The 57,082-nt window shown below is 72.3% G+C and carries 53 protein-coding genes (1 of these 53 cut by a window edge); 18 read left to right on the top strand and 35 right to left on the bottom strand.

What is annotated here, in order from left to right; genetic code table 11:
• The 4 genes from AB0K00_RS35625 to AB0K00_RS35640 form a co-directional block, all read right to left on the bottom strand.
• Positions 1-650: extracellular solute-binding protein (locus AB0K00_RS35625; protein WP_363529841.1), on the bottom strand; the 650-nt coding region annotated here is incomplete at its 3' end.
• A 32-nt stretch (positions 651-682) separates the two neighbouring features.
• Positions 683-1,501 (bottom strand): carbohydrate ABC transporter permease, encoded by an 819-nt coding sequence (locus AB0K00_RS35630; protein ID WP_363529844.1) that lies wholly within the window; start codon positions 1,499-1,501, stop codon positions 683-685.
• The gene (locus tag AB0K00_RS35635; RefSeq protein WP_363529847.1) at positions 1,498-2,364 is read right to left on the bottom strand and encodes a sugar ABC transporter permease; all 867 of its coding nucleotides are present in this window, start codon (positions 2,362-2,364) and stop codon (positions 1,498-1,500) included. Before AB0K00_RS35635 ends, AB0K00_RS35630 begins: the two co-directional genes overlap by 4 nt.
• On the bottom strand, positions 2,361-3,164 hold the full coding sequence (locus tag AB0K00_RS35640) for an IclR family transcriptional regulator (protein ID WP_363529849.1): 804 nt from the start codon (positions 3,162-3,164) through the stop codon (positions 2,361-2,363). Before AB0K00_RS35640 ends, AB0K00_RS35635 begins: the two co-directional genes overlap by 4 nt.
• Before the next feature lie 85 nt (positions 3,165-3,249).
• On the opposite strand from AB0K00_RS35640, the gene AB0K00_RS35645 reads away from it, so the two are divergent.
• The 5 genes from AB0K00_RS35645 to AB0K00_RS35665 all read left to right on the top strand — a co-directional run bounded on the left by AB0K00_RS35645 (position 3,250) and on the right by AB0K00_RS35665 (position 8,441).
• Positions 3,250-4,395, top strand: coding sequence for a mandelate racemase/muconate lactonizing enzyme family protein (locus tag AB0K00_RS35645; protein ID WP_363529852.1), 1,146 nt, complete (start codon positions 3,250-3,252; stop codon positions 4,393-4,395).
• On the top strand, positions 4,392-5,300 hold the full coding sequence (locus tag AB0K00_RS35650) for a dihydrodipicolinate synthase family protein (protein WP_363529855.1): 909 nt from the start codon (positions 4,392-4,394) through the stop codon (positions 5,298-5,300). Before AB0K00_RS35645 ends, AB0K00_RS35650 begins: the two co-directional genes overlap by 4 nt.
• A gap of 11 nt (positions 5,301-5,311) precedes the next feature.
• Positions 5,312-6,010 (top strand): SDR family oxidoreductase, encoded by a 699-nt coding sequence (locus tag AB0K00_RS35655; RefSeq protein ID WP_363529858.1) that lies wholly within the window; start codon positions 5,312-5,314, stop codon positions 6,008-6,010.
• Positions 6,007-6,972, top strand: a complete 966-nt coding sequence (locus AB0K00_RS35660) for a sugar kinase (protein ID WP_363529861.1) — start codon at positions 6,007-6,009, stop codon at positions 6,970-6,972. Before AB0K00_RS35655 ends, AB0K00_RS35660 begins: the two co-directional genes overlap by 4 nt.
• A gap of 179 nt (positions 6,973-7,151) precedes the next feature.
• Positions 7,152-8,441 carry a methyl-accepting chemotaxis protein gene (locus tag AB0K00_RS35665; protein WP_363529864.1) on the top strand — a complete coding sequence of 430 codons (1,290 nt, stop codon included), beginning with the start codon at positions 7,152-7,154 and terminating at the stop codon, positions 8,439-8,441.
• Positions 8,442-8,457: 16 nt separating this feature from the next.
• On the opposite strand, the gene AB0K00_RS35670 is transcribed toward AB0K00_RS35665, so the two are convergent.
• The 4 genes from AB0K00_RS35670 to AB0K00_RS35685 all read right to left on the bottom strand — a co-directional run bounded on the left by AB0K00_RS35670 (position 8,458) and on the right by AB0K00_RS35685 (position 13,691).
• Positions 8,458-9,603: an MFS transporter gene (locus AB0K00_RS35670; RefSeq protein ID WP_363529867.1), complete on the bottom strand. Its 1,146-nt coding sequence runs from the start codon at positions 9,601-9,603 to the stop codon at positions 8,458-8,460.
• 71 nt (positions 9,604-9,674) lie between these two features.
• Positions 9,675-10,493: a YhjD/YihY/BrkB family envelope integrity protein gene (locus tag AB0K00_RS35675; protein ID WP_363529870.1), complete on the bottom strand. Its 819-nt coding sequence runs from the start codon at positions 10,491-10,493 to the stop codon at positions 9,675-9,677.
• 27 nt (positions 10,494-10,520) lie between these two features.
• Entirely contained in the window at positions 10,521-12,488 is a 1,968-nt protein-coding gene (locus tag AB0K00_RS35680) for an anthranilate synthase family protein (protein ID WP_363529873.1), read from the bottom strand.
• A 228-nt stretch (positions 12,489-12,716) separates the two neighbouring features.
• Positions 12,717-13,691, bottom strand: a complete 975-nt coding sequence (locus AB0K00_RS35685; RefSeq protein WP_363529876.1) for an aldo/keto reductase — start codon at positions 13,689-13,691, stop codon at positions 12,717-12,719.
• Positions 13,692-13,755: 64 nt separating this feature from the next.
• Here AB0K00_RS35685 and AB0K00_RS35690 point away from each other — a divergent pair, with 64 nt between their 5' ends.
• Entirely contained in the window at positions 13,756-14,175 is a 420-nt protein-coding gene (locus tag AB0K00_RS35690; RefSeq protein WP_363529879.1) for a MerR family transcriptional regulator, read from the top strand.
• Here the strand turns inward: AB0K00_RS35690 and AB0K00_RS35695 are convergent.
• Complete coding sequence (locus tag AB0K00_RS35695) at positions 14,112-14,945, bottom strand: hypothetical protein (protein WP_363529882.1); 834 nt, start codon at positions 14,943-14,945, stop codon at positions 14,112-14,114. The genes AB0K00_RS35690 and AB0K00_RS35695 overlap by 64 nt on opposite strands.
• Before the next feature lie 204 nt (positions 14,946-15,149).
• On the opposite strand from AB0K00_RS35695, the gene AB0K00_RS35700 reads away from it, so the two are divergent.
• The 3 genes from AB0K00_RS35700 to AB0K00_RS35710 are packed head-to-tail and all read left to right on the top strand — an operon-like array spanning position 15,150 to position 17,138.
• Complete coding sequence (locus tag AB0K00_RS35700; protein ID WP_363529885.1) at positions 15,150-15,692, top strand: copper resistance CopC family protein; 543 nt, start codon at positions 15,150-15,152, stop codon at positions 15,690-15,692.
• Between the two features lie 36 nt (positions 15,693-15,728).
• A complete protein-coding gene (locus AB0K00_RS35705; RefSeq protein ID WP_363529887.1) occupies positions 15,729-16,118 on the top strand; it encodes a response regulator in 390 nt (129 codons plus the stop codon).
• Positions 16,119-16,154: 36 nt separating this feature from the next.
• On the top strand, positions 16,155-17,138 hold the full coding sequence (locus tag AB0K00_RS35710) for a YihY/virulence factor BrkB family protein (protein ID WP_363529889.1): 984 nt from the start codon (positions 16,155-16,157) through the stop codon (positions 17,136-17,138).
• Positions 17,139-17,330: 192 nt separating this feature from the next.
• On the opposite strand, the gene AB0K00_RS35715 is transcribed toward AB0K00_RS35710, so the two are convergent.
• Positions 17,331-17,726, bottom strand: coding sequence for a roadblock/LC7 domain-containing protein (locus AB0K00_RS35715; protein WP_363529891.1), 396 nt, complete (start codon positions 17,724-17,726; stop codon positions 17,331-17,333).
• A complete protein-coding gene (locus AB0K00_RS35720; protein WP_363529894.1) occupies positions 17,723-20,053 on the bottom strand; it encodes a sensor histidine kinase in 2,331 nt (776 codons plus the stop codon). The genes AB0K00_RS35715 and AB0K00_RS35720 overlap by 4 nt, the downstream gene beginning before the upstream one ends.
• 238 nt (positions 20,054-20,291) lie before the next feature.
• On the opposite strand from AB0K00_RS35720, the gene AB0K00_RS35725 reads away from it, so the two are divergent.
• On the top strand, positions 20,292-22,256 hold the full coding sequence (locus AB0K00_RS35725) for a DUF1800 domain-containing protein (RefSeq protein ID WP_363529897.1): 1,965 nt from the start codon (positions 20,292-20,294) through the stop codon (positions 22,254-22,256).
• 4 nt (positions 22,257-22,260) lie between these two features.
• Positions 22,261-23,616 carry a DUF1501 domain-containing protein gene (locus tag AB0K00_RS35730; protein WP_363529900.1) on the top strand — a complete coding sequence of 452 codons (1,356 nt, stop codon included), beginning with the start codon at positions 22,261-22,263 and terminating at the stop codon, positions 23,614-23,616.
• Between the two features lies 1 nt (position 23,617).
• Here the strand turns inward: AB0K00_RS35730 and AB0K00_RS35735 are convergent, their stop codons facing one another.
• Positions 23,618-23,962, bottom strand: coding sequence for a subtilase-type protease inhibitor (locus AB0K00_RS35735; RefSeq protein WP_363529902.1), 345 nt, complete (start codon positions 23,960-23,962; stop codon positions 23,618-23,620).
• Between the two features lie 291 nt (positions 23,963-24,253).
• Here AB0K00_RS35735 and AB0K00_RS35740 point away from each other — a divergent pair, with 291 nt between their 5' ends.
• Both AB0K00_RS35740 and AB0K00_RS35745 read left to right on the top strand, forming a co-directional pair.
• A complete protein-coding gene (locus tag AB0K00_RS35740) occupies positions 24,254-24,862 on the top strand; it encodes a MarR family transcriptional regulator (protein WP_363529905.1) in 609 nt (202 codons plus the stop codon).
• 71 nt (positions 24,863-24,933) lie between these two features.
• Positions 24,934-25,278 (top strand): STAS domain-containing protein, encoded by a 345-nt coding sequence (locus AB0K00_RS35745; protein ID WP_363529908.1) that lies wholly within the window; start codon positions 24,934-24,936, stop codon positions 25,276-25,278.
• A gap of 95 nt (positions 25,279-25,373) precedes the next feature.
• Here the strand turns inward: AB0K00_RS35745 and AB0K00_RS35750 are convergent, their stop codons facing one another.
• The 3 genes from AB0K00_RS35750 to AB0K00_RS35760 all read right to left on the bottom strand — a co-directional run bounded on the left by AB0K00_RS35750 (position 25,374) and on the right by AB0K00_RS35760 (position 28,955).
• Complete coding sequence (locus AB0K00_RS35750) at positions 25,374-25,946, bottom strand: GtrA family protein (RefSeq protein WP_363529911.1); 573 nt, start codon at positions 25,944-25,946, stop codon at positions 25,374-25,376.
• A gap of 67 nt (positions 25,947-26,013) precedes the next feature.
• Positions 26,014-27,735, bottom strand: a complete 1,722-nt coding sequence (locus tag AB0K00_RS35755) for a tetratricopeptide repeat protein (protein ID WP_363529914.1) — start codon at positions 27,733-27,735, stop codon at positions 26,014-26,016.
• Between the two features lie 218 nt (positions 27,736-27,953).
• Complete coding sequence (locus AB0K00_RS35760) at positions 27,954-28,955, bottom strand: glycosyltransferase family 4 protein (protein ID WP_363529917.1); 1,002 nt, start codon at positions 28,953-28,955, stop codon at positions 27,954-27,956.
• A gap of 111 nt (positions 28,956-29,066) precedes the next feature.
• Between AB0K00_RS35760 and AB0K00_RS35765 the strand changes: the two genes are divergently transcribed.
• Positions 29,067-31,394 (top strand): GGDEF domain-containing protein, encoded by a 2,328-nt coding sequence (locus tag AB0K00_RS35765; protein ID WP_363529920.1) that lies wholly within the window; start codon positions 29,067-29,069, stop codon positions 31,392-31,394.
• Positions 31,395-31,490: 96 nt separating this feature from the next.
• Here the strand turns inward: AB0K00_RS35765 and AB0K00_RS35770 are convergent, their stop codons facing one another.
• Positions 31,491-32,234, bottom strand: coding sequence for a hypothetical protein (locus AB0K00_RS35770; protein ID WP_363529922.1), 744 nt, complete (start codon positions 32,232-32,234; stop codon positions 31,491-31,493).
• A gap of 205 nt (positions 32,235-32,439) precedes the next feature.
• Here AB0K00_RS35770 and AB0K00_RS35775 point away from each other — a divergent pair, with 205 nt between their 5' ends.
• Positions 32,440-35,370, top strand: coding sequence for a BTAD domain-containing putative transcriptional regulator (locus tag AB0K00_RS35775; protein WP_363529925.1), 2,931 nt, complete (start codon positions 32,440-32,442; stop codon positions 35,368-35,370).
• 7 nt (positions 35,371-35,377) lie between these two features.
• On the opposite strand, the gene AB0K00_RS35780 is transcribed toward AB0K00_RS35775, so the two are convergent.
• Together AB0K00_RS35780 and AB0K00_RS35785 are read right to left on the bottom strand one after the other, a co-directional pair.
• A complete protein-coding gene (locus AB0K00_RS35780; RefSeq protein ID WP_363529928.1) occupies positions 35,378-35,971 on the bottom strand; it encodes a PadR family transcriptional regulator in 594 nt (197 codons plus the stop codon).
• A 108-nt stretch (positions 35,972-36,079) separates the two neighbouring features.
• Positions 36,080-37,165: an S-(hydroxymethyl)mycothiol dehydrogenase gene (locus AB0K00_RS35785; protein ID WP_363529931.1), complete on the bottom strand. Its 1,086-nt coding sequence runs from the start codon at positions 37,163-37,165 to the stop codon at positions 36,080-36,082.
• Positions 37,166-37,214: 49 nt separating this feature from the next.
• Here AB0K00_RS35785 and AB0K00_RS35790 point away from each other — a divergent pair, with 49 nt between their 5' ends.
• Entirely contained in the window at positions 37,215-38,846 is a 1,632-nt protein-coding gene (locus AB0K00_RS35790; protein ID WP_363529934.1) for an ATP-dependent DNA helicase RecQ, read from the top strand.
• Here the strand turns inward: AB0K00_RS35790 and AB0K00_RS35795 are convergent.
• The 17 genes from AB0K00_RS35795 to AB0K00_RS35875 all read right to left on the bottom strand — a co-directional run bounded on the left by AB0K00_RS35795 (position 38,802) and on the right by AB0K00_RS35875 (position 55,667).
• On the bottom strand, positions 38,802-41,753 hold the full coding sequence (locus tag AB0K00_RS35795; RefSeq protein WP_363529937.1) for a BTAD domain-containing putative transcriptional regulator: 2,952 nt from the start codon (positions 41,751-41,753) through the stop codon (positions 38,802-38,804). The two genes, AB0K00_RS35790 and AB0K00_RS35795, sit on opposite strands and share 45 nt — an antisense overlap.
• 59 nt (positions 41,754-41,812) lie before the next feature.
• On the bottom strand, positions 41,813-42,700 hold the full coding sequence (locus AB0K00_RS35800) for a DMT family transporter (RefSeq protein ID WP_363529940.1): 888 nt from the start codon (positions 42,698-42,700) through the stop codon (positions 41,813-41,815).
• Between the two features lie 10 nt (positions 42,701-42,710).
• Entirely contained in the window at positions 42,711-43,541 is an 831-nt protein-coding gene (locus tag AB0K00_RS35805; protein ID WP_363529943.1) for an AraC family transcriptional regulator, read from the bottom strand.
• On the bottom strand, positions 43,538-44,281 hold the full coding sequence (locus tag AB0K00_RS35810) for an energy-coupling factor ABC transporter ATP-binding protein (protein ID WP_363529946.1): 744 nt from the start codon (positions 44,279-44,281) through the stop codon (positions 43,538-43,540). Before AB0K00_RS35810 ends, AB0K00_RS35805 begins: the two co-directional genes overlap by 4 nt.
• The gene (gene cbiQ, locus AB0K00_RS35815; RefSeq protein ID WP_363529949.1) at positions 44,278-45,042 is read right to left on the bottom strand and encodes a cobalt ECF transporter T component CbiQ; all 765 of its coding nucleotides are present in this window, start codon (positions 45,040-45,042) and stop codon (positions 44,278-44,280) included. Before cbiQ ends, AB0K00_RS35810 begins: the two co-directional genes overlap by 4 nt.
• Before the next feature lies 1 nt (position 45,043).
• Positions 45,044-45,400, bottom strand: coding sequence for a PDGLE domain-containing protein (locus AB0K00_RS35820; protein WP_363529951.1), 357 nt, complete (start codon positions 45,398-45,400; stop codon positions 45,044-45,046).
• On the bottom strand, positions 45,397-46,098 hold the full coding sequence (locus AB0K00_RS35825) for an energy-coupling factor ABC transporter permease (RefSeq protein WP_363529954.1): 702 nt from the start codon (positions 46,096-46,098) through the stop codon (positions 45,397-45,399). Before AB0K00_RS35825 ends, AB0K00_RS35820 begins: the two co-directional genes overlap by 4 nt.
• A gap of 64 nt (positions 46,099-46,162) precedes the next feature.
• Positions 46,163-46,369 carry a hypothetical protein gene (locus AB0K00_RS35830; RefSeq protein ID WP_363529957.1) on the bottom strand — a complete coding sequence of 69 codons (207 nt, stop codon included), beginning with the start codon at positions 46,367-46,369 and terminating at the stop codon, positions 46,163-46,165.
• Positions 46,370-46,417: 48 nt separating this feature from the next.
• Positions 46,418-47,083, bottom strand: a complete 666-nt coding sequence (locus AB0K00_RS35835; RefSeq protein ID WP_363529960.1) for an ATP-binding cassette domain-containing protein — start codon at positions 47,081-47,083, stop codon at positions 46,418-46,420.
• Positions 47,080-47,811 (bottom strand): ABC transporter ATP-binding protein, encoded by a 732-nt coding sequence (locus AB0K00_RS35840; protein ID WP_363529963.1) that lies wholly within the window; start codon positions 47,809-47,811, stop codon positions 47,080-47,082. Before AB0K00_RS35840 ends, AB0K00_RS35835 begins: the two co-directional genes overlap by 4 nt.
• Positions 47,804-48,772: a branched-chain amino acid ABC transporter permease gene (locus AB0K00_RS35845; protein ID WP_363529966.1), complete on the bottom strand. Its 969-nt coding sequence runs from the start codon at positions 48,770-48,772 to the stop codon at positions 47,804-47,806. Before AB0K00_RS35845 ends, AB0K00_RS35840 begins: the two co-directional genes overlap by 8 nt.
• Complete coding sequence (locus AB0K00_RS35850; RefSeq protein WP_363529969.1) at positions 48,769-49,644, bottom strand: branched-chain amino acid ABC transporter permease; 876 nt, start codon at positions 49,642-49,644, stop codon at positions 48,769-48,771. The genes AB0K00_RS35845 and AB0K00_RS35850 overlap by 4 nt, the downstream gene beginning before the upstream one ends.
• Before the next feature lie 5 nt (positions 49,645-49,649).
• Positions 49,650-50,834 carry an ABC transporter substrate-binding protein gene (locus tag AB0K00_RS35855; RefSeq protein ID WP_363529972.1) on the bottom strand — a complete coding sequence of 395 codons (1,185 nt, stop codon included), beginning with the start codon at positions 50,832-50,834 and terminating at the stop codon, positions 49,650-49,652.
• A gap of 67 nt (positions 50,835-50,901) precedes the next feature.
• On the bottom strand, positions 50,902-51,477 hold the full coding sequence (locus tag AB0K00_RS35860; RefSeq protein ID WP_363529975.1) for an ATP/GTP-binding protein: 576 nt from the start codon (positions 51,475-51,477) through the stop codon (positions 50,902-50,904).
• A complete protein-coding gene (locus tag AB0K00_RS35865; protein ID WP_327005364.1) occupies positions 51,474-51,869 on the bottom strand; it encodes a roadblock/LC7 domain-containing protein in 396 nt (131 codons plus the stop codon). The genes AB0K00_RS35860 and AB0K00_RS35865 overlap by 4 nt, the downstream gene beginning before the upstream one ends.
• 32 nt (positions 51,870-51,901) lie before the next feature.
• On the bottom strand, positions 51,902-54,685 hold the full coding sequence (locus AB0K00_RS35870) for a nitrate- and nitrite sensing domain-containing protein (RefSeq protein ID WP_363529978.1): 2,784 nt from the start codon (positions 54,683-54,685) through the stop codon (positions 51,902-51,904).
• A gap of 325 nt (positions 54,686-55,010) precedes the next feature.
• The gene (locus tag AB0K00_RS35875) at positions 55,011-55,667 is read right to left on the bottom strand and encodes an aldolase/citrate lyase family protein (RefSeq protein ID WP_363529981.1); all 657 of its coding nucleotides are present in this window, start codon (positions 55,665-55,667) and stop codon (positions 55,011-55,013) included.
• 122 nt (positions 55,668-55,789) lie between these two features.
• Here AB0K00_RS35875 and AB0K00_RS35880 point away from each other — a divergent pair, with 122 nt between their 5' ends.
• Together AB0K00_RS35880 and AB0K00_RS35885 are read left to right on the top strand one after the other, a co-directional pair.
• Positions 55,790-56,230 (top strand): hemerythrin domain-containing protein, encoded by a 441-nt coding sequence (locus AB0K00_RS35880; protein WP_363529984.1) that lies wholly within the window; start codon positions 55,790-55,792, stop codon positions 56,228-56,230.
• A gap of 54 nt (positions 56,231-56,284) precedes the next feature.
• Positions 56,285-57,082 carry the 5' portion of an AraC family transcriptional regulator gene (locus AB0K00_RS35885; protein WP_363529987.1) on the top strand. 81 nt of this gene lie beyond the right edge of the window, so 798 of the gene's 879 nt are visible here — the first part of the coding sequence; its start codon is at positions 56,285-56,287; the stop codon falls past the right edge of the window.

Consider the following 57,082-nt stretch of genomic DNA (forward strand, 5'->3'; position numbering starts at 1 on the left):
TCCCACATCCACGGGATGATGTCTTTGAGCTGGTCGACTTTGGTCATGCCGGCCCAGGGCACGACGCCGCCGCCGAGGCCTTTGACGGCGGTGAGCGCGGCCTCGAACTCGGCGACGGTTTTGGGTGCGGTGGTGACGCCTGCTTTGGTGAGCAGTTCGGTGTTGCTGATCAGGCCGATCCCGGCGAACGTCCACGGCAGTCCGTACTGCACGCCGCCGGACTGTCCCAGGGCGAGGGCGGCGGGGGCGTAGTCCAGGCCGGTGGCGACGCTTTTGAGGTCGAGGAGTTTGCCGGTGGCGGCGAGGGTGGCCAGCCACGCCACGTCCAGCTGCACGGCGCCGGTCAACTGTCCACCCTGGACCTGCAGCAGCAGCTGGTTGAGGTAGTCGTTGTACGGATACGACGGGGTGCTGATCTTCGTGCCGGCGTTGGCGGCGGTGTACTTGTCGATCTGCGCCTGGATCGGTTCCTTGGTGACCGCTTCGTTGAACGACCAGGACGTGAGGGGGAATTCCTTGACGCCGTCGTCCTTGAGGCCTTCGGTGCCGGCGGGGGCGGGGGTGTTCGTCGTGGGGGCGCAGGCGGCGAGGGTCGTGCCGAGGGCGCTGAGGCCGAACAGGCCCAGCGCGGAGCGGCGGGTCAGAGACATGTGTGGCTCCAGGTGGAAGGGGTGTGGGGTGTTCAGCCCTTCACGGCGCCGGCGGTGAGGCCGGCGACGAGGTAGCGCTGCAGGATGGTGAAGCCGATGACGACGGGCAGGGACACGACCAGGGACGCGGCCATCAGGTCGGGCCAGGCGGTTTCGAACTCGCCGAGGAACGTGTTGACCAGCCCGGGTGGCAGGGTCTGCTTGTCCGGCCCGGCCAGGGTCAACGCGAAGATGAAGTCGTTCCAGCCGCGGATGAACGCGAACAACCCCGTGGCGACCAGACCCGGCAACGACACCGGCAGCAGGATGCGGTGGATGATCGCGCCCTGCCCCGCACCGTCGACCTTCGCCGCTTCGATGAGCTCGTCGGGGATGGTGTCGAAGAACCCTTTGAGCATCCACACGCACAGCGGCAGCGTGAACGTGGTGAACGACAGGATCAGCGCCAGATAAGAATTGATCAACCCGACCTGGGAGAACACCAGATACAGGGTGATCAGCAGCAGCGCCTGCGGGAACATCTGCGAGGCCAGCACCAGATACATCAGGGAACGACGGCCCCGGTACCGGAACTTCGCAAACGAATACCCCGTGTACGCCGCGACGATCACGGTGAGCACCGCGGTGATGGTGGACACGATCAGGCTGTTGGTCAGGTACCGCAGCAGCTTCGGGTTGTCGAAGATCGCGGTGAAATGCTCGAACGTGATCCGGTCGGGGATGAAGTGCGGCGGGAACCGGAACACGTCATGCGTCGGGGTGAGCGCGGTGACCAGGACCCAGTAGACGGGGCCGAACGCGAAGATGCCGATGAGCGCGACGGTGGTGGCGGGGGCGAACAACCGTCTCATGCCGGCTCACCACGCTCGGAGACCCGCACGTACACCACGACCAGGACCAGGATCAGCACCAGCCACAACGCACCCAACGCGCTGGCCTGACCCAGATCGAACGCCTTGAACGCAGTGTCATACACCGCCACCGCGAACGTGGTGGTGGAACCGGCCGGGCCACCACCGGTCAGCACGTAGATCATGTCGAAGTGCTGCACATTCCAGATCACCTCAAGCAGCACGACGATGCCGAGGATCCCGCGCAGGTGCGGCAGGGTCACGTGCCAGAACCGGTTCACCGCACCCGCACCGTCCAGCGCGGCGGCCTCGTGCAGAGCGTGCGGCACGGTCTGCAGACCGGCCAGCAGCATCACCATGATCCACGGGAAACTCGCCCAGCTCTTCGCCACGATGATCGCCGCCATCGCAGTGCCGGGACTGCCGAGCCACACCACCGGCTCGTCGACCAGGTGCAGTTGGACGAGCAGACCGTTGAGCAACCCGTAGTTCGCGTTGAAAATCCACAACCAGACGAACGAGACCACGACACCGGGGATCACCCACGGCATCAGGAACAGGCCGCGCAGCACCGCCCGACCACGCAACCTCGTGTTCAGCGCCAGAGCGAGCGCGAACCCGATGATGACCGGCACGACGGTGGAGCCGACGGTGAACACGACCGTGTGCTCCAGGACCGGCCAGAAGTTCTGGTCCAGCACCGCCTTGAAATTGTCCAGCCCGGCGAACGAGCGGCCGGGCAGGACCAGACTCTGGTTGAACAGGCTCGTGGACAGCGACCCGACCAGCGGATACAGCACGACCGCGCCGAGCAGCGCGAGCGCCGGCAAGGTCAGCAGGAACCCGAAGGTGCGGTCCTTCACAGCGACACCGCACTGGGGTGGTGGGCCGGTCCGACGTAGCCGAGGCCGATGCTGATCGAGTCGGCGGCCTCGATGACGATGCGTGACAGTGCGACCTCCCGGCTCTGCAAGTCGATTGCGGACAGCGGGCCGGAGACCGACAGCGCGGCGACGACACTGCCGGCGCCGTCGCGGATCGGGGCGGCGACGCAGGCCCGGCCGAGCGCCAGCTCCTCCAGCTCGGCGCCGTAGCCCCGGGCGGCGGTCAGCTCGAGCTCGGCGTCGAGCTTCTCGTGCGTGGTGATGGTGCGTGGGGTGTAGGCCACCAGGGCGCTGGCCGGCAGCAGCCCCCGCCGCTCGATCGGCGTCAGGCCGGTCAGCAGCGACTTGCCCAGGCCGGTGGCATGCAGCGGGTTACGCTGCCCGGCGAGGACGAACGCCCGCGGCGCCTGCCGGCCCTCGAAGTTGAGCAGGTAGAAGAGGCTGGCGTCGCGGCGGACCGCGACGTTGACGCCGAGCCCGAGGTCGGCCGCCAGGTTCTGGGCGATCTGCCGCGCCTCGCGGTGCACGGGGTGGCTGTTGAGCACGGCGCCGCCGAGACTGACCGTGTCCAGGCCGAGCCGGTAGAGCCCGCTGACCGGGTCACGGTCGACGAAGCCGGCCGCCTCCAGGGTTGCGAGCAGGCGCGACGCGGTGGAGAGTCCAAGGTCTGCGAGCTTGGCGACGTCGGAGACGCGCAGCTCGGAGCGGCCGGCCGTGAAGACCCGCAGCACCGTCAGCGCCCGCTCGACGCTCTGATTGCTTCCGACATCCGAAGCCATCGGGGCCCTCTCTGGAAGTTACTTGCGTGATACGGCAAGATATCCCGCATGCTGCAAGTGGTCAACCACAGAGCGGGGGTGCCTCATGAAGATCGTTGACGTGACGACGTTTCCGCTGAAACTGCGCGGCGACGACGTCTATCTGGGCGCCGCCACCCGGGATAATCCTGAAAAATCGGACTATTACACTCGGCCGCCGTGGCGCAGCCTGTACTCGGACCGTTACGAAACGCTCCTGGTCAGGATCACGTGCGACGACGGCACGGAGGGCTGGGGCGAGGCACTCGCACCCGTCGGGCCGGAGATCGTGCAGGCGATCGTCGACCGGCTGCTGACGCCCGCCCTGCTGAAACAGGACCCGCGCAGGGTCCGGCCGATGTGGACCAGGCTCACCGGGCTCATGCGGGAGCGCGGGCATCTCGTCGGTCACCAGGCCGATGCCCTCGCCGCCGTGGACATCGCGCTGTGGGACCTCGCGGGGAAGGCGGCCGGGCTGCCCGTGCACGCGCTGCTCGGCGGGGCGTACCGCGACACCGTCCCCACCTACGTCTCCGGCCTGCCGGTCGCCACCGATGCCGAGCGGACGGCGCTCGCCCGCAACTGGATTGCACAGGGTGCAACCTCGGTGAAGCTGCACCTCGGCCGTGGGGTGGAGGAGGACCTCGCCACCTTCGACGCGGTCGCCGCGACCGGGATGCGGGTCGCCGTCGACGCGCACTGGGCCTACGACCTCGCCGGCGCGCTGCGCCTCGGCAAGGCGCTCGATGCTCGCGGCGCCTGGTTCCTGGAGGCGCCCCTCGCGCCCGAGGACGTCGACGGCCACCGCGAGCTCGCCGCCGCGCTCGTCACCCCGGTCGCGGTCGGCGAGACGCTGCGCAGCCGGTTCGAGTTCAAGCTGTGGCTGCAAGAGCGGGCCCTGGACCTCGCCCAGCCTGACGTCGGCCGCACCGGCATCACCGAGGCCATGGCCATCGCCGAGATCGCGTCCGTGCATCACGTGCCGGTGGCGCCGCACCATTCCGTCGGGCTCGGCGTCGTGCTCGCCGCCGGGATCCACGTCGCCGCCGCGATCGAGGCGATGCCGGTCTTCGAGTTCCAGCCCGGCCCGTTCCCCGTCGCCAACCGCATCCTCACCCGGCCGCTGACCGGCGGACCGGGGTCGTTCCACGTGCCGACCGCGCCGGGCCTCGGCGTCGACGTCGACATCACCGCCCTTCTGGAGGACCAGTGAGCCGCTCCGCCGACGTGCGCGGGCTGATCCCCGTGCTCGCCACCCCGTTCCACCCCGACGGCTCACTGGACACCGGCAGCCTGCGGCGGCTCGTCGAGTTCTCCGTGCGCGCCGGCGTCGACGGGGTCGCCGTGTTCGGCTTCGCCAGCGAGGGTTTCACGCTCACGGTGCCGGAGCGCGCGTCGATCCTCGCGGTGGTCCGCGAGGCGCTCGGCCCCACCCTGCCGATCGTCGCCGGGGTGTCGGCGACCGGCACCGGCGACGCGATCGACCAGTGCCGCGCCGCGGCCGACGCCGGCGCGAGCGTGGCCATGCTCATCCCGCCGTTCATGGTGAAGCCCTCCCCCGCGCAGATCGTCGACTTCTACGGCACCGTCGCGGCGGCCGGCGGGCTGTCGGTCATGGTGCAGGACGCGCCGGCCTCGACCGGCGTCAACCTACCCGTGCCGCTCATCGTCGAGCTGTCCAAGTTGGACGGTGTCGACTCGGTGAAGGTCGAGACCCAGCCGACCGCCCCGAAGGTCGGCGCGGTCATCGAGGCGACGGCCGCCGACTTCCTCGTCCTCGGCGGGCAGAACGCGCTGTTCGTCCTGGAGGAGTACGCCCGTGGCGCCGTCGGCACCATGCCCGCAAGTGAGTTCCCGGACCTGCTCGCTCCTGTCCTCCGTGCGTACCAGGCGGGGTCGGTCGCCGAGGCGAGGGCGGGGTTCAACCGGCTGCTGCCACTGATCCGCTTCGGGCTGCAGCCCGGCATCGCATGGTCGATCCACAAGCACGTGCTGCACCGGCGGGGCGTCATCGCGTCCACCACGGTCCGCGCACCCGCCGTCGACGCCGACCCGGCGACCCTTGCCGCGCTGGCCCTGATCCTGGACGACCTCGACCTCGAGGGCTCCGGGCGGTGAGGGGTGTCCTCGTGCTCGGGGCGACCTCGCCGATCGGGCTCGCGATCGGCCGGGCCTTCGCCGGCGACCGGGTCGCGGGTGCCGCCCTGGACACCACCGGCGATCCCGCGTTCGAGGCGAGCTGGGCGGTCGACTGCTCCACCAGCTCCGGCGCCGCCACGGTGGTGCGCCGCGCCGTGGACCTGTTCGGCCGGCTCGACGTGCTCGTCCTCGCCGCCGCGGTGATGCCGGTGGCGCCGGCCGAGACCCAGACCGACGACGAGTGGCGCGCCGCGATCGACGTGACCCTCTCCGGTGCCTTCTACGCCTGCCGGGCGGCGCTGCCGCACCTGCCTTCCGGCGGCAGCATCGTGGCGGTCACCTCCGTCAACAGCTTCCTGGCCGCGCCGGGTCTGCCCTCGTACGCCGCGGCGAAGGCGGGCCTGGACGGCCTGGTCCGCCAGCTCGCGCTCGAATACGGTCCGCGTGGCATCCGGGTCAACGCCGTCGCGCCCGGCATGATCGGCGGCGAGCACCTGCCCGACGTCGCGGAGGGGTATCCGCTGCGCCGGGTCGGCCGCCCGGAGGAGGTCGCGGCGGCGGTCGCGTTCCTGGCCTCCCCCGGTGCCGGTTTCATCACTGGCGCCTGCCTCCCCGTCGACGGCGGCCTGTCGATCGCCTCACCGGCCGCGTTCCTCCGCCCGGACCTGCGCGCCCGGTGGCTGTCGTGACCACACCGACCGCCGGATCGGCCGCCGGATCGGCCGGGAGCGGGCTGATCGTCGGGCTCGGTGAGGCGATGGTGCTGTTCCAGCCCGCCGACCTCCTTCCGTTGGAGGAGTGCCGGGCGGCGTCGGTGCACGTGGCGGGCGCCGAACTGAACCTCCTCGCGGCGGCGGGGCGGGCAGGTGCGCGGACGGCGTTCTGCAGCCGGGTCGGCGACGACCCGTTCGGGCGGCGGGTCGTCGCGGCCGCCGCCGGGCTCGGGGTCGGGACCGGCCTGGTCACCGTCGACGACACCCGGCCGACGGGCGTGTTTGTCAAGGACGTGCAGGCCGACGGCGCCCGGCGGGTGCACTACTACCGGGCCGGCTCGGCCGCGTCCGTCCTCGACGAGGCCGACGCGGACCGGGCCCTGGCCGCCGGGCCCGACCTGGTCGCGGTGTCCGGGCTGACCGCCGCGCTCGGCGCGGGCCCGCGGCGGGCGGTGCTGCGGCTGGCCCGCGAGGCGCATGCCCGTGGCATCCCGGTCGCCGTCGACCCGAACCTGCGGCCCGGGCTCGACGGCGTGGTCAGTGCTGTGACGGAGTTGCTGCCGTGGACGACGTACCTCCTCCTCGGGATGGACGAGGCGGTGCCGCTCTTCGGCACGGATGACCCCGCGACGGTCTTCCCGCAGGCCAAGGCCGCCGGCGTGGGCGAGGTGGTGTTGAAAGCCGGTGCCGGCGGCTGCTGGCACGAGGGTGACCCGCCGGCCCACCTGCCGTCCGTGGCGGTGCGGGCGGTTGACCCGGTCGGCGCCGGGGACGCGTTCGCGGGCGCATATCTCGCCGCCCGCCTCCGCGGGATCGGGCCGCGGGGCGCGGCGTGGCTCGGCACCCGGTTCGCGGCGGGGGTGGTCGCAACGGCCGGGGACACCGACGGCCTGCCGTCTCCTACCGAGGTGGTAGCACTCCTGGCGGAGGCCCCCTGACAGAGTGCGACACCCGGCGGCCGTAGCACTCCCGGCAGAAGCGCCCTGACAGAGTGCGGCACCCGGCAACCGATGTCCCTCCCGCGAACACCCTTCAGTCGGCCACCTGGCGGCCGATGAGCGGTTGGGTCCTCCTGCAGGTCCCGGGGTCAACCGTCCAGAGGGAGCGTCGAAACGTCATGCCCGGAGTCCTCGCCTGGCTCATGCCGAAGGTCCGGCTCAGCGACGCGGCCTTCCAGTCCAGACACCGGGCGCTGCGGCTGCTGCTGATGCTGCATGTGCCGCTCCTCGTCGTCATCAGCGTGCTCAACGGGCACTCGATCGTCGGCGAGCACACGCACGGCGGTGCCTGGCTCGTCTGGTCGGCCAACGCCGGCGTGCTGATCTGCGCCGTCGCCGGCAACATCGCCCGCAGCCGGCGCGGCGCCGCGATCGCCGTGTCGACGGGGCTGGTCCTGGCCGCGGCCGCGCTCGTGCACGCCGGCAACGGCCTCACCGACCTGCACTTCCATTTCTTCGTCGTGGTGGGGTTGGTCAGCCTGTACCAGGACTGGGTGGCCCTGTTCGTCACCGTCCTGCTGGTCGGCGCGCACCACCTCCTCGTCGCGATAGCGATGCCGGACATGTTGTTCAGCAGCCCGCAGGCCCGGGACCACCCGATCCTGTTCGTGCTCATGCACGCCGGGTTCGTCGTCGCGATGTGCCTGACGCAGCTGACGTACTGGCGATTCGCCGCCAACGCCGAGGCCGAGGTCGACGCGGACCGCGCCAGGGTCGCGGCGCAGAACCAGACGGCGCTGCGGGCCGCTGCCGACGACGCCACCCTGCGCGAGGAGGCCGCCGCGAGCAACGCCGCGGAGCAGGTCGCGCACAGCGAACGCCTCGGCCGGCGGCTGGAGACGGTGCTGGCCGACGTCGCCGACGCGGGGGTGCAGCTGGGTGCCGAGGCCGGCGCGGCGATGGAGTCGTTCGAACGGAAGCTGGCCGGGATGACGGGCGCGGTCCGTGACGCCGTCTCGGACGTCGAGGCGGCGCTCAGCGACTCCAACCACGCGCGGACCGTCATCGGTGAGCTCGAGACCGCCATCGCCGACATCGCCACCGTCGCGGGTCTCATCCAGGCGGTCGCGGACCAGACGAAGCTGCTCGCACTCAACGCGACGATCGAGGCGGCCCGGGCGGGTGAGGCCGGGAAGGGCTTCGGCGTGGTCGCCAACGAGGTCAAGGATCTCGCGGCGCAGACCGCCGCCGCGACGGGCCGCATCGAGACGACCGTCGGTCAGGTCACCGCGGGTGCGGCGGCGGCGGCGAACGCGGTCGGTGGGGTCGCGGACCGGCTCAGCTCGGTTGCGGCCGCCCAGCGCGAGGTCGAGGCGTCGCTGCACGAGCAGACCAGTCTCGCCGCCACGACCCGCGGCTCGGTGGCGGCAGCGGCGGAGAAGGTCAGCGCCACCGCCCACCAGCCCTGACCGGCACCGCCCCGGATCAGCCAGGTGCGGGTGCGGGCACCTCGGCGGCCGGAACCGGAGCCGACGTGCGGAACGCCGGTGCCAGGGCGACGATCCCCGCCGCCAGCACCGCCGGCACCACGAACGCCAACCGCAGCGTCGCGCTCTCCGCCACCGCGCCGATGAGGCCGGCGCCGACCACGAACCCGACGTAGTTGAACAGGTTGACGCGGGCGATCGCGACCCCCGTGCCGGCCGGGTCGAGGCGGCCCGCGGCGGAGAACGACTGCGGGACGACCAGGGACAGGCCGATGCCGACGACGGCGAACCCGGCGATGCCCATCGCCGCGTTCTGGGACGCGGCGACCAGGCCGAGGCCGAGGCCGCCGACAACGCCCCCGACGGCGACGACACCGACGGGGCCGAAGCGGCGCACGACGACGTCGCCGGCGGTGCGGCCGATGAGCATCATCGCCTGGTACGCGGCGAGGCCGAGCGCGGCGACGCTGGTGCTCGCGGCGAAGGCGTGGTCGAGGAAGACGGTGCTCCAGTTGGAGACCGCGGAGTCGGCGATGAACATGAGCATCATCGCGACGCCGATCAGGATGACGGGGCGCCACGGGATCGCGGTGGCGGCGCCCGGCGGCACGTCGGCGACCTCCTCGGCGCGGCGCAGCTGCCAGGGGCCGGCGGCGAGGGCGAGGACCGCGCCGAGGACCGCGACCGAGCCGAGCGACGCGGCGATCGACCAGTCCAGCCGGGACGTGCCGGCGGTGGCGAGGGCGCCGAGGATCGCGCCGACGCTCCACACGGCGTGGAAGGAGTTGAGGACGGGCCGGCCGTAGCGGCGCTCGACGCTGACGCCCTGCATGTTCATCGTGGCGTCGACGACACCGAGCATGAGGCCGACGAAGGCGAGGGCGAGGTACAGCTGCCACGCCTGCGCGGCGAGGCCGACCGCGGTGATGGCGAGCGCGACGCCCGGGCCACCCGCGCGCAGGACCGGTGAGCTGCCGAAACGGGTGGACAGCAGGCCGGCGACGACGCTGCCGACGCCGGCGACGACCGGGACCGCGAGCAGGACGAGGGAGAGCTCGCCGTCGGAGAAGCCGAACTTCTCCTGCAGGACGCCGACCTGGGTCAGCAGGGCGGCGAAGCAGAAGCCCTGGACGAGATACGCCACGGCGACGCTGAGTCTTGCCCGGCGGTCCCGCATCAAGGCCCCCAATAGTGAGAATTCTTCGGAAGCATCGTTCACGAACCTGCGGAGCGCAAGGCCCACCATCGGCTCGCCTGGAGGGTCGCACCGTAACCGATGAGCGTCACCAGGTGGAACAGGTACAACCACAGGAGGACGGCGACGATCGTGCCGACCGCGTCCAGGCCGCCGAAGGGCGCGCCGAGGTCCAGCGGCAGCGACCAGAACAGCACGCACCCGTGCGCGAAGCCGGACAGGTTCGCCGCGGTGAACGAGCCGACCACGACGGTCGGACCCCATCCCGGGGTGGCCGGGGCGCACCACCGGTACACCATGACGAACACCGGGCTGAGGACCAGCCACGTGGCCAGGAACGACACGACCACCGCGCCGACGCTCGACCAGCCGCCGTCCTGCAAGCGATGTGCGGCGCCGGGCAGCACGAGGAGGAGGCCGAGCAGGAGCACCGGCGCGGCGGCGAGGACGGGCAGGATCAGCAGCCGCCCCCGCCAGCCGCCGACGGGACCCGGGTCCTGGCCGGTGGCGGCGAGGGAGACGAAGGCGCGGCGCAGGCCCTCGCCGTACCAGGTGGCGGGGAACAGCGCGACCAGGGTCAGCGGCCACGACATGCCGAGCCCCGCGTCGAACAGCAGTGCTACCGCCCGGTCCGCGCCGAGACGGTCCGGCATCGCCGCGATCACCGGGCCGGCCAGGTCATGGATCCGGCCGGCACCGGCGATCAGCCCGGCGAGCTTGACGGTGAGCAGCGCGACGGGCACCACGGCGACCGCCCCGTAGAACGTGACCGCACCGGCGTGCAGGTTGAGGTCCCGGCCGTGGAAGAAGCGCAGGACGACCTGCACCAGACGTATCACGACCGCACGGGTACCCCGCACCACCCGCTACGACACGGCGGCCGGCAGCAGCGTGGTGAGCAGCGAGCGCAGCAGGTCGATGCCGTCGTAGCTGAGCACGGACTCGGGGTGGAACTGCACCCCGGCGAACGTGGGCCCGCGCAGCGCGTGCACGTCGCCGTTGGCCGGGTCGCGGGACAGCTCGACCGGGCCGTACGCGCTGTCGAAACGGTCGTGCGGGTGCGTGGCGGTGAAGGTGGAGTAGAAGCCGACGGTCGCCGGCCGGCCGAAGAACACGATGTCGCGCTGCATGCCCTGATACGGGTTGGCCTTGCGCCGCAGCGGCAGCCCGAGCAGCCCGGACAGCAGCTGGTGGCCCAGGCACACGGCGAGCGTGGGCGTGCCCGCCGCCAGCAGCCGCGAGGCGATCTCCCGCATCGCCGCCATCTTCGGGTCCTCGACCCGCCGGGGGTCGCCGGGGCCGGGGCCGAGCACGACGAGGTCGAAGCCGTCCAAGGCCGGGGAGGCCGAGTACTTCTGGAGGGTGACGTCCAAGCCCAGGACCCGCAACTGGTGATGCAGCATGCCGGTGAACGTGTCCTCTGCGTCGACGATGAGGACCCGCCGGCCGGCGAGCTCGGGGTTCGCCAGGGCGCGGGTGTGGTGGTCCTGCAGCCAGAACGGCGCGAGCGTGGCGTTGCGCGCGACGAGGGCCGCCTGCACCGCCGGGTCCGCGGCGAGCGGCGCGACCGGCGGTGCCGCGGCGGCCGGGCCGGTGCCCAGGCCCAGCGCGGCGAGCACCCCGGCGGCCTTGGTGTGCGTCTCGGCGACCTCCCCCGCCGGCGTCGAGTGCCGCACCAGCGTCGCCCCGACCGGCACCCGCAACCGCCCGCCCCGCCGGCCGCCCTGCAGACCGCCCTGCCGGCCGCCCTGCAGACCGCCCTGCCGGCCGTCCTGCCGGCCGTCCTGCCGGCCGTCCTGCCGGCCGTCGTGCGAGACGTCGTGCGAGACGTCGTGCGAGACGTCGTGCGAGATGTCAGCGGTGCGGATGAGGATCGGCGCATCGAGGGTCTGCCGGCCCAGGGAGTCCCGGCCGATGAGGGCGAGCACGGCGCCGTAGTAGCCACGGCCGCGCCGCTCGTGGCGGGCCACGACCCGGCACGCATTCTCGATCGGGCTGCCGACGACGGTCGGCGCGAACATCGTCTCCCGCAGCACGTCCCGCACGTCCAGTGCGCTGCGACCGGCCAGGAGGTACTCCGTGTGGACGAGGTGCGCCATCTCCTTCAGGTACGGGCCGACGACCTGCCCGCCCTCGGTCGCGACGGTCGCCATCATCTTGAGCTCCTCGTCCAGGACCATGGACAGCTCGTCGATCTCCTTGCGGTCGGCCAGGAACCGCAGCACGGCGTCCTTGTCCGGCACGCCGCCCGGGTGCCGGAACGTGCCGCTGATCGGGTTCATCATCACCAGGCCGTCCTCGACGCTGACGTGCCGCTCGGGGGTGGCGCCGACGAGGGTGCGGTCCCCGGTGTGCACGACGAACGTCCAGTACGCGCCCCGCTCCCGCTCGAGCAGCCGCCGGAACACGGCGAGGGCCGCGGCGATCGGGTCGCCGTCGACGTCTGCCTCGAACACCCGGTGGATGACGAAGTTGGACCCCTCACCGCGGCCGATCTCGTCGCGGAGCACGTCGGCGACGATCGTCGCGTAGTCGTCGTCGGACACGTCGAACGCGCCACCCCGCAGCGCCACCGGAGAAGAAGGCAAGGCAGCGATGAAGGCGGCGACGGGACACAGCGCACGCGAGGCGATGCGCAGCACCGACAGCGGCGTGCCATCGTCGACGCAGTCGAACCCGCGCTCGCGGACCTGCCGGAACGGCACCAGCGACAGCGACTCGTCGGGAATGTCGGCGAGCGAGGCGACGGTGACGACGGTGCCGGTGAGCACCTCGACGACGTCGCGGCCCTCGCGGCGCAGCAGGGCGAACGGGCGGTTCAGGTCGGGCAGCATCTCGGGTCGTCCCTCTCAGGTCTGGCCGCCCGTCCGTGCGGCCGGCCCCTGCGAGGAGGGAACGAAAAAGCGACCGCCGGAAAGGGCGGCCGCGGATGTGGGTGTCACGCGGAGGTGGGCCGCCTCGTCAGGCGGGCCACCAGCAACTGTTCAGGAGCGCGGACACGCCGACCACGATACGGCGTGTCCCCGGGCCGCGCCAGCACGACCCGGGAACCAAAACCGACCTCAGCGGTTCAGCGACCCCATCGTCTCCGTCGCGTACCGGGTACCGGCGACGTCGCTGCCGATGGCGAGCTTCTCGATCGCGGCCAGCTCGTCGGCCGTGAGCACGACGTCCACGGCGGCCACGTTCTGCTCCAGGTACGCCCGCCGCTTGGTGCCCGGGATCGGCACGATGTCCTCGCCCTGTGCGAGCACCCAGGCGAGGGCCAGCTGCGCGGGCGTGACGCCCTTCGCGGCGGCGAGGGACCGGACCTCGGCGACCAGGTCGAGGTTGCGCTGGAAGTTCGCGCCCTGGAAGCGGGGGTTGGAGCGGCGGAAGTCCGACGGGTCGAACTGCGACGGGTCGGTGATCTCGCCGGAGAGGAAGCCGCGGCCGAGCGGGCTGTAGGCGACCAGGCCGATGCCGAGCTCGCGGAACGTCGCCAGGATCCCGTCCTCCGGGTCGCGGGTCCACAGCGAGTACTCGTACTGCCCGGCGGTCACCGGGTGCACGGCGTGCGCGCGGCGCACCGTCTCGACGGAGGCCTCGGAGATGCCGAGGTGGCGGACCTTGCCCGCGGCCACGGCCTCGCCGAGCGCGCCCCAGGTGTCCTCGATCGGCACCCGGTCGTCGACGCGGTGCTGGTAGTACAGATCGATGTGCTCGACGCCGAGCCGCTGCAGGGACGCGTCGAGGGCGGCGCGCACGTAGTCGGGGTGGCCATCGATGCTGCGGACGCCGCCGTCGCGCCGGATGCCGAACTTCGTCGCGAGGGTCACCTCGTCGCGGCGGCCGGCGATGGCGCGGCCGACGAGCTGCTCGTTGGTGAACGGGCCGTACATGTCGGCGGTGTCCAGGAAGGTCACGCCGAGGTCGAGGGCGCGGTGGATGGTGGCGATGGACTCGGCGTCGTCACCCGGGCCGTAGAACTCGCTCATGCCCATGCAGCCGAGGCCGAGCGCCGACGTCGTCAGAGTGCCAAGAGTTCGCTGTCGCATACCTCCACGGTGCCCCTTCGAGCGCACTCGAAGTCAAATGCGAGCAGTCAAATAGGCTGGGTACATGGAGTTCACCATCGCCGAGGTGGCCGAGCAGACCGGGCTGACCGCGCACACCCTGCGGTATTACGAGCGGGCCGGGCTGCTGGACCCGCCCGAACGGGACTGGAACGGACACCGCCGCTACTCCGAGCGCGACGTCAGCGTGCTCCGGCTGCTGACCCGGCTGCGGGCGACCGGCATGCCGATCGCCGAGATGCGCCGCTACGCGGAGCTGTGCCGGGTCGGACCGGCGACGTTCGACGAGCGCCGCGGCCTCCTCGAGCACCACCGCCGGCAGGTCCAGGAGAAGATCGCCGAGCTGCAGGGCGACCTGGCGCTCATCGAGCACAAGATCGGGGTGTACGCCGAGGCCGCGGCTCAGGCCGAGGAGGTGCCGGCGGCCATGGTGGGTCTGGCGGCGCCGGATCTCGCCAGGCCGTAGAGGCAGACCAGCGCGGCGAGGACGAGCGGGACGCCGTCGCGGATGACCCCGTCGGCGCCGAGCAGCAGCCAGCACAGCACCGGCTGCACCAGCAGCACGAAGACGCTGATCATGGCGAGCAGGACGCGGGCCCAGGTGTGCCCGAACATCATCGCGAAGCTGATCAGCGACGCCACGAAGGCGACCGCGATGCCGAGCACGAACCACGAGATGACCAGCGGCACCGCCGTCGAGCGGGGCAGGCGCGGCTCGCCCCACAGCGTGCCGGCGGCGACCAGGCACGGCACCGTCAGCAGCGCGGAGTAGGACAGCGCCGCCACCCGCGCGGTCAGCGCCCACGCCGGGATCGGCCGCCTCGGCGGGCGGCGGGTCAGGTGCTCGGCGATCGCCGGCGAGCGGAACAGCTGCCACACCACCACGGCGCACAGCGTCAGGATGACGGCGAGCGCCGCCAGCACCGGCCACGGCGGCAGAAACCCGTCCTTGCGGGGCTGCGCCAGGCGGGCCGAGGCGAACACGGTGGTGACCGCGAGAATCAGCCCGAACGGCCGCGCGGTGAGCCGCCCCCAGCGGATCTCCCGCATCAGGAACAGGAATCCGACTGCGCGCAGCATCGCCCAGAAGGTCCGCACCGCGAGACCGAATCCTCCCTCTTCGGAGTACTCCAGGTTGACGAGGTCCGCGACCAGGGTCAGCACGGCGGTGAGCAGCACGATGCGCCGCAGCCGCCGGCTCGCCGGAGTCGACGCCGGAGGCCGTTTGATTTGCACCAGTTCACGCCAACTGCCCTGCATGAAACGGCACGCTAACACCGTCGACCACACATCGCTGACGTCAATGCACTATCGTTTCCGCCCATGACCGGGCGATTTGTTGGTGTGGTCAGGCGAAGTCGGGTGCTCGCCGCGATAATTGTCGGAATTCTCGGCATACTGCCGTTTCCGGCAATTGCCACCGCATATGCACCGCGTCTCATGCTTGCGAGCAGCACGCCGGGCGCGGAGACCCGGGTCGGGCACCTGCCGCAGGAGCTCCAGCTGGTGTTCAACGACAAGATCTTCGACGCCCAGGTCACCCTGACCGGCCCCGACAACGCCACGGTCGCCCTCGGCGGTGCCACCGTGCGCAACGAGACGGCCCGCATCGCCCTCGGCGTGCCCGACGGCGCCCCGGGCAGCTACACGGTGTCCTACACCGCCTCCGGCGCGAACGGCATGTCGGGCAACGGCAGCTTCTCCTTCACCGTGACCACGGGCGTGAAGACCAGCACGTCCGCGAAGCCGGGCCGGACCCCGACGTCCCCGCCCGCCACCCAGGCGCCGGCGACCAGCGCCGCGGCCGCGCCCGCCGACTTCGTCACGAGCAACGCCCAGCCGCCCGTCGCCGAGGCCCCCGCGACCGCGGGTCGCCCGGCCTGGTGGACGTATGCAGCCGTGCTGCTGGTGGTGGCATGTGTGCTGGTGGTGTTCCTCGGGTTCAGCCGGCGCCGGATCCGACCTGGCAACCCGGCGAAGTAGGGCAGATCCGGCACAATCACGAATTATCGTGAAGGCATGCTGGAGCACCTTCGCGTTCTCGTCGTCGACGACGAGCCCGACCTGTGCGAGATCGTCAAACGGGTGCTCAGCCGGGCCGGCGCCGAGGTGTACACGGCGTCCGGTCTCGCCGGCGCCGAGCGCGTCTGCGTCGAGCACCCCGCCGCGATCGATCTCGCCATCACCGACCTGAAACTCAACGACGGCACCGGCGTCCAGGTCGCCGAGGTCGTGCGGGCCCACTGCCCCGACGCGCTCATCATGTACATGTCGGGCCTGCCGTACTTCGACGCCGCCGTCGTCGAGCTCGGCCCCGACGCCTCCGTCGTCGCCAAGCCCTTCCGCGCCACCGAACTGGTCGACATGGTGCAGGTCGCCCTCATCAGGGCCGGAAGGGTCGCACCGTAGCGTTATCCCCGTACACCGGCAGGGCATAGGTACGGCATGGCGCAGGACGACCCCACCGGTCCGCAGCTCGAGGATCCACCGAGCCGGCCCACACAGCTCACCAAGCGCTCCTGGATCGACGTCCTCAAGCGGACGGTCAAGGAGTTCAACAACGACAACCTCACCGACTGGGCCGCCGCGCTGACCTACTACGGGGTGCTGTCCATCTTCCCGGGCATCCTCGTGCTGCTGGCCGTGTCCGGCATGCTGCTCACCGACACGACCCAGAACGCCGTTCTGGAGAACGCTCAGGAACTGTTCCCACCGTCGATCGCCGAGCCGGTCACGGGCGCCGTCGACGAGCTGAAGGAGGGCTCCGGCTCCGCCGGCATCCTCGCGATCGTCGGCCTGCTCGGCGCGGTATGGACCGCTTCCGGCTACGTCGGCGCCTTCATCCGCGCCTCCAACTCCATCTACGACGTGCCCGAGGGCCGCCCGATCTGGAAGGTCCTGCCGATCCGCCTCGGCGTCACCGTCGTGGTCGGCGCGCTCATCGCCCTCGCCGCCATGAGCATCGTCTTCACCGGCAAGTTCGCCGAGCAGGTCGGCGGCTGGATCGGCCTGTCGAAGCAGGCGGTGCAGATCTGGGACATCGCCAAGTGGCCGGTGCTGCTGCTGGTCGTCCTGCTGATCCTGGCCGTGCTCTACTACGCCTCCCCCAACGCCCGCCAGACCGGCTTCCGCTGGGTCACCCCGGGCGGCGGCCTGGCCGTGCTCATCTGGCTGCTCGCCTCCGCCGGCTTCGCGATCTACGTGTCGAACTTCAGCTCGTACAACAAGACGTACGGCACGCTGGGCGGCATCATCGCCTTCCTGGTCTGGCTCTGGATCTCCAACATCGCCATCCTGCTCGGCGCCGAGTTCGACGCCGAGCTCGAACGCGGCCGCGCCATCCAGGGCGGCATGCCGGCGGAGAAGGAGCCGTTCATCCCGCTCCGCGACTCGAGCAACATCAAGGAAGGCCGCAACCCCGACCTGTAACCGCCATTGCGGGCTCGGGTCCGTCGTGGGCGCGCGCCGTCGCTCCCGCCAGGCACCGGGCCGGGGCCCAGCTTCGCTGGCCCTGGCCCTGCCACCGCCGCGGACAGTCACCCTCAAAACCCGAACCACCGCAGCGTGTGGAGCCGCCGGGGGCGTGAGGGCGCCCCCTCGGGCTGCACGCCTCGGGTGCGCCTACAGGCGGGTGGCGGGGGTCAGGGCGGCACCGAGCTGGTCGACGAGGCCCGTCATCTCGAACGCGACCTCACCCACGTCGCAGCCCGGCTGGACCATGGCGGCGAGGCTGGCGAGGGTGTGGCCGTCGCCGAGGGCCATGACGAACAGCAGGCTGCGCCCCATCGACACGATCGTGCGCACGACCGGGCCGGCGTCGGTGCACGCCGAGAGGCCCTGGGCCAGGGAGACCACGCCGGCCACCATCGCGGCGAGCTGGTCGGCCCGTTCGGGCGGCAGCTCGTTGGACGCCGCGACCAGCAGGCCGTCCCCGGAGACAGCGACGGTGTGCCGCACGCCGGCCACGCGTTCCGTGAAGCCGCTGAGCACGCAGTCGAGCCCCGTGGTGGCTGTCATGACGAGGAGTGTCCTTCCTGGTTCACCGGCACCGGCACGGCGCCGAAGCGGCCGATCGCGTGCTGGTAGGTCGACAGCAGTGCACTGACGTCGTCGGATTCGTCGGCGGTGGAGTCGGCGTGCGGTGACGCATTGACGGTACGCCGTGGCAGTCCGTCGTCGAACGCCCGGGCCTCGACCGTGGGCCCGTCGGCGGCGACGCCGACCGGCGCGACGGGGATGCGACCCGAGTCCTTGCGCGGGTGCGGGATGTCCATCGGCTCGCCGCCGGGCAGCGCCGGGCTGCGTTCCAGCAGCCGGGGCGGCAGCGACCGGGCGACAACGGCCGGCGCCACCGGCGCGGGCGCCACCGGCGTCGGCACCGCCGGAGCGGACACCGCCGGAGCGGACACCGCCGGCGCGGACACCACCGGCGCCGACACCACCGGCGCCGACACCACCGGAGCGGACATCACCGGCGCGGGCGACACCGGTACCGGCGCCGGCTCGCACAACAACGAGGACGGCAGGCGCACGGTGGCCACGAGTCCGTCCGAACCCGCCGACGGCTGCAGGGTGACGTCGAGGCCGTGCCGGGCGGCGAGCCGGGCGACGACGGCGAGCCCCAGTCGCGGGCCGGACGCCGGCGGGTCCGCCCCGCCCGTGTCGAGGCGGCCGTTGAGCTCCTCGAGGCGGGCGAGGTCGACACCGGGGCCACGGTCCGCGACGTGGATGACGACGCCGTCGCCGGTGCGCCGGGCGTCCACCACGACGGGGCGGTCCGCGGTGGAGTGGCTGGCGGCGTTGTCGAGGAGCTCGGCGAGCAGGTGCACGACACCGTCGACGGCGGCCGGTTCGACGGCCACGTCGTCGTCGACGCGGCCGTAGTCGACCCGCTGGTACGCCTGGATCTGCGACTGCGCGGCGCGCAGCACGTCGAACAGCCGCACCGGGCCGCCGTGGTCGCGGGCGGTGTCGGCGCCGGCGAGGACCAGCAGGCGCTGGGTGTTGTGGCGGATGCGGGTCGCGAGGTGGTCGAAGGCGAACAGCAGCGCGAGCCGGTCCGGGTCGACCTCGTCGCGTTCGGCGTCGTCGAGACGTTCGAGGAGGGCGTCGGCGAGCCGGGCCGAGCGGCGGGCGAGGTCGGCGTACACGCCGGTCATGCCGGCGCGCAGGGCGGCCTGCTCGGCGACGGCGCGGGCCGTCTCGCGCTGGACGGCGTTGAACGCCTCGGTGACCCGGCCGATCTCGTCGCGGCCGCCGGCGGGCAGCTCGACGCCGTCCCGCCCCGCGGCCCCCTCCCGCACCGGCGGCCCCTCCCCCGCCGGGTGCGTGTCCCGGGCCGGGTGCGCGGCCTGGAGCGCGCCGCTGTGCAGGGCGCGCAGGCCGCGGCGCACGGACCGGCCGACGGCGACGGCGACCCCGACCGCGGCGACGGTGACCGCGAGGACCAGCGCCAGGCCGAGGATGATCATGCGGTTCTGCCGGTCGCGTGCGTCCGTGACCTCGGCGGCGTTGTCGGCGGCGACCCGGTCGGCGAGGCCGCGCAGGCCGTCGAGCTGGGCGAGGCAGGTCCGGGCCCAGTCGGCGGTGTCGGTCGCGGCGGCTGGGGGCGCGAGCAGGAGCTGTTCGACGTCGGCGGTGACGTCGAGGCCGGCGAGCTGCGCGCGCCAGGCCGGGGTGGCGTCCGCGGCGAACCGCCCGAAGGCGTCCGCGGCGGCGGCCCGGTGCTCGACCAGCTGGTCGCGGTCGGCGGGGGTGAGCTCCCCGGCGGCGAGGGCCCGGGCGGCGCCGACCTGGACGAGCGCGAGCTCCTCCCTGGCCACGGCGAGCCACCCCGCGGCCCGGGTCGCGGCCGTGACGGCGGGCGGCGCGGGCCGGTCGGCGATGCCCTGCTGGAAAGCGACGAGGTCGGCGATCAGCTGCCGGTACCCCAGCAGCAGCACCTGGCCGGGCGCGTCGGGCTCGCGGGCGGCGGCGCGGGCCCGCAGCACGGCGAGCCCGTCCAGGCCGGCGACGATCCCGGGGGCGCCGCCGGCCCGCGGCAGCAGGGCCCGGAACCGGGCCACGGCGGCGTCGGTGCGGGCGGCCTCGGCGGCGAACGCGTCGAGGGCACCGTCGCCGGCGCCGCTGAGCAGCCGGGCGATGGCGAGGCGTTCGCGTTGCAGGCCGTCGGCGACGCGGCCGGCCTCGGCACCGGCGGCGACGGCACCGCGCAGGTCGCCGATGCGGCCGCTCTGCGCGGCGTAGCCGGACGCGGCGACGCCGGTGAGGGCGAGCACCGCGGCGAGCGGCAGGACCAGGATGATGGCGAGCTTCGCGGCGACGGGGATGTCGGCAAGCGTCACCCTCCGACGTCGGCGGACCGGCGCAGCGTCACGCACGACCCCCACCGCCTCCCCTAATCGGCTCAGTCATGCGTACACCCTCTTGCGTTACGTGCGGAAGAGGTAACTTCTAGTAGTCGCCCGAATTCCACGTATTGACGCGGTATGCACCTCGCTTAAGCAAGAACAAAGACAAAGTTGAGCCGCGCCCGCACCTGTGCGCTTGAATGGGCGATCACGCGCTCATTAGGGTTCAGGGATGCCTGAGCGGCTCTTCTCGGACGACACCCCTTCGTCCGGTTCGCCCAAAAAGGTCAAGGGCGCATTCTTCGCCGACTACACGGGCGAATTTCCGATGCCGCGTGTCCTCAACGAGCCGCTGCCGGCCGCCGAGGACGACGACTACGACTACGAGCCGCCGCCCGTCGCCGCCGGCCCGGCGCCGGTCGCCGCCGGTACACCGGCCGCAAAGACCTCAAAAGGACCTGCGCCTGCCTGGTTGCGCACGGGACGGCCCGCGCTGCACGAGCTGATGCGCAACCGGCGCCAGGCGCTGTGGGCCCTGGGTGGCGGCGCCGTCGCGATCGGTGGGCTCGGCTCCGGTGCGGCCGCGATGCTCGGCCGGCCCGAAGACGCCGACGAGATGGTGAAGACCGGCCAGGGCGGCGGCAACATCTCGCCGCGCGACGCCGGCTCGTTCTCCAACCGCGACTCCAGCTACACCAGCGGCCAGGGCGACCTCAACGACCTCGGCGCGGCCGGCACCGCCGACTCGGCGTCCGCCGCCGCCGTCGCAGCGATGCGCGCCACGCCGCGGTTCCCGTCGCCGCTCAACCGCGACCCGGTGCTGCACCTGCTGCGGCGGTGCACGTTCGGGCCGACCCAGGCCGACGTCGCCGCGGTCAAGGAGCTCGGCATCGACGGCTGGCTCGACCAGCAGCTCGACCCGGACAAGATCGCCGACCCGGTCGCCGAGGCGGCGCTGAAGACCACGCCGACCGTCACCATGACCACCGCGCAGATCCGCGCGGCGGTCAAGGAGGGCGACAACAAGGCGATGTACGAGCTGACCCGGGCCGTCATCGCCCGGCAGGTCTGGAGCACCCGCCAGCTCTACGAGGTGATGGTCGACTTCTGGAACAACCACCTCAACATCACCAGCCCGTTCGACGGCGGCTGGGACACCCGCGTGCCCTACGACGTGAACGTCATCCGCAAGCACGCCCTGGGCAAGTTCTCCGACATGCTCATCGCCTCCGCGCGGGACCCGGCGATGATGCGCTACCTGGACAACACGTCCTCGGACAAGCGCAACGTCAACGAGAACTACGGCCGGGAGCTCCTCGAACTGCACACGGTCGGCATCGACGGCGGGTACAACGAGAAAGACGTCCGCAACTCGGCCTATCTGATGACCGGCCGCACCGCGACCCGCGAGGGCATGTTCAAGTACGAGCAGAACCGGCACTGGACCGGCGCGGTCAAGGTGCTGGGCTTCCAGCACGCGAACAAGTCCGCGAAGGACGGCCTCGCCGTCGGCGACGCATACCTGCTGTACCTCGCGACGCACCCGTCGACCGCGAAGTACGTGGCGCGCAAGCTCGCGGTCCGCTTCGTGTGCGACACGCCGCCGCAGTCGCTGGTCGACCGGCTGGCGACCGCGTACCAGCAGAGCGGCTCGGCGATCGTGCCGGTGCTCAAGGTGCTGTTCCGGTCCCTGGAGTTCTGGATCGCGGCCGGGTTGAAGACCCGCCGCCCACTGGAGAACTTCGTGGCCACCGCCCGGGTCGTGGGCACGAAGCCCGGCACGGACACCGGCAAGGCCCTCGAGGACCTGTACAACTTCACCCGCAAGCTCGGCCAGGCGCCCCTGGGCTGGGAACCGCCGGACGGCTACCCGGACGTGGCGAACGCCTGGAGCTCCGCCGCCGGCATGCTGGAGACCTGGAACTCGCACCGCGCCTTCCTGCAGCAGTCGTTCAAGGGCCTCAACAACCCGCGCGCCGACTCGCTCGTCACCCAGCCGGCCGCGACCATGGCGACCTACCTCGACGTGCTGTGCAACCGGCTGATCTTCCAGCCGATGCAGCCGGCCGAGCGGGACGCCCTGATCAAGTTCCTCGGTGCGAAGCCCGACACCCGGGTCACCGACGCCAACCTCGGCGGGAAGCTGCCGAACCTGGCTCCGCTGGTCCTCGACTCCGTCTACCACGCGCTGCGGTGAGGTCATGACTCTTCCTGAAGGTGAGCGCCGCCCTACGAACCTGGAGGAGCTGCGCCGGCACGGGCCGAACCTGTGCGAGGCCGCCATCCGCGTGCACGCTTCACAGGTCGCCGATGAGTTGGACGCCGAGCGCGACAAGTGGAGCAAGGGCTTCACCCGCCGCCGCCTGGTGCAGGGCGCCGGGTTCGTCGGCGTGGCCGCGCTCGGCGCGCAGCTGGTGACGAGCCGGGTCGCGTTCGCCGCGCCCGAGGACACCAAGGGCACGCTGGTCGTCATCTTCCTGCGCGGCGGCATGGACGGCCTGTCCGTGGTCGCGCCGGGCGACGACCCCAACTACCGCTCGATGCGGCCCAACATCGCGATCCCGATGGCGGCGCTGCTGCCGGCCGGGCGCGGGTTCGGGCTCAACCCGGCGATGACCGCCCTGTACCCCTTCTGGCAGGCCGGCAAAATGGCCGCGGTGCACGCCGTCGCCTCCCCCGACGCCAGCCGCAGCCACTTCCAGGCCCAGGACGCCCTCGAACGGGGCGCGGCGTCGGTGGCGGTGCGCACCGGCTGGCTCGACCGGGTCCTCGCCCAGATGGGCCCCGGGACCACGTTCCGGGCCGTCGCGCAGGGCTCGGCGCTGCCGCGCTCCCTCGTCGGCGGCGAGCAGGCGATCGTGCTCAACGGCATCCGCGACTTCCGCATCGACAACGATGCGATGCGCAGCCAGACGATGGAGGCGCTGAAGACCCTCTACACCGGCCTGGACCACTCCCTCGCGGCCACCGCCGGCGGCACCATCCAGGCGATCAACACCGCGCAGAAGATCGCCAACTCGCAGTACCGCCCCGCGGAGGGCGTGCAGTACCCCGGCGGCGGCATCGCCGACCGGCTCCGCGACATCGCGCAGCTCATGAAGGCCGGCGTCGGCCTGCGGGTGGCGGCGCTGGACGTCGGCGGCTGGGACATGCACACCAACCTCGGCAAGGTCGACGGCGGCGACATGAAGAACTCGCTGACCAACCTGTCCGAGGCGATCGGCGCGTTCGCCACCGACCTCGGCCCGCTGCTGGACAACACGACCATCATCACGATGAGCGAGTTCGGCCGGCGCGTCCAGGAGAACGGCAACGTCGGCGTCGACCACGGCCACGGCAACGCGATGCTGCTGCTCGGCGGCGGCCTCAACGGCGGCAAGGTGCACGGCAACTGGCCCGGCCTGTCCCCTGGGGCGCTGGACCAGGGTGATGTCGCGGGAGCCAACGACTACCGCGACATCCTCGCCGAGATGCTCAAGAAGCGCTTCAACGTCCAGGACTCGGCGGCCATCTTCCCCAACCACCAGTTCAAGACGCTGGGCGTCTTCAAAGGCTGAACTACAGGCTGAACACGGGCCCCGTCGTCGTGGACAGCGAGCACGCGTTGCCGTAGGTCTTCTTGTAGTCGATCCGCTTGCCCTTCCACCGGCCGACGGCGGTGACGGTGACCGGGTCGTACTGCATCGTGCACGCGACGCCGGCCCCCTGCTGCAGCCGGCCGAAGTCGCCGCCGACCTTCGCCAGCGCGGAACACGCGTCCCGCGCCTGCTTGTGCGAGCCGCCGGCGGGCCGGCACGTCAGCGACGCGCGGCGCTGCACCGGCTTCGTGCCCTCGCCCTGCGCGACCGTGAGCACGAGTCGCGTGGGCTTGACAGGGGCCGCTGTTGCCGCCGCCGCTGTCACTGTCTCTACGGTCGCGATCGCCGCCACCAGCATCGTGGCCGTCGCGACCAACCGTCCTGCACCCATTCCTGACCCCCGTTGCACCGCTGAAATCGAGCGTAGCCTACACCCCTATTGCCGGATATTTCGCGTTTTAGCAGGTGTACGGCTGGCGCTTCGACTTCTTGCCACTACCAAGAGGTCGCCCACGCACTGATTGACGGATCGGAACGAATTGCGGCGACCGGTGCTCCCTGTTGATCGACGTCGCGGTCTAGGGTGCTAGCAGCAGATGCTCGGGAGGAGGCTGCCGTGACCCTTGAGGCACAGGCGCAGAAGCTCATCGCCGGTCTGGTGCGGGTGGCCGTCATGGCGCCCACCGACACTCCCCCGGCCGGACAGTCCAAACTGCCACCGCCGCACCGCCAGGTCCTGCTGCTGCTGGGCCGCCGCGACCGCGAGTTCCGGCTCTCCGAGCTCGCCGCCGAGCTCGGCTCGTCGATCGCCGCGACGATGGCGATCGTGTCGCCGCTGGTCGCCGACGGCCTCGTGGAGATGCGGCCGGCGCCGTCGTATGCCGCGCACGACATGCGGGTGGCCGCGACCGAGCGCGGGCTCGCCCTGACTCCCGCGCCGTCCAACTGGGCGGAGACCGTCCTGGGCACGGTCGAGGACCTCGACGAGCCCACCCAGGCCCGGCTGCTGCGGATCGTCACCACCAGGATCACGTCCCTGCAGCGGGAGGGGCGCATCCCGGTCAGCGGCATGTGCCTGTCGTGCCGCTTCTTCGACGGATACCGCCACCCCGGCACCGAGGCGCCGCACCACTGCTGGTTCGTCGACGCCCCGTTCGGTTACCGGGAGCTGCGGCTGCACTGCCCCGACCACATTCCTGGCGGGACGCCACCGCGCACCGGGTGAACGGCACGGCACGCGCTGCGGGCCACCCGGAGTGCTCCTATGCTGTGCCTGGTGAGCACCCTGGGAGCGCCATGTCGATGTCGGTAACGGTCAACGTCATGATGGACGGCTCCACGGTGGTCTCCGTCCGGGGCGAGATCGATCACGGCACCGCCGCGTCGCTGCGCCAGGACCTGGTCGCCGCCGCCACCCAGCGCCGCCCGAGCGTGCTGCGGGTCGACCTCGGGCTCGTCACGTTCCTGGACTCCGCCGCCGTCGGCGCGCTCGTCGGCGCCCAACGGGAGGCCGGTGCCGAGGGCGTCCGCCTGGTGATCCACCGGGCCAGCCCGTTCGTGCTCCGCCAGCTGCGCATCGCGGGCGTCGACCAGCTGCTCGGCGCCCCCGCCGAGCCGGACCCGGACCACATCTCCTTCTGACCCCCGTGGCTCGGGTCAGGGGCCGTCATACGCGGCTTCTGCCCCCGCGTCCGGTCAGAGGCCGTCCTGCGCGGCCTTCTGACCTTGCGCCCGGGTCAGGGGCCGTCCTGCGCGGCCGGGGCCGGGGCGGTGGCGCTGACCTGGGCCGGGACGGTGTGGTCCCACCGGTCGGGGGCGGGGCGCACGTCGTCGTGCGGGAAGACCCAGGTGCGGTACGCCCACAGCCGGAACAGCATCGCGAACGCCGTGCCGAGCACCATGCCGAACCCGAAGTCGGAGATCTCCTCGACCATGGCGCTGACCGCCGGCTCCTGCAGCCCGAAGACATACCGCGCGACAAACAACGGCGCCGCGTTGATCGCGACGCCGAGGCCGTTGATGACCAGGTAGAGCGCCATCTCGTGATGGCGGCGCCGACCGCCCCGGGTCCGGAACGACCACTCGCGGTTCAGGTAGTAGGACACCACCGACGCGACCACGTTTGCGACCGTGAGCGCCGTGACCGGCTTGTGCTCCAGCACGGTCAACCTGAGCCCGTAGTTGACCACCAGCGTGACGAAATAGCAGAAACCGCCCACGATCACGAACTTGACCGTCTCGCGGTGATCCCGCATCAGGCTTGCCACGGGGCGGGGTAGCCGGTTGAGAGTCCGGTCAGTGAGCCGCATCGGCCGGACTATACCCGGCGAACCTTGCGACACGCTCGGTGCCGACCACTCGTTCCCACCCTCGCGCTCACCGCTGCCCCGTGCAGACCGACGTGCCCGGGGTGACCGCGACGGTGGCGTCGACCGGACCGACGACCACGCAGTACTCTGCCGCCGGGTCGACCCCCTTCACCACGTACGACGTCGTCCCCGGCGGCACCTCGGCCACCACGACGGCGGGCCCACCGGCCCGTGAAAGTGCCACGACCGCCTTGCTCTGCAGCCCCGTCCAGGTGACGGCGAGCGCGGTCCCGTCGTCCCGCAGGCGCAGGTCCTGCACCCGCACCGGCTCACCACCCGCACCGGCCCCACCCTGCCCTGCCGCACCACCTTGTCCTGCTGCCCCATTCTGCCCCGCAGCCCCATCCTGCCCTGCTGCCCCATCCTGCCCTGCCGCCCCGGCGGACCTGGCGGCGTCGACCGACCTGGCCGCATCCGCGGAGCTGACGGAACTGGTGGACGGCCCAGCGGACCGGTCGGAGGCTCCCCCGGGCCACAGCACCGACGCCGCGGCGACGACCAGCGCCCCGATGGCCACCCCGACGACCGCCTTGAGCGGCACGACGACCCGCCGCTCCCCCACGACCGGACCGCCTACGACCGCAGGATGACCTCCGCCGGCAGAACTGGAAGCCACGTGCACCCCGGAAGCGGCGCCTACGACCCCAGGAGGACCCACGACGACCGGCAGCTCCTCCTCGGGCGGTCCCCAGGGCGGAGCGTCGTCATCAAAGCCGAAGTCGAGATCAGGGTCAGGGTCGAGGGCAGAGCCGGAGTCAGGGTCGAGGGCGGAGTCAGGGTCGAGGTCAGAGTCGGGGCCGAGGTCGGAGTCGGGGCCGAGGTCAGAGTCGGGGCGGGGGTCGAGGTCGAGATCGGGGGCAACGTCGGGGCTGTCGGAGTCGAGGCTCTCGGAGACCCGGACATCGTCGGCAGCGGGGACGTCGGCGACGGCGCCCGCATCAAGAACGGACTCACGCCGCACGCCCGCCGGGCGGGTCGGATCCACTGACACCGGCGGCGGGAGCAGCGAGGCGGGCATCGGTGGCTCGACCGCCGCCAGCTCCCACTCGACCGCCTTCGTGAACGGGTGGCGGTTGCCCAGCCGGGACCTGGCCGCCGCGTGCGCGAGCGTGAACAGGCGCCGCGACGCCGGGACGTTGCCGTCGGCGTGGTGCAGGGCGGCGAGCTCCGCGGCGATGCGGATGGTGTCGAGGTCGTCGGCGCCGTACTCGCGGCGGTGCACCACGTAGGCGGCGTTGAGCATGGCCAGGGCGAGCGGGCGCTGCCCGCGGTCGCGTTGCAGCAGGGCCAGGTTGACACGGGTGAGACGGATGACGCGCGCCGCCTCGGGGTCGGACTCGTCGACGCCGCTGTCCAGGACGCGGTGGTAGAGCGCCTCGGCCGCGTCCCACTCGTCGTAGTCGTGGCGGACGGCGGCGAGCACGGCCCAGGCGTGGACGGTCGACACGTCCGTGGGCCCGTACGACTGCTCGGCCTGCGTGGCGACGGCCTCGGCGAGGTCATAGGCGGCGTCGAGGTCGCCGAGCTCCCGCAGCGCCTCGGCCAGCAGCCGGCGCGCGGTGAGCCGGTCGTCGGGCGACAGGGCGGGCTCGTCGAGCAGGGCCCGGGCGGCCGCCTGGGCGCCGTTCAGGTCCCAGGTGGCGACGAGGTCCTCGACGGCGGCGAGCCGGGCGCCGAAGCCGGGCTCGGGTGCCGGGACGAGACCCGCGGTGGTATCGACGCTAGTCACAGCCTTCCCTCCGCCCGAGAGCCTAGAGGGAACGGTGACGCAACGCCAGCTTTCGATCACGATGCGCGTAGATGGCGTCGGCTCCGGCAGCCTGCCACGTCGCTGCCGGAGCCGAGCCGTCCCGCGTTGCCGCGTCGTATGACCGCGGGCGCCGCACACTGTGAAGGTTCGGCCGCGGGGCGTGGGCCTTGAGGAATTCCAAGGCCCACCGGCAGATTTCAGCTCAGCAGGCGGGTGTACAGCCGCAGGTAGTCCTCGACCATCCGGTCGGCGGAGAAGCGGCTCACCGCGTGCCCGCGGACCTGGTGGCGGTCGAGCTTGAGGGCGTCGTCGAGGACCTCGACGGCCTCGGCGACGGAGCCGGCGAGGTAGCCGGTGACGCCCACGTCGACGACCTCCGGCATCGAGCCGAGCGGATACGCCACGACGGGCGTGCCGCAGGTCATCGCCTCGACGACAGACAGGCCGAACGGCTCCGCGAAGCCGATCGGGTGCAGCAGCGCGGCGGCGGCGCCGAGGACGTCGGCGCGGTCGGCCGGGCCGATGTTGCCGAGATACACGATCTGCTCGCCGTCGATCTGCGGCAGGACCTCCTCGGCGTGATACCGCTCGTCGTGGACGGGGCCGCCGATCAGCAGCCGGCGGCCGGCGGCGCGGGCGATCCGGATCGCGTCCGCGGTGCCCTTGTCGGGGTGGATCCGGCCGAACGCGACGAGCGCGTCGCCCGGCGCGGCCTGGAACGGGAACTGGGCGACGTCGATGCCGTGGTAGATCGTGGCGGCGTAGTCGAGGCCGGGGCCGCGGTCGGCGTCGGAGATGGACACGAACGCCGAACGGGCCCGCTGGTATGCGGGCAGGATGGCCGGCGAGCAGAAGCCGTGCACGGTGGTGACGAGCGGCGCCCGGCAGAACCCGCTCATCGCCAGGGGCAGCCAGTCCAGGTTGTTGTGCACCAGGTCGAACTCGGCGCTGCGCTCGAAGCAGTGTGCCACGTGCAGTGCTTCCCAGATCCTGCCGTCGAAGGAGGTGTCCTCGTTGTACGGGCGCGCGACGACGCCGTCGAGCTCGGCGGCGGTGACCGAGTCGAGGCTGGCGAAGAGGGTGACGTCGACACCCCGTGCGACGAGCCCCTCGGCGAGCAGCGACACGATCTGTTCCCACGGCCCGTATGCGCGGGGCGGGGTCCGCCAGGCGATCGGTCCCAGCAGTGCGACCTTCATCGGCGCTTCCTACCCCTCGCTCGACACTCGAACCCGTCCATCTTCGCCCTGCTCAGTTACGCGGTCCCGCTGCCGATAGGCAGGTCAGCCGAATCAGCGACAAGGAGACCGATGACCGCATGGCGTTGGTATGCGGGACTGGGACTCGGCGCGGTGCTCCTCGGCGGGTTCCTTCCAGTCATCCCACGCCAGTTGCTGTACTCGTTGGTCGGCGCGTCCACGGTGGCCGCGGTGGTCGTCGGGGTGCGCCGCCATCAGCCCGCGCACCGCCGGACCTGGTGGCTGTTCGGCGCGGGCCTCACCTGCTCCGTGCTGGGCGCCGGCGCGTGGGCGGTCGACTACGCGCTGACCGGTGACGTCGGTTTCCCCTCGGTGAAGGACGCCCTGTTCCTGGCAGCCTATCCGTTCTTCGGCGGCGGGCTGGTCAGTTGGGTGCGCCGGGACCCGCGCCGGCCGGGCTGGGAGCGGCTCATCGACTCCGGCATCGTCGCGTCCGGGGTCGCGGCGCTGAGCTGGACGTTCATCGTGCATCCGGTGCTGTCCAGCGACCGGTTCGACGGGCCGCACCGCACCAGCCACGTGATGTACGCGGCGATCGACCTCCTGCTGGTCGTGGTGGCGGCCCGGATGGCGTTCACCAGCAGCGTGCGCAACACCGCGCACCGGCTCGTCTGCGTGGCCGCGGCGACGCTCATCACCGGCGACATCGTCTACTACGTGGCCCTCGCCTGGACCGGCAACCCGAGGGGCGACAGCGTCTCCGCGGCGCTGTACCTGTGCGCCTACGCGCTGCTGGGCACGGGCGCGCTGCACCCGTCGATGGGCGAGGCCGCCGGCCGGCTCGAACGCGCGCAGCAGGTGATCCCGCGGCACCGCGTCTACCTGTACTCGGTGCTGTCGCTGGTCGGTCCGGTCACGGCGATCACGATGCTGCTGGTCACCTCGCCGCTGCCGTCGCGGTCGTGGGCGGTCGTGCCCCTCGCCACGTCGATCGTCACGTCGGTGCTGCTGATCGCCCGGTTGAACCAGCTCGTCCAGTTCGCGAACCGGCGGGTCGAGGAGCTCGACGCGCACGCGCTCGCGCTCGGCGAGGCGCTGCGGGAGCAGGAGGCGCTGCGGCAGCAGCTGACGCACCGGGCGCTGCACGACGCGCTGACCGGGCTGGGCAACCGCTCGCTGCTGCAGGAGCGTCTCGAGCATGCGCTGACCCGCACCAACGCCGCGCACGGCCTGCTGCTGCTGGACCTGGACGGGTTCAAGGACGTCAACGACTCGTTCGGCCACCCGGTCGGCGACGCGCTGCTGATGGAGGTCGCGGCGCGGCTGCTCGGCGAGGTCGACACCGCCGACACCCTGGTCCGGCTCGGCGGTGACGAGTTCGCCATCCTGCTGGAGGACGTGCCGGTGAGAAGGGTGAACGCGGTCGGTCAGGCGGTCGTCGACGCCCTCGCCCTGCCGTACCAGATCGGCGGCCGGGAGCTGAGCGTCACGACCAGCGTCGGGACGCTGCTGGTGCACGCGCCGACCACGCCGGCGGAGGCGCTGCGCAACGCGGACCTGGCCCTCTACGCGGCGAAGGCGGCCGGCAAGAACCGGCTCGCCGCCTACGAGCCCCGGCTGGCCAGCGAACGGCACGAGCACATGCGCCTGGCGTCGGACCTGCGGCGGGCCGTCGCGAACGACGAGTTCATGGTCAACTACCAGCCGGTGGTGGACCTGTCCACCGGCCGGGTCACCGCGGTGGAGGCGTTGCTGCGCTGGAGCCCCGACGGCCGGCCGTTGCCGCCGCTGGAGTTCATCCCCATCGCCGAGCAGTACGGCCTGATCGTCCCGATCGGTGCATGGGTGTTGCGGCAGGCATGCCGCGACGTCCGCTCCTGGCATGACCGGTTCGGCATCTCCGTCACCGTCAACGTCTCCGGCCGCCAGCTGCGGGAGCCGGACTTCGCGCAGACCGTCCTGTCGGCGCTGCGGGACGCGGACCTGCCGGGCAGCGCACTGATCCTGGAGATCACCGAGACGGTGCTGGTGTCGTCGTCCACGGAGAACGACGAGGTGACGGTCCTGCTGTCGGCGCTGCGCGAGGAGGGTGTCCGGGTCGCCGTCGACGATTTCGGCACCGGGTACTCGTCCCTGGCCTACCTGCGGCACCTGCCGGTCGACATCCTGAAGATCGACCGGGCGTTCACGCCGGAGGGCGGGATGGCCGAGGAGATGGCCTTCACCCGCGCGATCGTCGAGCTCGGCAACAGCCTGCGCCTGTCGTCGATCGCCGAGGCGGTCGAGACGCCGGAGCAGGCGGAACGGCTGCGGGAGCTGGACTGTCCGCAGGCGCAGGGATATCACTTCTCCCGGCCGTTGCCCGCCGCGGACCTCAACGAGGTGCTCAACGCCGGCAACGGCATCCTGCACGGCATTCCCACGCCCGCCAACACCTGAGAACCAGGACAGAGACCAGGACGGGGGCCGGACGCGAAAACGCCGGCCGGGGCGTCAAGCGCCCGGCCGGCGTCGTGCGGATCCAGAGACGGCTGCTTACCAGTCACGCATCCACGGGAACTGGGCGTCGAGCCACTCGTTGAGCCGGGCGACCTGGTTGACGTCGCTGTCGAGCCAGCCGACCTGGCCGGTGAGCGCGAGGATCGCGAAGATGATCGCGGTGCCGCTGAACAGCACGCCCAGCGTGCCGGTGCCGCGACCGGCGACGTGCCGGCGGGCGCCGGCGATGATCCCGCCGAAGGACAGCAGCAGGCCGAGCGCCCCGAGCGGGAACGCCCACGTGGCCAGCAGGCCGGTGAGGGCGGTCGCGACGGCGACCACGCCGACGATGAGGCCGAGCGTGGACAGCAGGCTCGCGCGCGCCGGGCGGCCCGGCTCGACGGGGAGGGTGTCGACGTCGGCGTCGGCGACGGCGACGGGTGCGACCGGCTCGCGGTCGATGACCGGCTTCATGGTCGTCGTGTGGGTCTCCCGGCGGTCGGCGATGCCGTCCCGGTCGGTGTCGGTGTCGGTGACGCCGGACAGGGGGCCGACGGCGGGGATGCGGTGGGTGCGGTCCGACGTGCGGAGCCGCTTGGCCTCGACCCGGTCGTCGACGCCGTCATGGTCGCGGTCGACCCGCTGGTCCAGCGTCCGGTCCTCGACGCGGTCGTCGACGCCGTCATGGTCGCGGTCGACGCGGTTGTCCAGCGTCCGGTCCTCGACGCGATCGTCGACGCCGTCCCGGTCACGGTCCACGTCGGCGTTGTTCCTGCCGAACAGCTGCCCGATGCGTGCCACGTGTTCACCTCCTGAGAAGCGCCCGGCCGCACACCCCGGGGGTGGGAGCGCGACGGATCGGGCGTATGTCGATGGAGGTACCCAACCCCGTCCCACCTCAATCGGATGTCGCTCGTTTGGTGGCGTATGCCCGGATATCGACGATGATCTGGCGGGTTGGGAACGCCGTGTACGACGCGCGCACGAACCGCTAGCGTGCCAGCACGTGGAGTGTTTCGTGCTGGGTCCGGTCGAGGTGGTCGTGGCCGGTGCGCCCGTCGACCTCGCCGGTCAGCGACAGCAGCTGATCGTGGCGGGCCTGCTGTTCCACGCCGGCCGGGCGGTCACGGTGGCGGACCTGGTGGAGCTGGTGTGGGACGACGACCCGCCGGCGACCGCCCGCAACCAGCTGCAGACCGCCGTGTACCGCCTCCGCCGGCTCCTCGGCCCGCACGGCGCCGCCCTGCAGACGGATCCCGCCGGCTACCGGATCACGCTGCCACCGGAGCAGTTGGACCTGACCCGTTTCCACACCGCGCTGCAGCGGGCCCGCACGGAGACGGACCACGAGGCCGCCGCCAGGCTTTACCAGGCCGCGCTCGACGAGTGGCGCGACACCCCGTTCGCCGGGCTCCCCGGTTCGACGGTCGCCCGATGGCGTGACTCCCTCGTCGAGCTGCGCTGGGCGGCCACCGAGGAATGGGCGGACACCCTCCTGGCCCTGCACCGGCACCGGCAGGTGGTGGAGATCGTGGCACCCCTCGTCGCGGCCCATCCGCTGCGAGAGCGCCTCGTCGGCACCCTGATGGCGGCGCTGCACCGCGACGGACGGCAGGCCGAAGCCCTGCAGCTGTTCCAGCGCACCGTCGCCGCGCTACGCGACGAACTCGGCGTCGATCCGGGCCCGCACCTGCGCGAACTGCACCTGGAGGTCCTCCGCGCCCCGACGCAGGTCGCCGCGGCGGTCGGGGTGAGTGCGCTGCCGAGGGTGGTGGCGCTGCTGCGTGGCCGGCTGGCGGAGACGGAGCGGCTGCTGCGGGCAACCCGGGACGGGTACCGCGTGGTCGTCATCGACGGCATGGCCGGGGTCGGCAAGTCCGCGTTCGCCGTGTCCGCCGCGGCGGCGCTGCGGACGGAGTACCCGGACGCGCAACTGTTCGTCGACCTGCAGGGGCACAGCGACGGCGCGCCGGTCGCCCCGGCCGACGCGCTCGGCCGGCTGCTCATCCAGCTGGGCGAGGCACCGCAACGCATCCCGGACGACCTGCCGGAGCGGCAGGTGATGTGGTGGCGGGCCCTGACCGGGCGGCGGACCGTGGTGGTGCTGGACAACGTGGCCGGCGTCGAACAGGTCCTTCCGCTGCTGCCGCCGACCCCCGCGGCGTGCGTGGTCCTCGTCACGAGCCGGACCCGGATCGGCCCGGTCGACGACGCGCTCCTGCTGAGCCTGGACCCGCTGCCGGTCCAGGACGCGCTCTCGGTGCTGCGCGACGCGATCGGTGCGCGGGTCGACGCCGAACCGGACGCGGCCGCGGAGGTCGTGGAGCTGTGCGGGCGACTGCCGCTCGCGATCCGGCTGGTGGCGCACCGGTTGCAGCACCGGCCGCGGTGGAGCGTGTCGGCGATGGCGCAGCGGTTACGGGCCGCGGACCCGCCGCCGATCGCGGTGTCCGCCGAGGGACGCAGCGTGGCGGCGGCGTTCGACGTGTCCTACCGGCAGCTCAGCGAGCCCGAGCAGCGGTGCTTCCGGCTGCTGGGCCTGCATCCGGCCGGCGAGTTCGAGGTGTGGGTCGCCGCCGTGCTGGCGGAGGTGCCCGTGCCGCTGGCCCGGGAACTGCTGGACCGCCTCGTGGAGGTGCACCTGCTGCAGGAGGACCAGCCGGGGTGCTACCGGTTGCACGACCTGATGCGCGAGTTCGCCGCGACCCTCGTCACCGCCGCTGAACGGCCGACGGCGTCGGCCCGGCTGCTGGACTACCACCTGCACACCGCGGCCGCCGTCAATCGCCACCTGGAACTCGGCCAGGCGATCGCACCGGACTTCCCACCGGAGGTGTTCCAGCGGTCGTTCGCCGACGGGCAGGAGCGGCTGGCCTGGATGCGGGCGGCGTGGCCGGCGCTCGTGGCGCTCGCCGACGAGGCCCACCGCGGCGGCGCGCACCGGCACGCGGTGCTGCTGCACCGGGTCCTGTGGCGGTTCGCCAACAACGAGTGCCACGCGGAGGTCGCGGAGCGGCTCGGCCGGCAGGCGATCGCCTCGGCGAACACCCTCGGCGACGACGAGCTGATCGCGCTCGCCAGCAAATGGCATGCCGGCACCATGATGCGGCTCGGTCGCAACGAGGAGAGCATCAGGCACCTGGAGCGGGCCGCGGCACACAACGCCGCGGCGGGGCTGCGGGACGAGCTCATCCGTATCCAGATCAACCTCGGCATCGTGTGCCGTGCCGCCGGGCGGTTCCCGGAGGCCATGGAACACCTGCGCGCCGCGCTCGCCCTGCGCCGCGACGCCCTCATCGCGCTGCCGGCTCTGGTCGAGATCGGCGCGATAGAGCTCCTGCTGGGTCGGCCGGAGGAGGCTCGCGTGACGTTGCGCGAGGCCGCGCTCGGCATGCACCGCGTGGGCGCGACCATGCAGGTGGCGACGGCCGTCAACGAGTTCGCCGGGGCGCACCTCGCGCTCGGCCACCCGCGGCTGGCGCTGCTGCTGTTCACCCGGGGCCGTCGCATGAACAGTGAGGCCGGCAGCAGGCCGGGCACGGCCGAGGCGCTCAGCGGGATGGGCCGCGCGCACGCCGCGCTCGGTGCCGTCGATGAGGCGCTGCGCTGCCAGCTCCTGGCGTGCGAGCAGGTCAGCGACCTTACCCCGCTCTTCGAGCCCGGCATCCGCAACGACCTCGGCGTCACCCTCACCCTGCTCGGTCGCACCGGCGACGCGATCGCCGCGCACGAACGGGCGCTGCGCGTCGCCGAGAAGACCGGGCGGTGCTACGAGCGGGCCCGCGCCCATGCCGGCATCGCCGGCGCGCTGCGGCGGGCGGGGCGGGACGGCGCCCGCGACGCGGCCGCGGCGCTCGCGCTGTTCCGGGAGTGCGGGCTCAGTGAGCAGGCCGCCGCGCGAGCGGCGGGCCTGACCCACGTGGTGACCGTCCCCTGACGGGGCATCAGTCGGCGAGAATGGCGTACAGCTTGCGGCGCGTCTCGGTCAGGACCTCGAGGGCCTGGGTGCGCTGCTCCGCGGTGCCGTTGAAGCCGACCTGCCGCAGGGCGTCCATGATGCCGACCGCGGCGTCGCGGAACTCCTGGGCCTGGGAGACGTTCTCGTCGCCGTATTCCTGCCAGGGGGCGTTCTGCGCGGCGGCCTCGGCCTCGGGGCGGCCGGTGTCGGTGAGGACGAAGCGCTTGCGCCCGCCCTGCTCCTCGGCGGTGATGAGGCCCTCGTCCTCCAGCAGCTGCAGCGTCGGGTAGATCGAGCCGGGGCTCGGCCGCCAGATGCCGCCGGTGCGGGATTCGATCTCCTGGATCATCTCGTAGCCGTGCATGGGGCGCTCGGCCAGCAGGGCCAGGACGGCGAGGCGCACGTTGGGGCGTCCGCCCCGGCCCGTGCCCTTGCCGCCCCAGCCGCCGCCCCGGCCGTGCCCGTGCCCGTGTCCCCAGCCGCCGCGCCCGCCTCCGGGCGGGAAGGGTGGGATGAAACCGCCGAAGCCACGGTGCCAGGCGCCGGCGTCGAGGAGCATTGCTCCGTGTCGTGATCGCATGATCACTTCTCCTGTCGTCAAACCTTCAGCGACTGTCGCTGATAGTTCGACGATATATCGGGAGACTATCGGCGACAAGTCGCTGACCGGTACATCCCGATAAGTGCGTTACAGCACGATCACGGTGCGCAGGACCGACCCCGCCTCCATCTCGTGGAACGCCGCCTCCACGTCCGACAGGGTGCCGGTCGAGCTGACGAAGCGGTCCAGCGGCAGCCGGCCCTGCAGGTACAGGTCGATGAGCATCGGGAAGTCCCGCGACGGCAGGCAGTCGCCGTACCAGCTGGACTTGAGCGAACCGCCCCGGCCGAACACCTCCAGGAACGGCAGGGTCAGCTGCATGTCCGGCCGTGGCACGCCCACGAGCACCACGGTGCCGGCCAGGTCACGGGCGTAGAAGGCCTGCTCGTACACCTGCGGCAGCCCGACCGCCTCGATCACGACGTCGGCGCCGAAGCCGCCGGTCAGTGCCCGGATCGCCTCCACCGGGTCGGTCTCACGGGAGTTGACGACGTGGGTGGCGCCGAACTCCTGTGCCCACGCGAGCTTGCGCACGTCGACGTCGACGGCGATGACGGTGCTCGCGCCGGCGAGGACCGAGCCGACGATCGCGGCGTCGCCGACCCCGCCGCAGCCGAACACCGCGACCGTGTCGCCCCGCCCGACGTTGCCGGTGTTGAGCGCGGCGCCGATCCCGGCCATCACGCCGCAGCCGAGCAGGCCGGCGACGCTCGCCGACGCCCTCGGGTCGACCTTGGTGCACTGCCCGGCGGCGACCAGGGTGTACTTGAGGAACGCGCCGATGCCGAGCGCCGGCGACAGCGGGGTCCCGTCGGCGAGGGTCATCTTCTGCTTGGCGTTGTGGGTGTTGAAGCAGTACCAGGGGCGCCCTCGCAGGCAGGCGCGGCACTGCCCGCAGACGGCCCGCCAGTTGAGCACGACGAAGTCGCCGGGCGCGACGTCGGTGACGCCCGGCCCGACGGCCGAGACGATCCCCGCGGCCTCATGGCCGAGCAGGTAGGGGAAGTCCTCGCCGATGCCGCCCTCGCGATAATGCAGATCGGTGTGGCAGACGCCGCACGCCTGCACCTCCACCACCGCCTCGCCTGGGCCGGGGTCGGGGACGATGACGGTTTCGAGGCTGACAGGCTGGCCCTTGCCCAGTGCCACCACGCCTTGCGTTTCGATAGGCATACCCCCCGTCCTACCAGAAGGCAGCCACACCCATGGTAGTAAGAGCGGCATGACGGACGACCTGCGGCGCATCGCGAAGGAACGCTTCGGCTGGGACCGCCTGCGTGACGAGCAGGTCAAGGCCATGGAGGCGCTGATGGCCGGCCGCGATGCCCTGGCCGTGCTGCCGACGGGTGCCGGGAAGTCCGCGATCTACCAGGTGCCGGCGCCGCTGCTGCCGGGCCCGACGATCGTCATCTCGCCGCTGCTGGCGCTGCAGCAGGACCAGATCGCGTCGCTGACCGCCCGCAACCAGGCGTCGCTGCAGGCGGTGCGGCTGTCCTCCGCCGAGGGCAAGACCGAGCGCGCGGAGGCCCTGGAGGCGCTGCGGGCCGGCGACGCCGAGTTCGTGTTCCTGACCCCGGAGCAGTTCGCGGACCCGGCCCGCGTCGCGCAGATCAAGGCATTGAAGCCGAGCCTCGTCGCGGTCGACGAGGCGCACTGCGTCTCCGCGTGGGGCCACGACTTCCGCCCCGACTACCTGCAGCTGGGCCAGTTCATCCGGGAGCTGGGCCGCCCGCCGATCGTCGCGCTCACCGCGACGGCGTCGCCGCCGGTCCGCGACGACATCGTCGAGCGGCTCGGGATGCGCGACCCGGAGATCGTCGTGACCGGCCTGGACCGGCCGAACCTGTTCCTGGAGTCGGTGCACTGCCCCGACGAGCAGACCCGGTGGAAGCGGCTGCTTGCCCGGTTGAAGGAGTCGACGCCGCCGGGCATCATCTACGCGCCGACCCGCCGCGCCACCGAGGAGCTCGCCGAGCGGCTCGTCAAGGAGGGCATGCCCGCGGTCGCGTACCACGGTGGCATGAGCGCCGGGGACCGCGAACGCGCGCACGAGGCGTTCCTCGCCGACGAGGTCGAGATCATGGTCGCGACGACCGCGTTCGGGATGGGCATCGACAAGCCCAACATCCGCTGGGTGAACCACATCGCGTTGCCGGACTCGCCGGACTCCTACCTGCAGGAGATCGGCCGGGCCGGCCGCGACGGGCAGCCGGCGCAGGTGCTGCTGCTGCACCGCACCGAGGACACCGGCCTGCGCAAGTTCTTCACGAATGTGTCCGTCGACCGCGAGGAGGTCAGCTCCCTCGCGGCGCTGCTGCGCTCCGTCGCGCCGGACCCGATCACCCGCGACGAGCTGGAGGAGCGCACCGGCCTCGGCGCCCGCAAGCTCGGCCAGCTGCTCAGCCTCCTGGAGGAGGTCGGCGGCGCGCAGCTGCTGCACGGCAGCAAGGTCAAGGCGCCCCGCTGGGCGCCGACCCCGGCGAAGTCGGCCGAGCTGGCCGAGGCGCAGGCCGAGAAGCAGCAGACGGTGTCGCGGTCCCGGCTGGACATGATGCGCAACTTCGCCGAGACGGAGCTGTGCCGCGGCCAGACCCTCCTCGCGTACTTCGGCGAGCACCTCGACGGCACCTGCGGGCATTGCGACAACTGCCTCGACGGCAGCGCGCAGGCCGGTCTCGACGCCGCCGGCGCCGTGCCGTTCCCGATCCACAGCGAGGTCCGGCACGGCGAGTGGGGCAAGGGCATCGTGCTGTCGTATGCGGGCGAGCAGATGACGGTCCTGTTCGACAACGTCGGCTACAAGACGCTGTCAGTGCCGGTGGTCGAGGAGCACAAGCTGCTGCGCCGGCTCTGACGCCTGCGCCGCGGCCTCCTCGCTCAGCCCGCACGCCCGGAGCAGCGCGCGGGCCTTGTCCCGTTCACCGGTGTCGTCCCGCCCCGTGCGGCGCAGCGCGTCGGCGATGCCGGCGTGCGCGCGGGCCTGCTCGTAGCGCTGCCCGGTCCGCCCGGTCAGCAGCAGCGCCCGCTCGTGCGCGGCGATCGCGTCCCCGGTCCGGCCGAGCAGGGTGAGCGTGCCGCCGAGGTCGTTGCGGATGCCCGGCTCGTAGAACGGGTCCGTCAGGTGCCGGACCTGCTCGCACGCCTCGAGCTGGCAGCGCAGCGCCTCGTCGAGGTCGCCGAGGGCCGCGTGCGCCCGGCCGAGCTGGCTGAGGGTCTCCGCCGCGTGGGCCACGCTGCCGGCGTCGATGTTCAACCGGTGGGCCCGGCGCAGCAGCAGCAACGCCAGGCGCGGGTGCCCGAGCGCGAGGTGGGCCCGGCCGAACTCGACGGAGATGGTCGCCACCTGCATCTGCGCGCCGAGCCGGTACATGCCGATCGTGGCGTCCCGCAGCGCCACGAGGGCCTGCTCGGGCCGTCCCAGCAGCTGGTGCACGTAACCGGTCTCGCCGAGGGCCCGCAGCAGGTTGGAGGGGTCGTCGGCGGCGCTGCACACGCTGAGGGCCGTGCGGAGGTGCGCCATGCTCTCGTCGAGCCGCCCGGTGGCCCGGCAGACGATGCCGAGGTTGACCTCGATGGCGCCCAGCTGGCCGGGCATCCCCGCGGCGGAGTAGCGGGCGGCGGCCTCGCGCAGGTGCTCGATGCTCTCCGCGGCGCGGCAGAGCCGCAGCATCGTGCCCGCGTGCCACTTGCATGCCAGCGCGACCAGCTCGTCGTCGCCGATCGCCTTCGCCGCGGCGATCGCCTGCCGGCCGAGCCGCTCGGTGACCTCCGCGCGGCCCTCGTTGTTGGCGAACCGCCACAGCGTGCGGTGGAACATGACCGCGTGCCGGTGCGCGCCGACGCGGTGCGCCTCGTCGGCGAGGACCACCACCGCCGGCCACACCCCCCGCATCCACGCCAGCCGCTCGTGGCGGTCGGTGAACGGCCGGGTGAAGGCGTCCGGCGGGAACCTCGGCGCGTCATCGGGCCGCATCTCCAGATGACCGTTCGCGATGGCGACGGTGTGCAGGTAGTAGTCCAGCAGCCGGGCCAGCGCGGCCCGGCGCTCCTCGACGGTGACCAGCGTGGCGGCGAACTCGCGCATCAGGTCGTGCAACCGGTAGTGCCCCGGCTGGTCCTCCTCCAGCAGGTGCACCTCGACGAGCCGGTCCAGCAACTCCCGCGCCTGCGGGACCGGCACCTCCGCCAGCGCCGCCGCCGGCCACACCTCGAACTCCCCGGCCGGATGCAACCCCAGCAGCCGGAAACACCGCTGCTCCAGCGCACTCAACTGCCGGTACGACACGTCGAACGCCGCCGCGACGCTGCGCCCCTCCGCGGACACCGCGATCGGTGGCGGATCCGCGGCCCGCAACCGCTCCACCATCGCCGACACACTCCACCGCGGCCGATGCTGCAACCGGTGCGCGATCAACCGCACCGCGAGCGGCAGCCGCCCGCACAGCTCCACCACCTCCGCCGCCGCACCCGGCTCCGCGTCAACCCGGTCACCGATCGCGTCACGCAGCACCGACACCGCGGCATCGACCGGCAACGGCTCCAAGCTCAACAGGAACGCACCGTCCACCGGCCCGACCCGTGTCCGGCTCGTCACCAGCACCACACACCCCGCGTCCGCCGGCGGCAGCAACGGACGGACCTGGTCCGCCCCCGCCACGTTGTCCAGCACCACCACGACCCGCTGCCCGGCCAGGGCCCGCCGCCACACCACCTGCCGCCCCGGCAGGTCGTCCGGAATGCGTTGCGGCGCCTCACCGAGCTGCGCCAGCAGCAGACCCAGCGCGTCCACCGGCGCCACCGGCGCACCCTCGCTGTGCCCTTGCAGGTCCACGAACAGCTGCGCGTCGGGGTACCCGGCCCGCAGCGCCTCCGCGGCGGACACGGCGAAGGACGACTTGCCGATCCCCGCCATGCCGTCCACGACGACGACCCGGTAACCACCCCGGACCGCCCGCAGCAACAGGTCGGTCTCCTGTTCCCGCCCACGCAGCCGGGCGACCGCCCGCGGCAGGGCGCTGGTCCCGGGCTCGGCCGCGGGGGCCTGGACGGCACCGCGCAGGACCTCCAGGTGCAGCTCCCGCAGCTGCGGGCCCGGGTCCACACCGAGCTCGTCCCGCAACGCGGCAACCGTGCGCTGGTACAACTGCAGCGCCTCGGCCTGCCGTCCGTCGCCGTGCAGCGCCGCCATCAGCGCACCGACGAGCCGCTCCCGCAGCGGGTGGCCGGCGACGAGCGGTGCGACCCCCTCCACGACCTCGCGGTGCCGGCCCAGCCCCACCAGCGTGTCGGCCCACTCCTCGGTCGCGGCCCAGTGCAGCTCGGTCAGCGAGTCGCGCCACCGGCCGATCACCGAACCGCGCAGCCCGGCGAACGGGGTGCCCCGCCACTCGTCCAGCGCCGCCCGGTAGTGCTCCACCGCGGCCGCGCCGTCGGCCGCCCGGGCCTTCGCGAGGGCCGCCCGGAAACGGTCGAGGTCAAGGCCGCCGGCGGGCACCGCCATCCGGTAGCCGGCCTGGTCGGTCTGGATCCGGGCGCCGACGCCCAGGACCTTGCGGAGGCGGTACACGACGGTCTGGAGCTGGTTGCGGGCGGTCGCCGGCGGGTCCTCGTCCCAGACGAGCTCCACCAGATCGGCGACGGTGACGACCTGACCGGCATGGAACAGCAGGCCGGCGACGATCAACTGCTGCCTGGGCCCGCCGAGGTCGACGGGCACGCCGTCGACGCGCACCTCGACCGGCCCCAGCACACCGCACCTCACGTCTCGCGAGGGTAGTAGGCCGGACGCGGAGCGTACACCTGCGTCTCACATGTTCCTGATCAGACCGGGGCGGGCTCGGGGTCCGGGGCGGCCTCCTTGCCCGCGGCCTTGCGGCGGGTGGCCAGGAACGAGCCGGCGAGGATCAGCGCGAACGCGCCCACCGTCAGCGGCGTGATCGCCTCGTGCAGGACGAGGGCGCCGAGGACGACCGCGACCGCCGGGTTGACGAAGGTGATCACTGTGGCGCGCACCCCGCCGACCTCGGCGATGAGGGCGAAGAACAGCACGAACGCAAGCGCGGTGCAGATGAAGGCGAGGGCGACGGCGGCCAGGGCGGGGCCGAGCGTCACCGTGCGGGCGAGGGACGGCAGGTTCGGCACCGCGACGGGGGCGAACAGCAGCGCACCGGCGATCAGCGACGCGGCCGAGACACCGTAGCGGGGGACGTCGGCGAGCCAGCGCTCGATGATCAGCGGGCCGGTGGCGTAGCAGAGCACCACACCGAAGAGCTCGAGGAACGGGACGGCGCCGCCGGTGCCCCCGTGGAAGCCGACGAGCAGGCCGACCCCGGCGAGACCGGTGAGGAGTCCGGCGATCCGGGTGCCGGAGAGGCGTTCGCGGGCGATGAGGGCGGCGACGAGCGGGACGCCGGCGATGACGAGGCCGGTGATCGAGCTGTCGACCTGCTGCTCGGCGTGCGACAGCAGCAGCCACGGCACGCCGATCTCGACGACGGTGTACGCGAGCAGCGGCAGCCACGGGCGCAGCGACGCGCGGAGCTCCTTGCGGTACAGGGCGATCGGCAGCAGCAGGAGCGCGCCGAGGGCGGTACGGACGAAGACGAGCTCGGCGGGGCCGATGTCGCGGACCGCGACCTTGATCAGCAGATACGGGATGCCCCACACGACGGACATGGCGATGAAGAGGAACCATCCACGACGACTCATGCGGACAGCGTCACGCGGCGGTGCGCACCGGGTCTTGAACGGCGTTGCGGAATGCGGCCGGGGTGACGCCTGTCACGCGCTTGAACCAGCGGGTGAGGTGGGCCTGGTCGGCGAAGCCGACACCGCTGGCGACCTGTGCCGGGGCGACGCCGGCGGCGAGCAGCTGCCGGGCGCGGCAGACCCGCTCCAGCACGAGCCAGGTGTGCGGGGGGAAGCCGGTCGCGTCGCGGAAGACGCGCAGCATGTGGAACGGGGACAGGTCGACGCCGGCGGCGAGCTCGCGGAGGCTCGGCGCGCAGCGCAGGTCGGCCGTGAGCCGGTCGCGGATTTCGGCGACCTTCCGGACCGCCGCCGCGTCCCGCGCCGACAGCGCGGACGGGTCGCGGCGGGCGTCGCCGTGACGGTGGGCGACGGCGGACATGGCCCACGCCAGCTTCGAGTGCGCCGCGAACTGGTCGACGTCGGCGGTCAGCTCCTCGTGCGCCGAGCGGACCAGGTGCACGCTGCGGGGATCGTCCACCACGGCCTCGGCGAAATGTGCCCGTGGCATGCTCTCGAAGAGCAGGTCGGCGGGCGGGTAGAAGACCCGGTAGGCCCAGCCGGACGGGTCGGCGGCCTGCCCGTCGTGCGGCTCGTCGGGCTCCAGGATCGCGAGGGTGCCCACGCCCGCGCGGTGCAGCGAGCCCCGGTAGTGGAACTGCTCGGCGCCGCAGACGACGACGCCGATGGCGAAGGTGGCGTGGCTGTGCCGGGTGAACGCGTGCCGCTGGTAGTCGGCGGTGAGCAGGTCGACCTGGAACCGCCCGTCGTCCACGCGGGTCCAGCGCGCGGAGTCCGTCATGCCGTCACGGTATACCCGAACGGCAGCTCGAGACGGTGCCGTTCGAGCAGGTCGGTGTCGGCGAGGAGCTCGCGGGTGGGGCCGTCGGCGACGATCCGGCCGTCGTCGAGGATGACGGAGCGGGGGCACAGTTCGAGGGCGTACGGCAGGTCGTGGGTCACCATGAGCAGCGTCACCGGCAGCGACCGCAGGATGTCGGCGAGTTCCCGGCGGGAGGCGGGGTCCAGGTTGGAGGACGGCTCGTCCAGCACCAGGATCTCGGGGCGCATGGCCAGGACGGTGGCGACGGCGACCCGGCGGCGCTGGCCGAAGGACAGGTGGTGCGGCGCCCGGTCCCGGGCGAAGCCCATCCCGACGGCGGCGAGGGCCTCGTCGACACGTTCGGTGAGCTCGGCGCCGCGCAGGCCCAGGTTGGCCGGGCCGAACGCGACGTCCTCGGCGACGGTCGGCATGAAGAGCTGGTCGTCGGGGTCCTGGAACACGATCCCGACCCGGCGGCGGATCTCCTTCAGCCCGGCCCGGTCGCGGGGGTCGACGGTGAGGCCGCCGACCTCGACGCCGCCGCCGGCGGCGGCGTTGATGCCGTTGAGGTGCAGCACGAAGGTGGTCTTGCCGGCGCCGTTGGGCCCCAGCAGCGCGACCCGCTCCCCCTGCGGCACGGTGAGGTCGACGCCGCGCAGCGCCACGTGCCCGTCGGGGTATGCGAAGTGCAGGCCGGTCACCCGCAGGGATGGCGTCACCCGAGTAACGCTACCGTCGCGATCGCCCCGGCCACGACGGGCACCGAAGCGGCGGCGGCCCACTGCCCGGCGGTCGCGCCGGCACCGGCGAGCGCCAGTGGGATCCGCCCCTCGTAGCCCCGGGAGACCATCGCCAGGTAGACCCGCTCGCCGCGTTCGAAGGCGCGCAGGAACAGGGCGCCGACGCCGCTGGCCAGGCCCTTGACCTGCCACAGGAAGCGGGGGTCGTAGCCGCGTGAGCGCTGCGCGATCCGCATCCGGCGGCTCTCGGCGGACAGCACGTCGAGGTAGCGCAGCATGAACGTGGCGATCTGGGTGATCATCGTCGGGCAGCGCAGCCGGTCGAGGCCGAGCAGCAGGTCGCGGGGGGTGGTGGTGCCGGCGAGCAGCAGTGAGGAGAGCACCCCGAGGGTGCCCTTGGCGAGGATGTTCCACAGCCCGTAGAGCCCGTCGACGGACATGCTCAGGCCGAGCCAGTGGACCCGCTCGCCGTGGCCGAGGAACGGCAGCGCGAACGCGAACAGGATGAACGGCAGCTCGATCAGGGAGCGCAGGGCGAGCCGGCCGAGGCCGATCCCGGCGATGACCGCCACCACCACGATGACGGCGAGGTAGCCGCCGAACGCCCACAGCGCCTCGCGTGGTGTCGCCACGACCGCGACCGTGAACAGGACGCTGGCGGCGATCTTCACCTCGGGCGCGAGGGCGTGCACCGGCGAGTGCCGGTGCACGAACAGCGCGTGACTGTGGCCCGCGCCCATGTCAGGCCGTCTGCTTCTTGCGGTCCTTCGAGCCGGCGCGCAGCAGCCAGAAGACGCCGCCGCCGATCGCGAACGTGGCGACGACCCCGATCACCCCGGACAGGCCGGTGGACAGGAACTCGTTGCCGACGCCGCGCAGCCCGTATCCGGCGAGGGGGCTGTCCTCGGTCTGGTTGCCGGTCTCGCTCTGTGCCATGCAGGTGCCGCCGGTGATGTTGCCGGCGGCGTCGAAGGTGCAGCCCTCGCGGGCGACCGAGTCGAGGCCGTCGGGGTGGCCGGAGGCGAAGTTGCTGACCACGCCGGCGAGCAGCAGCGCGGCGATCAGGCCGCTGAGGATGAACCAGGTCGACTTCTTCATGCTGAGACCGCCTCCGTGACGACCGGACGCTGCAGGTTGCGCACCGCGTAGACGAGGTCGGGGCGGACCTTCGCCACGTACGTGACGGTGAGCGCGGTGATGATGCCCTCCCCGAGCCCGATCAGGACGTGGGTGCCGGCCATCGCCCCGGCGATCGCGCCGAGGGACCTGCCGACGTCGACGGCGCCGCCGAGGTAGTACTCCAGGACGAAGCCCTGCGAGGCCACGGTCACCGACACGACGCAGGCGATGACGGCGGTTGCGGTCAGCGCCCAGGTCGTGCGGGGCAGGACCCGCAGCAGGGTGGTGACGAGCAGGTATCCGGCGGCGGTGCCCAGCAGCGCCATGTTGGTGACGTTCAGCCCGAGCGCGGTGACGCCGCCGTCGCTGAAGATCAGCGCCTGCACGACGAGGACGATCGAAACGCAGATCGCGCCGAGGTAGGGCCCGACCAGGATGGCCGCGAGGGTGCCGCCGAGCAGGTGACCGCTGACGCCGGGCAGGATCTGGAAGTTGAGCATCTGCACGGCGAAGATGAACGCCGCCACCAGGCCTGCCATCGGCACGAGCCGGTCGTCGAGCTCGCGGCGCCCCTGGACGAAGCACAGGCCGAGCCCCGCCAGGGCGATGGCGGCAAAGAGCAACGCGATCTGGTTGTCGATGATCCCGTTGGAGATGTGCATGGCTACCGCAGGCATGCACAGCAGCTTATTGCGCACTCAGCGTTGTTGCCAAGAGCTTGCAACAAGGCGGACACGAAGTTCAGGCGAGAATTCGGGTGTCCCTGGTCGTCGGGATCGCGTCGACCAGGTGAACGCGGTCCCGGCCGTGGTGTTTGGCGTGGTGGAGCGCCTCGTCGGCGCGGCCGACGAGGTCGTCCGAGGCCTCGACCCCGTCCCACCGGACCAGCCCGGCGGGGAACATCTGACCCTGCGGGGTGACCTCGCGCAGCCGGTCCAGGACCCGCACCGCCTCATGCCATGCCGGAAGCGCAGCGCCTCGGCGCGCCGTGACCACCTATCGGAACATGGAGATGTCTGCCGCTCCTTCGGCGATGGCGTGCAGCGTGCCGTTCTCCAGGTAGACGAGCTGTTCGGTGACGGCGCGGGCGTGCTCGGGCTGCTGTTCGACCAGCAGCACGGTCAGCCCGGTGCGGGTCAGCTCCGCCACGACGGCGCGGACCCGGGCCGCGAGGTCGACGGCCAGCCCCTCGCACGGCTCGTCGAGCAGCAGCAGCCGCGGCTGGGTCAGCAGGGCCCGGGCGATCGCGAGCATCTGCGCCTCGCCGCCGGAGAGCTGGTTGCCCTTGTGGCCGAGCCGCTCCCCGAGCCGCGGCAGCAGCTCCAGGACCCGCTGCCGGGTCCACTCCCCCTTGCGCCGGGACAGCGCGAGGTGCTCGGCGACGGTGAGGCTGGCGAAGACCCGCCGGCCCTGTGGCACCAGCGCGACACCCGCCCTGGCGATCCGGTGCGCCGGCCGGCCGGCCAGCTCGACGTCGCCCAGGCGCACGCTGCCCGACCGGGCCTTCACCAGGCCGGCGATGGTGTGCACGAGGGTGGTCTTGCCGACGCCGTTCATCCCGAGCACCGCGACGGCCGCACCCTCGGGCACGACCAGGTCGACGCCGTGCAGGACGGTGCCGCCGCCGTACCCGGCGTGCACACCCTCAATCGTGAGCGTCATGGCGCGACTCCCGCGTAGGCGGCCGCGACCTCGGGCGACGATCGGGTTTCGGGGACGGTGCCGGTGTGCACGTGCCGCCCCGAGTGCAGGACGGTGATCCGGTCGGCGAAGCCGTAGACCAGGTCGAGGTGGTGCTCGACCAGCAGGATCGCGACGGTGAGCGGCAGCGACGCCAGCAGCGACGCGAGGACCTCGACCTCCGGCGGGGCGAGGCCCGCGGCGGGCTCGTCGAGCAGCAGCAGGCGCGGCTCCCCGGCCAGGGCCATCGCCAGCTCCAGCTGGCGGCGCTGCCCGTGCGACAACGCACCCGCCAGGGTCTGCTCCACGCCGGTCAGCCCGACACCGGCGAGCAGCTCCCGGGCGTGTTCGCGGGGCTTGGCGCGGCGACCGGCGCGCAGCCGCCCCCAGGGCAGGCGCGCGGCGACGATCACGTTGTCCAGGGCGGGCAGGCTCGACCAGACCGCCGGGTGCTGGTGGGTCCGGCCGACGCCGAGGCGGGCCCGGCGGGTCGGGGCGAGCCGGGTGACGTCGCGGCCGTCGAAGCGGATCCGGCCCGCCGTGGGCCGCAGCGACCCGGCGATGAGGTTGAGCAGCGTCGACTTGCCGGCGCCGTTGGGCCCGATCAGCCCGACCCGGTCGCCGGGCGCCACCCGCAGGTCGACCCCGTCCAGGGCGGCGAGGTCACCGTACCGGCGGCCGAGGCCGTCGATCTCCAGCAGGTCACTCATGTGCCGACCGCTTTCCTAGCAGGCCACGGGGCAGAAGGTACACGCAGAGGATGAACAACCCGCCGAGCACCAGCGGCGCGTGCCCGGCCATGGACCCGCCGAACCAGTCGCGGCTGGCGATCCAGTCGCGGGTCGCGACGACGAGGCCGGCGCCGAGCAGCGCGCCGATGAGCGAGGTGGCGCCGCCGATCACGACGGCGAGCAGGACGAGCGCGGAGATGTCGAAGCCGCCGGCGCCGGGTGAGACGTACCGCTCGACGGTCACCAGCAGCGAGCCCGCCGCCCCGGCGAGAGCGCCCGCGGCCACGTAGGCGACGGTGAGATAGCCGGCGACGGGATGCCCGCTGGCCCGCATCCGGTTCTCGCCGTCCCGCGCGGCGCGCAGCAGCGCACCGGCCGGCGAGCGCAGCACCAGCAGCATGATGCCGACCAGCACCGCGACGACGGTGAGGACGTAGAGGTACGTGGACCGGTCGGTGTCCAGCGTGACCAGCCCCGGCAGCGGCGCCGGCGCGGCGAAGGCGAGCATGCCGTCGGTGCCGTTGGTGACCGACTTCCACCGCCCCGCGACGGTCATGGTCAGCTCGCCGAGCGCCAGGGTGATCATGAGCACCACGACACCCCGGGCGTAGACCACGAGCGGCGCGGTGACCAGGGCGAACACTGCCCCCGCACCGGCCGCGGCGAGCAGTTGCACGACGCCGATCGAGACGTCGTGCCGCACCAGGGTCGCCGCGGTGTACGCCCCGACCAGGTACGGCGCGGTCTGCCCCAGCGTCGGCAGGCCGGCGACCCCGGTGAGCAGCGCGACGCTGACGGCGAGCAGCCCGAGGACGAGGATGCTGGTGAGGGTCTTCGTGGCGTAGTCGTCCAGGATCCACGCCATCGGCAGCAGCACGACGATCAGCGCGGGGAAGCCCAGCGGCGTCAGCCGCCGCAGCAGGCGTCGTACGTCGGTCATGTCGCGCTCCGGCCGGATGTCAGCAGGCCACGGGCCCGGGCGGACAGCACGACGGCCATCGCGCCGAAGAGCAGGAACGGGGCGAAGTCCTGGGTTGCCTCCGAGGTCACCCCGAGGGTCTGGATCTCGCCGACCGCGATCGCGGCGACCAGCGCGCCGCCGATCGAGCCGAGCCCACCCAGCACCACCACGACCAGCGACAGCATGAGGACGAGGTCCGCGGTGCGCGGCCCGGGCCCGATGATCGGGGCGCCGAGCGCGCCGGCGAGCCCCGCGAGGGCGCCGCCCGCGGCCAGCACGCCGGTGCGCACCAGGAACGGGTTGACGCCCAGCGTGGCGACCATGTCGCGGTCGTCGACGGTGGCCCGCACGAGGCTGCCGACCCGGGTCCGGGCGACGACGACGTACAGCGCGACCGCGATCAGCGCGGCGACGCCGATGAAGGCGAGGCGGTAGCCGGGGTAGGAGTGCCCGACGATGTCGATCGGCCGGTCCACGGCCGCGGGGACGGTGACCGGCAGCTCGTCGGGGCCGAAGATCCCGACGAGCAGGTCGCCGACGACGAGCGCCACGCCGAACGTCAGCAGCGCCTGGGCGAGGTGACCCCGCCCGGCGAGTGGCACCAGCAGCGCCGACAGCACCGCGCCGCCCACCGCCGCGGCCGCGGTGCCGACGAGCACCGCGAGCGCGAGCGAGAGCCACGAGCCGTCGCTGACCTTCGCCGCCGCATAGGCGCCGAAGGCGAACAGCGTGCCGTGCGCGAGGTTGAGCACGTCACCGACGCCGAAGGCGAGGGTGAGCCCGGCGGCGACGACGAACAGCAGGAGGCCATAGGCCACGCCGTCGACCGCCGGGATCAGGTACGCGTCCAACTCGGTCAGGCACCGACCGTCGCGAGGTCCTGCACCATGACGTTGGCGAGGGCCCGGCCGTCGTTGCGGACCTGCCGCAGGTACCACTTCTGGATGGGCGAGTGGGTCTGCGGGCCGAACTGCCAGTTGCCGCGCGGCGACGGGATCTGACCGAGCTTGGCGACGGCCGCGTTGATCGTCTCCGGGGTCGGGTTGGCACCGGCCGCGGCGATCGCGCGGTCCAGGACCGCGGCCGCGTCGTAGGACGCCATCGCGTACGTGGTGGGCGTGGCGTCCGGGTGCTTCTGCCGCCAGGCGGCGACGAACTTGCGGTTCTCCTCGTTGTCGAGGTCCGGCGAGTAGTTGCAGACGTTCAGGATGTTCTTCGCGGCCTCACCCTGGGCCTGCAGCACCGAGCCCTCGGTGAGGAAGCCCGCGGAGTAGAGCGGGATGTCCTTGGCGTCGGACTGCGCGTACTGCTTCACGAAGTCGATCGCGGCCTTGCCGGCGTAGAACGTGTACACGGCCTTGGCGTTGCTCGCCTTGATCTGCGAGAAGAACGGCAGGAAGTTCGTCGTCGTCGGGAACGGCGTCCACGTGGCCTTGCCGTTGACGAGCGTGCCGCCGAGCTTGGTGAACTCGGTGGTGAAGCCGCCGACCTGGTCGTAGCCACCCTGGTAGTCCGGGCCGATCGCGTAGACCGGGCCGTTGACCTTGTCCTTGATGTACTGCGCGATGGACTTGCCCGTGTCGGTGGACATGAAGCTGGTCGTCCACACGCCGCTGAGGTCCTTGAGCTCCGGCCGGCCGTTGGAGCCGATCAGCGGGATCTTCGCCTCGGCGAGCAGCGGCGCGACGGCCGCGACCGAGCCACCGCCGACGATGCCGGTCAGCGCGACGACCTTGTCGTCCTTGATGAGCTTCGTGGCGGCGGGTACCGCGGTCGGCGCACCGTCGCCCTCGTCGGCGATCTTGAGGTCGATCGGGTGGCCGCCGAGCTTGTTGTCGTGCGTCGACAGGTACAGCTCGAAACCGCTCTTCAGGTCGGTGCCGACCGCCTGGTAGGTGCCGGTGAGCGAGCCGAGGAAGCCGATCTTCAGGGTGGAGGCGGCGGCGCCGCTGGAGCTCTTCGCGTCAGAATCGGCGCAGCCGGCGGCTGCGAACAGCAGCCCGGCGGCCAGCGCCGCACTGACCAGCGATCGTCGTTGCATGGTTCTCCCCTATGTGTCTGTGCGTTCGCGGTTGGTGAAACGGTTCAACGGGGGGTGCGCGCGGGGTTCAGCGACGGACGCCGGTGCGCTGCGCGAGCGCATGCTCGGTGACGGCGACCAGGATCTCCTTGGCCGACGCACGTGAGCGGACGTCGGCGTTGATCATCGGTACGCCGCGGTTGACCGCAAGGGCCTCGCGGATGTCCTCGAGGTGGTACCGGGCGGCGCCTTCGAAGTGGTTGACCGCGATGACGTACGGCAGCCGCCGGTTGTCGAAGAAGTCGATGGCGCCGAAGCAGTCGGCGAGCCGCCGCGTGTCGGCGATGACCACCGCCCCGATCGCGCCACGGCACAACTCGTCCCACATGAACCAGAACCGCTTCTGCCCGGGCGTGCCGAACAGGTAGAGCACGAGGTCCTGATACAGCGTGATGCGGCCGAAGTCCATGGCGACGGTGGTGCTGCCCTTGTCGGGCACGAGGGTGGCGTCGTCGTGGCCGAGGCTGGCCGCGGTCATCACGGCCTCGGTCGTCACCGGCGGGATCTCCGAGATGGCCCCGACGAGCGTGGTCTTGCCGGCGCCGAACCCGCCCGCAATGATGATCTTGACTGCGGTGGGCCGGCCGCGTCCGGGAGTCGTCACGCCGGTGCCCCACGAACCGACGGGGACAGCGCGTCGCCGATCCGGTTGGCCAACTCGGTCATCTCGTAGGACACCTTGCCGACGTCGGCGTGCGGTGAGGCGAGCACCAGCAGCGACGCGCCGTCGCTGAACGCCATGCAGAACATGAAGCCGCCGTCGAGCTGGGTCACGTTGGACACCACGTTGCCCGCCTCGAAGAACCGCGCCGCGCCCGCCAGCAGCGCGACCAGGCCGCTGCCGGTGGCGGCGAGCTGGTCGGCGCGGTCCCGCGGCAGGGCCCGGGTATGTGCCAGGACCAGCCCGTCGGTGGAGATCGCCAGCGCATGGCTGACGTCGGGGGTACGGCTCGCAAAGTTGTCCAGCAGCCAACCGAGATTACTCGGGTCGGTCACAGAAATGGTCCTCTCTTGCTGTTCTTCGTGCGTCAGGAGCCGGCCGGCCGTCGGCCGGCCACACCGCGGGCGTAGGCGGACATCGCGGCGGCGACCTTGGAGGGGTCGCGGCGCGGTGTGGTGGAGCGGTCCGCCTGCGACGGCACGGCGGCGCCCGGGACCAGGTGCCGCTGCGGCGCGCGGACCGGCAGGCCCGACGCGGTGACCGTGCTGACGTCCGGCGTGGCCGCCTGCTGGGCGGCGCGCCAGCCGGCATCGGCGCTGGACTCCCAGTTGGGGGGCTCCTCGGCGACAGGGACGGCGGCGACGGTGTACGCGCTGGGGACGGCGACCTCGGCCGGCACCTCGGTGGTGCGGAACCAGCCGTTGACCGACTGGAAGATCGGCAGCTCGATCGAGTCGTCGGCGTCGGCGAGGATCGAGGGCACCTCGGGCTCCGGCAGCGGCGGCCAGGCACCCGGCCCCGGTGGCATCGGCGTCGCCGTGCGGTGGTCGCGCGGCGGCGCGTAGTCCTGCACGGCCGCGAAGCTCTGCGTCTGGTCCTGCGAGTAGTCCTGGGTGTAGTCCGCCGCCGGGCTCGGCGACGCGACCCGGTACTCCTGGGTGGGCACGTCGAACAGGCTGGGCGGCGCGGTGCGCGGCGCGGGCGTGAACAGCTCCGCGGCGACCGGACGGGCCGGGGCACCGCCCCCACCGCTGCCGTTGCCGTTGCCGCCCGCGGTCGTGCTGTAGCCGGCCGGCGGGCCGGCGATGACCGCCGGCGCGAGCTGCGGCTGGCGCTCCGCGGCCATGATCGGGCGGAACACGTCCTTGGGGATGACCACCTCGGCGAGGGTGCCGCCGTGCTGGCCGGGCCGCAGCTGGACCAGGATCTGGTACCGGGCCGCGATGTGCCCGACCACGGTGAGACCCATGGCGCGCACGGCGGCGATGTCGATCGCGGGCGGCTGGGCGAGCAGCTGGTTGAGCTGGTCGCGCCGGGACGGCGCCAGGCCCACGCCCTCGTCGACGATCTGCAGGATGACCCGGTCGCCGAGGGCCCGGCCGGTGACCCACACCTCGGACTCCGGCGGCGAGTAGCCGGTCGCGTTGTCCAGCAGCTCCGCGAGCAGGTGCACGATCTCGTCGACCGCCTCGGCCACGACCGCGACGTCGTCGTCGACGCTGCCGAAGCGGACCCGGGTGTAGTGCTCGATCTGCGAGATCGCGGCCTGCAGGACCTTGCCCATCGGGGCGTCCTCGCGGCGGACGCGGGCCGCACCGGAGCCGCCCAGCACGAGCAGGCTCAGGTTGATCCGGGCCATCCGGGTGGCGAGGTGGTCCAGCTGGTAGAGCTGCTGCAGCCGGTCCGGGTCGGTCTCGTCGCGCTCGACCCGGTCGACCTGGGCCAGGACGGCGTCGACCAGTCGCTGCTCGCGGCGGGACAGGTGGACGAAGATCTCCGCGACGTTGGAGCGCATGACGGCCTGCTCACCGGCGATGCGGACCGCCTCGCGGTGCACCGCCCGGAACGCCTGTGCCACGTCGGCGACCTCGTCCGCGCCGCCGACGACGAGTTTCGCCGAGGCGCGGTCGGCGACCTCGTCCGGGTCGACCGTGCCGGGCGCGGCCGCCCGCAGCTCCGCGACGACCGCGGGCAGCTGCTCGTAGGCGACCTCACGGGCCGCGTCGTGCAGGGCACGCAGGCGCCGGGTGATCCGCCGGGCCACGATGCCGGTGAGCACGATGGCGATGAGCAGCACCAGGGCGACGCCGGCGATCTGGATCGCGGCCTGCGTCATCTGCTGGTCGCGTAGCTCGCCGACCTTCTCCACGATCGCGTCGTCGACCTTCTGCTGGACCCCGAACAGCAGGCCCGACCAGCCGGACATCGCGTTGATCCAGTCGCTGGTGATGAGTGCGAACTGCTGGCCGGGGCGGGCGCGGTTGACCTGGTCCTGCAGCCGTTGCGCGGCGATGACCTGCTCGCCGGTGCTGGCCTGCTCGTACCAGCTGCGCCACTCCGCCGGGGCGAGGTCGTTGAACTGGACCGTGGCCTCGACGAAGCTGGTCCGGGTCGCGGTGATCTCCTGCTGGAGCGCGGGGGTCAGCTCACCCGCGGCGACGGCGCGCAGGACGGCCGCCTGCTGCTGGCCGAGGGCCTCCGCCGCGCGGGACAGCGCGGCCGCCGCACGGATCTGGTCGGCCAGCTCGGTCGGGGCGCCGGACCGGGCCACGGACTCCCGGTAGGACAGCAGGTCGGCGATGAGGATGCGGTAGCTGAACGCGATCCCCGACACCGACGCGCGGGCGTCCTTGCGGACCTGGTCGCGCAGGTTGGCCAGGTCCGCGAGGTTGCTGTCGACGCGGCGCACCGAGTCGGGCACCTCGCTGATGCCAGCGCGGCGGTCGCGGTACGCCTCGACGTTGTCGTCGGTGATCATCACCTGCGACGAATACGCCTCCAGCTGCGCCGGCGCCGGGTTGAGCAGCACGTTGACGGCCGCGGCCCGCTCGCGCTGCAGGGCGTGGGCGAGCCCACCCGCGTCGGAGGCGAGGGCGGCGAAGTCCTGCAGCTGCCGGCTGCGGTTGACCTGCTGCACGGTGGTCACCAGCGCGATGCCGGCGAACACCACGACGGCGACGAGCGGCACGGCGACGATGAGGCGGAGCTGGTCGATGATGCGCCGGCCCGGGCGCTCACGCCGGCCACGCGGGTCGCGCTCGTGCGCGGTGGCGATGGCAGCATGGCGCGTCGGACGGCGATCGGGACTCAGCCGAGGGTCGCGCTCCTGCCTCGGGACGGGCAGCGACGACGAGCTCTGGCTTTGGGTCACGAAGAGTCCCCGCAGGCATCCGAGATTGACAATACGGGTCAGTCCTGACAAGCAGGCGCATGACGTTGAGCACAATCACAGCTCGGCCGATCGGTGTCAATACCGACGGTGCGGATGCAGCGCCGAACGCCTCGTTTTTCCTCATCCGTTGGGTCGGTGTACACGAACCCATACGGACCCTAACGGCTGCAACAGGCCCAGATTTGCCTGCTCGCGGGACGCGCGGCGCAACGGCGGCGTTTCCGGATTTTTACGGTACCGAAATACTTACACAACGCGTTGTCGACAGCACCAAGGGTGAGCGTTTGTCGTCAGTCACATAATTTCATGCCAATGTCGATGCGTTTGCAAATACCTTGTTCGCGATCTGCACCTGCTCGTCATCGAGACAGGTCCGGCCACGGAAGCCGAGCCGGCGCAGGACCTGCGCGGAGGATTCGCAATCGGTACCGGCGGGGCACGACGCGGCAATCGGCGGCTCGATTCCGGCGGCCGCTGCCGCGATCACCACCATCGACCGGGCCCACAGCAGTTCGTGTTCGTCCTGCCCAGGCTCGACCCGCAGCTGCCGCGCCAGTTGGCCCTCGGCGAGCTGGAGCCGGGAGACCCGCGGGGCGCGGGCGATCTCGGCGGCCTGCAGCACCGCGGCGGCGGTCTCCAGCCGCGGGACGACCGCGATCCGGCCGACCGGCAGGCCGACCGCCTCCTCCGCCTCCGCGATGACCGTGCCGAGGGCGGCCAGCTCGTTGGCCGACTCCGCGGCGACGCAGATCCCGGTCAGCGCGGGCGAGACCACGGCGCGGACCGCGTGCCGGCCCGGCTCGCCGCCCGCCAGCCGGGCCCAGATCGCGGGCCGGTCCGCGGCCTCGATCCACGACCGCACCGCGTCGGGGTCGTGGGCGCGTTCGAGGTCGACGACGAGTGCGTCCGCCTCGCTATTTCCGACATTTCGGATATCGGGGATATACAGCCACGACCTCATCCTCCGATCATCGGCTGAGCGGCGCGGCGGCGCACGTCACGCGGTGCGGTTTGACCGTTTGGCCCCTCTTGTCGGAGGGTATTCGTGCAGGCTGAACGGTGACCGCGACGACAGGGGGAGTCATGGCATCCGACGCCGTCACGCTGATCATGAATGACCACCGGATCATGGAGCAGCTCTTCGACCGGCTGCGCACCGGGTCGGGCGACCGGCAGCTGCTGCTCGATGAGATCGCCGCGCGGCTCACCGCGCACAGTCACGCCGAGGAGCTGCAGGTGTATCCGTCGCTGCCCACGGCCGAGGCGCACCACGGCGCCGACGAGCACCACGAGGCCGAGCGGATGCTCCACGACCTGCAACGGATGGGGCCGGAGGACGAGGGGTTCGCCGACCGCCTGGACGACTTCATCGCCACCGTCGGCCACCACGTCCAGGAGGAGGAGACCACGATCCTCCCGTCGCTGCGCGACGCCGTCGACGACGCCAGGCTGATCGAGATCGGCGCCGCGTTCGAACAGGTCCGCCTCGAAGAGCTGGCCGTGGCCGGTATCAGCGTCTCCTGAGGTTGCCGCCGGGCATTCCGTGCCGGGCCGGGCTTGGGTACAGTCGGCCTGGTCATGGTGCTTCTCGGCCCTTCACCGACCGCGGCCGTCGATGCGGCGCGGCTCAGCGACCTGCCCGCACACCGGGCGCCGCAGCGGCCGCAGGATCATGTCGTCATCCTGGCAAGCACCGGGCAGGGCACCCACACGCTCGACTTCGTGACCCACGCCTGCCGCCCCGGCACCCTGCTGTGGGGGCGGCCGGGCCAGGTGCACCAGTTCGGCGGCCAGTCGGGCTTCGACGCGACCGTGCTGGCCTTCCCGCCGTCGATCCTGCCGCCGCTGCCCGTCCGGCTCGTCGCGGACCCGTTCGCCCCGGCCTGCTGGCAGCCTGCCGGCGAGGACGAGGAGGCGATCGTCGCGGAGATCGCGCAGATCGCGGTCGACCGGGCCCGCGGCGACGGCAGCCACCTGAGCCGCGCGCTGCTGGCACACCAGGTCGCGGTCCTGCTGATGCGGATCGTCGCGCTGACCCCGCCGCCGCACTCCGGCCCGGCCGCGGACCTGATCGAGCTGCTGCGGGCCGAGATCGAACGCGACGTCACCCACCGCCGGGTCGAGGACTACGCCGACACGCTGCGCTGCTCCGTGCGCACGCTGACCAGGGCCAGCCTCGCGGTGACCGGGCGCACCGCCAAGCAGCTCATCGACGAGCGCATCGCCCTGGAGGCGAAGCGGCTCCTCGCCACGAGCGACCTGCCGGTCGCCGAGGTCGGCCGGCGCCTCGGCTTCGACGAGCCGACGAACTTCGGGCGCTTCTTCGCCCGCGAGACCGGTCGGGCACCGGGCGCGTTCCGGGCGGACCTGCTGCGC

Source organism: Dactylosporangium sp. NPDC049525 (assembly GCF_040676755.1).
Classification (GTDB): Bacteria; Actinomycetota; Actinomycetes; order Mycobacteriales; family Micromonosporaceae; genus Dactylosporangium.

Bases quoted from the DNA above. Each gene is read 5' to 3' on its own strand.
- AB0K00_RS35855 (WP_363529972.1), bottom strand. From the start codon at position 50,834: ATGCAACGACGATCGCTGGTCAGTGCGGCGCTGGCCGCCGGGCTGCTG.
- AB0K00_RS35725 (WP_363529897.1), top strand. From the start codon at position 20,292: ATGCCTGAGCGGCTCTTCTCGGACGACACCCCTTCGTCCGGTTCGCCC.
- AB0K00_RS35680 (WP_363529873.1), bottom strand. From the start codon at position 12,488: ATGCTGCCCGACCTGAACCGCCCGTTCGCCCTGCTGCGCCGCGAGGGC.
- AB0K00_RS35750 (WP_363529911.1), bottom strand. From the start codon at position 25,946: ATGCGGCTCACTGACCGGACTCTCAACCGGCTACCCCGCCCCGTGGCA.
- AB0K00_RS35745 (WP_363529908.1), top strand. From the start codon at position 24,934: ATGTCGATGTCGGTAACGGTCAACGTCATGATGGACGGCTCCACGGTG.
- cbiQ (WP_363529949.1), bottom strand. From the start codon at position 45,042: ATGGGCGCGGGCCACAGTCACGCGCTGTTCGTGCACCGGCACTCGCCG.
- AB0K00_RS35730 (WP_363529900.1), top strand. From the start codon at position 22,261: ATGACTCTTCCTGAAGGTGAGCGCCGCCCTACGAACCTGGAGGAGCTG.
- AB0K00_RS35875 (WP_363529981.1), bottom strand. From the start codon at position 55,667: ATGAGGTCGTGGCTGTATATCCCCGATATCCGAAATGTCGGAAATAGC.
- AB0K00_RS35690 (WP_363529879.1), top strand. From the start codon at position 13,756: ATGGAGTTCACCATCGCCGAGGTGGCCGAGCAGACCGGGCTGACCGCG.
- AB0K00_RS35700 (WP_363529885.1), top strand. From the start codon at position 15,150: ATGCTTGCGAGCAGCACGCCGGGCGCGGAGACCCGGGTCGGGCACCTG.
- AB0K00_RS35880 (WP_363529984.1), top strand. From the start codon at position 55,790: ATGGCATCCGACGCCGTCACGCTGATCATGAATGACCACCGGATCATG.
- AB0K00_RS35820 (WP_363529951.1), bottom strand. From the start codon at position 45,400: ATGAAGAAGTCGACCTGGTTCATCCTCAGCGGCCTGATCGCCGCGCTG.
- AB0K00_RS35845 (WP_363529966.1), bottom strand. From the start codon at position 48,772: ATGACCGACGTACGACGCCTGCTGCGGCGGCTGACGCCGCTGGGCTTC.
- AB0K00_RS35790 (WP_363529934.1), top strand. From the start codon at position 37,215: ATGACGGACGACCTGCGGCGCATCGCGAAGGAACGCTTCGGCTGGGAC.
- AB0K00_RS35825 (WP_363529954.1), bottom strand. From the start codon at position 46,098: ATGCCTGCGGTAGCCATGCACATCTCCAACGGGATCATCGACAACCAG.
- AB0K00_RS35710 (WP_363529889.1), top strand. From the start codon at position 16,155: ATGGCGCAGGACGACCCCACCGGTCCGCAGCTCGAGGATCCACCGAGC.
- AB0K00_RS35800 (WP_363529940.1), bottom strand. From the start codon at position 42,700: ATGAGTCGTCGTGGATGGTTCCTCTTCATCGCCATGTCCGTCGTGTGG.
- AB0K00_RS35630 (WP_363529844.1), bottom strand. From the start codon at position 1,501: ATGAGACGGTTGTTCGCCCCCGCCACCACCGTCGCGCTCATCGGCATC.
- AB0K00_RS35835 (WP_363529960.1), bottom strand. From the start codon at position 47,083: ATGACGCTCACGATTGAGGGTGTGCACGCCGGGTACGGCGGCGGCACC.
- AB0K00_RS35805 (WP_363529943.1), bottom strand. From the start codon at position 43,541: ATGACGGACTCCGCGCGCTGGACCCGCGTGGACGACGGGCGGTTCCAG.
- AB0K00_RS35765 (WP_363529920.1), top strand. From the start codon at position 29,067: ATGACCGCATGGCGTTGGTATGCGGGACTGGGACTCGGCGCGGTGCTC.
- AB0K00_RS35760 (WP_363529917.1), bottom strand. From the start codon at position 28,955: ATGAAGGTCGCACTGCTGGGACCGATCGCCTGGCGGACCCCGCCCCGC.
- AB0K00_RS35780 (WP_363529928.1), bottom strand. From the start codon at position 35,971: ATGCGATCACGACACGGAGCAATGCTCCTCGACGCCGGCGCCTGGCAC.
- AB0K00_RS35785 (WP_363529931.1), bottom strand. From the start codon at position 37,165: ATGCCTATCGAAACGCAAGGCGTGGTGGCACTGGGCAAGGGCCAGCCT.
- AB0K00_RS35705 (WP_363529887.1), top strand. From the start codon at position 15,729: ATGCTGGAGCACCTTCGCGTTCTCGTCGTCGACGACGAGCCCGACCTG.
- AB0K00_RS35840 (WP_363529963.1), bottom strand. From the start codon at position 47,811: ATGAGTGACCTGCTGGAGATCGACGGCCTCGGCCGCCGGTACGGTGAC.
- AB0K00_RS35715 (WP_363529891.1), bottom strand. From the start codon at position 17,726: ATGACAGCCACCACGGGGCTCGACTGCGTGCTCAGCGGCTTCACGGAA.
- AB0K00_RS35645 (WP_363529852.1), top strand. From the start codon at position 3,250: ATGAAGATCGTTGACGTGACGACGTTTCCGCTGAAACTGCGCGGCGAC.
- AB0K00_RS35665 (WP_363529864.1), top strand. From the start codon at position 7,152: ATGCCCGGAGTCCTCGCCTGGCTCATGCCGAAGGTCCGGCTCAGCGAC.
- AB0K00_RS35640 (WP_363529849.1), bottom strand. From the start codon at position 3,164: ATGGCTTCGGATGTCGGAAGCAATCAGAGCGTCGAGCGGGCGCTGACG.
- AB0K00_RS35685 (WP_363529876.1), bottom strand. From the start codon at position 13,691: ATGCGACAGCGAACTCTTGGCACTCTGACGACGTCGGCGCTCGGCCTC.